Source organism: Streptomyces sp. NPDC111520, assembly GCF_055635295.1.
Window position 1 is genome coordinate 54471 of the sequence record NZ_JBVKBW010000023.1, and the last position, 55027, is coordinate 109497.

The 55027-nt window shown below is 70.7% G+C and carries 55 protein-coding genes and 1 tRNA gene (2 of these 56 only partly in view); 28 read left to right on the forward strand and 28 right to left on the reverse strand.

Going from position 1 to position 55027, the window contains the following annotated elements; translation table 11 throughout:
- Positions 1 to 270, forward strand: partial view of an HAD family hydrolase gene (locus ACZ7MY_RS36790; RefSeq protein ID WP_499609101.1) — the end only. Its footprint begins 447 nt before the window's first position; only the last 270 of its 717 coding nucleotides appear in the window; its start codon lies beyond the left edge, outside the window; the stop codon is at positions 268 to 270.
- 370 nt (positions 271 to 640) lie between these two features.
- On the forward strand, positions 641 to 1939 hold the full coding sequence (locus tag ACZ7MY_RS36795; RefSeq protein WP_499608973.1) for a phosphotransferase: 1299 nt from the start codon (positions 641 to 643) through the stop codon (positions 1937 to 1939).
- Positions 1940 to 1984: 45 nt separating this feature from the next.
- Here the strand turns inward: ACZ7MY_RS36795 and ACZ7MY_RS36800 are convergent, their stop codons facing one another.
- On the reverse strand, positions 1985 to 2404 hold the full coding sequence (locus ACZ7MY_RS36800; RefSeq protein WP_499608975.1) for a GNAT family N-acetyltransferase: 420 nt from the start codon (positions 2402 to 2404) through the stop codon (positions 1985 to 1987).
- 104 nt (positions 2405 to 2508) lie between these two features.
- Here ACZ7MY_RS36800 and ACZ7MY_RS36805 point away from each other — a divergent pair, with 104 nt between their 5' ends.
- The 3 genes from ACZ7MY_RS36805 to ACZ7MY_RS36815 all read left to right on the forward strand — a co-directional run bounded on the left by ACZ7MY_RS36805 (position 2509) and on the right by ACZ7MY_RS36815 (position 5335).
- Positions 2509 to 3381, forward strand: coding sequence for a dihydrodipicolinate synthase family protein (locus ACZ7MY_RS36805; protein WP_499608977.1), 873 nt, complete (start codon positions 2509 to 2511; stop codon positions 3379 to 3381).
- Positions 3378 to 4406, forward strand: coding sequence for an aspartate-semialdehyde dehydrogenase (locus ACZ7MY_RS36810; RefSeq protein ID WP_499608979.1), 1029 nt, complete (start codon positions 3378 to 3380; stop codon positions 4404 to 4406). The genes ACZ7MY_RS36805 and ACZ7MY_RS36810 overlap by 4 nt, the downstream gene beginning before the upstream one ends.
- 101 nt (positions 4407 to 4507) lie before the next feature.
- Complete coding sequence (locus tag ACZ7MY_RS36815; protein ID WP_499608981.1) at positions 4508 to 5335, forward strand: MerR family transcriptional regulator; 828 nt, start codon at positions 4508 to 4510, stop codon at positions 5333 to 5335.
- Between the two features lie 4 nt (positions 5336 to 5339).
- Here ACZ7MY_RS36815 and ACZ7MY_RS36820 read toward each other — a convergent pair whose 3' ends face one another.
- The 4 genes from ACZ7MY_RS36820 to ACZ7MY_RS36835 all read right to left on the reverse strand — a co-directional run bounded on the left by ACZ7MY_RS36820 (position 5340) and on the right by ACZ7MY_RS36835 (position 8789).
- Entirely contained in the window at positions 5340 to 5888 is a 549-nt protein-coding gene (locus tag ACZ7MY_RS36820; protein WP_499608983.1) for a DinB family protein, read from the reverse strand.
- A gap of 108 nt (positions 5889 to 5996) precedes the next feature.
- The gene (locus ACZ7MY_RS36825; protein WP_499608985.1) at positions 5997 to 6824 is read right to left on the reverse strand and encodes a 2-phosphosulfolactate phosphatase; all 828 of its coding nucleotides are present in this window, start codon (positions 6822 to 6824) and stop codon (positions 5997 to 5999) included.
- Positions 6825 to 6833: 9 nt separating this feature from the next.
- The gene (locus ACZ7MY_RS36830; RefSeq protein ID WP_499608987.1) at positions 6834 to 7919 is read right to left on the reverse strand and encodes a MerR family transcriptional regulator; all 1086 of its coding nucleotides are present in this window, start codon (positions 7917 to 7919) and stop codon (positions 6834 to 6836) included.
- 177 nt (positions 7920 to 8096) lie between these two features.
- Positions 8097 to 8789, reverse strand: coding sequence for a TetR/AcrR family transcriptional regulator (locus ACZ7MY_RS36835; RefSeq protein ID WP_499608989.1), 693 nt, complete (start codon positions 8787 to 8789; stop codon positions 8097 to 8099).
- A 53-nt stretch (positions 8790 to 8842) separates the two neighbouring features.
- Here ACZ7MY_RS36835 and ACZ7MY_RS36840 point away from each other — a divergent pair, with 53 nt between their 5' ends.
- The 4 genes from ACZ7MY_RS36840 to ACZ7MY_RS36855 all read left to right on the forward strand — a co-directional run bounded on the left by ACZ7MY_RS36840 (position 8843) and on the right by ACZ7MY_RS36855 (position 11750).
- Positions 8843 to 9961 (forward strand): FAD-dependent oxidoreductase, encoded by a 1119-nt coding sequence (locus tag ACZ7MY_RS36840; RefSeq protein ID WP_499608991.1) that lies wholly within the window; start codon positions 8843 to 8845, stop codon positions 9959 to 9961.
- Between the two features lie 149 nt (positions 9962 to 10110).
- Complete coding sequence (locus tag ACZ7MY_RS36845) at positions 10111 to 10608, forward strand: helix-turn-helix domain-containing protein (RefSeq protein WP_499608993.1); 498 nt, start codon at positions 10111 to 10113, stop codon at positions 10606 to 10608.
- Positions 10609 to 10685: 77 nt separating this feature from the next.
- Complete coding sequence (locus tag ACZ7MY_RS36850; RefSeq protein WP_499608995.1) at positions 10686 to 11330, forward strand: hypothetical protein; 645 nt, start codon at positions 10686 to 10688, stop codon at positions 11328 to 11330.
- Between the two features lie 87 nt (positions 11331 to 11417).
- Positions 11418 to 11750, forward strand: coding sequence for a DUF2516 family protein (locus tag ACZ7MY_RS36855; protein ID WP_499608997.1), 333 nt, complete (start codon positions 11418 to 11420; stop codon positions 11748 to 11750).
- 68 nt (positions 11751 to 11818) lie between these two features.
- Here ACZ7MY_RS36855 and ACZ7MY_RS36860 read toward each other — a convergent pair whose 3' ends face one another.
- From ACZ7MY_RS36860 to ACZ7MY_RS36870, 3 genes are all read right to left on the reverse strand, one after another.
- Positions 11819 to 13087: a PP2C family protein-serine/threonine phosphatase gene (locus ACZ7MY_RS36860; protein ID WP_499608999.1), complete on the reverse strand. Its 1269-nt coding sequence runs from the start codon at positions 13085 to 13087 to the stop codon at positions 11819 to 11821.
- Between the two features lie 330 nt (positions 13088 to 13417).
- Positions 13418 to 14446, reverse strand: coding sequence for a C40 family peptidase (locus tag ACZ7MY_RS36865; protein WP_499609001.1), 1029 nt, complete (start codon positions 14444 to 14446; stop codon positions 13418 to 13420).
- Positions 14447 to 14951: 505 nt separating this feature from the next.
- Positions 14952 to 15752: a class I SAM-dependent methyltransferase gene (locus tag ACZ7MY_RS36870; protein ID WP_499609003.1), complete on the reverse strand. Its 801-nt coding sequence runs from the start codon at positions 15750 to 15752 to the stop codon at positions 14952 to 14954.
- A gap of 153 nt (positions 15753 to 15905) precedes the next feature.
- Between ACZ7MY_RS36870 and mshA the strand changes: the two genes are divergently transcribed.
- The 3 genes from mshA to ACZ7MY_RS36885 all read left to right on the forward strand — a co-directional run bounded on the left by mshA (position 15906) and on the right by ACZ7MY_RS36885 (position 19603).
- Positions 15906 to 17255 carry a D-inositol-3-phosphate glycosyltransferase gene (mshA, locus tag ACZ7MY_RS36875; RefSeq protein WP_499609006.1) on the forward strand — a complete coding sequence of 450 codons (1350 nt, stop codon included), beginning with the start codon at positions 15906 to 15908 and terminating at the stop codon, positions 17253 to 17255.
- Positions 17248 to 17763, forward strand: coding sequence for a YbjN domain-containing protein (locus ACZ7MY_RS36880; RefSeq protein ID WP_499609009.1), 516 nt, complete (start codon positions 17248 to 17250; stop codon positions 17761 to 17763). Before mshA ends, ACZ7MY_RS36880 begins: the two co-directional genes overlap by 8 nt.
- A gap of 160 nt (positions 17764 to 17923) precedes the next feature.
- Positions 17924 to 19603: a glycosyl hydrolase family 28-related protein gene (locus ACZ7MY_RS36885; RefSeq protein WP_499609011.1), complete on the forward strand. Its 1680-nt coding sequence runs from the start codon at positions 17924 to 17926 to the stop codon at positions 19601 to 19603.
- Here ACZ7MY_RS36885 and ACZ7MY_RS36890 read toward each other — a convergent pair.
- Positions 19600 to 20892, reverse strand: coding sequence for an MDR family MFS transporter (locus ACZ7MY_RS36890; RefSeq protein ID WP_499609013.1), 1293 nt, complete (start codon positions 20890 to 20892; stop codon positions 19600 to 19602). The genes ACZ7MY_RS36885 and ACZ7MY_RS36890 overlap by 4 nt on opposite strands.
- Before the next feature lie 116 nt (positions 20893 to 21008).
- Between ACZ7MY_RS36890 and ACZ7MY_RS36895 the strand changes: the two genes are divergently transcribed.
- Positions 21009 to 21770: a phosphoglyceromutase gene (locus tag ACZ7MY_RS36895; protein WP_499609015.1), complete on the forward strand. Its 762-nt coding sequence runs from the start codon at positions 21009 to 21011 to the stop codon at positions 21768 to 21770.
- 19 nt (positions 21771 to 21789) lie between these two features.
- On the opposite strand, the gene ACZ7MY_RS36900 is transcribed toward ACZ7MY_RS36895, so the two are convergent.
- Both ACZ7MY_RS36900 and ACZ7MY_RS36905 read right to left on the reverse strand, forming a co-directional pair.
- Positions 21790 to 22149 (reverse strand): ribosomal protein L7/L12, encoded by a 360-nt coding sequence (locus ACZ7MY_RS36900; RefSeq protein WP_499609017.1) that lies wholly within the window; start codon positions 22147 to 22149, stop codon positions 21790 to 21792.
- A 907-nt stretch (positions 22150 to 23056) separates the two neighbouring features.
- A complete protein-coding gene (locus tag ACZ7MY_RS36905; RefSeq protein ID WP_499609018.1) occupies positions 23057 to 23272 on the reverse strand; it encodes a hypothetical protein in 216 nt (71 codons plus the stop codon).
- Between the two features lie 425 nt (positions 23273 to 23697).
- Here ACZ7MY_RS36905 and ACZ7MY_RS36910 point away from each other — a divergent pair, with 425 nt between their 5' ends.
- Positions 23698 to 24072, forward strand: coding sequence for a hypothetical protein (locus ACZ7MY_RS36910; RefSeq protein ID WP_499609020.1), 375 nt, complete (start codon positions 23698 to 23700; stop codon positions 24070 to 24072).
- Positions 24073 to 24088: 16 nt separating this feature from the next.
- Here ACZ7MY_RS36910 and ACZ7MY_RS36915 read toward each other — a convergent pair whose 3' ends face one another.
- A complete protein-coding gene (locus tag ACZ7MY_RS36915; RefSeq protein WP_499609022.1) occupies positions 24089 to 24292 on the reverse strand; it encodes a hypothetical protein in 204 nt (67 codons plus the stop codon).
- Between the two features lie 135 nt (positions 24293 to 24427).
- Between ACZ7MY_RS36915 and ACZ7MY_RS36920 the strand changes: the two genes are divergently transcribed.
- Together ACZ7MY_RS36920 and ACZ7MY_RS36925 are read left to right on the forward strand one after the other, a co-directional pair.
- A complete protein-coding gene (locus ACZ7MY_RS36920; protein ID WP_499609025.1) occupies positions 24428 to 25093 on the forward strand; it encodes a class I SAM-dependent methyltransferase in 666 nt (221 codons plus the stop codon).
- A gap of 80 nt (positions 25094 to 25173) precedes the next feature.
- Positions 25174 to 25653, forward strand: coding sequence for a VOC family protein (locus ACZ7MY_RS36925; RefSeq protein WP_499609027.1), 480 nt, complete (start codon positions 25174 to 25176; stop codon positions 25651 to 25653).
- A 441-nt stretch (positions 25654 to 26094) separates the two neighbouring features.
- Here the strand turns inward: ACZ7MY_RS36925 and phoU are convergent, their stop codons facing one another.
- Complete coding sequence (gene phoU / locus ACZ7MY_RS36930; RefSeq protein ID WP_499609029.1) at positions 26095 to 26775, reverse strand: phosphate signaling complex protein PhoU; 681 nt, start codon at positions 26773 to 26775, stop codon at positions 26095 to 26097.
- Between the two features lie 206 nt (positions 26776 to 26981).
- On the opposite strand from phoU, the gene phoR reads away from it, so the two are divergent.
- Together phoR and phoP are read left to right on the forward strand one after the other, a co-directional pair.
- The gene (gene phoR, locus ACZ7MY_RS36935; RefSeq protein ID WP_499609030.1) at positions 26982 to 28268 is read left to right on the forward strand and encodes a two-component system sensor histidine kinase PhoR; all 1287 of its coding nucleotides are present in this window, start codon (positions 26982 to 26984) and stop codon (positions 28266 to 28268) included.
- Positions 28265 to 28945 (forward strand): two-component system response regulator PhoP, encoded by a 681-nt coding sequence (gene phoP / locus ACZ7MY_RS36940; protein WP_018559602.1) that lies wholly within the window; start codon positions 28265 to 28267, stop codon positions 28943 to 28945. Before phoR ends, phoP begins: the two co-directional genes overlap by 4 nt.
- Before the next feature lie 347 nt (positions 28946 to 29292).
- Here the strand turns inward: phoP and ACZ7MY_RS36945 are convergent, their stop codons facing one another.
- A complete protein-coding gene (locus ACZ7MY_RS36945) occupies positions 29293 to 29880 on the reverse strand; it encodes a DUF461 domain-containing protein (RefSeq protein WP_499609032.1) in 588 nt (195 codons plus the stop codon).
- Between the two features lie 614 nt (positions 29881 to 30494).
- Here ACZ7MY_RS36945 and ACZ7MY_RS36950 point away from each other — a divergent pair.
- The 6 genes from ACZ7MY_RS36950 (at position 30495) to ACZ7MY_RS36975 (ending at position 36822) form a co-directional block, all read left to right on the forward strand.
- A complete protein-coding gene (locus ACZ7MY_RS36950) occupies positions 30495 to 30977 on the forward strand; it encodes a CarD family transcriptional regulator (protein ID WP_018559600.1) in 483 nt (160 codons plus the stop codon).
- Between the two features lie 228 nt (positions 30978 to 31205).
- Positions 31206 to 31931: a 2-C-methyl-D-erythritol 4-phosphate cytidylyltransferase gene (gene ispD / locus ACZ7MY_RS36955; RefSeq protein ID WP_499609103.1), complete on the forward strand. Its 726-nt coding sequence runs from the start codon at positions 31206 to 31208 to the stop codon at positions 31929 to 31931.
- Positions 31921 to 32445 (forward strand): 2-C-methyl-D-erythritol 2,4-cyclodiphosphate synthase, encoded by a 525-nt coding sequence (gene ispF, locus ACZ7MY_RS36960; protein WP_499609034.1) that lies wholly within the window; start codon positions 31921 to 31923, stop codon positions 32443 to 32445. The genes ispD and ispF overlap by 11 nt, the downstream gene beginning before the upstream one ends.
- 169 nt (positions 32446 to 32614) lie before the next feature.
- Positions 32615 to 34009, forward strand: coding sequence for a cysteine--tRNA ligase (gene cysS, locus ACZ7MY_RS36965; RefSeq protein ID WP_499609036.1), 1395 nt, complete (start codon positions 32615 to 32617; stop codon positions 34007 to 34009).
- A gap of 76 nt (positions 34010 to 34085) precedes the next feature.
- Positions 34086 to 35042, forward strand: a complete 957-nt coding sequence (gene rlmB, locus ACZ7MY_RS36970; RefSeq protein WP_499609037.1) for a 23S rRNA (guanosine(2251)-2'-O)-methyltransferase RlmB — start codon at positions 34086 to 34088, stop codon at positions 35040 to 35042.
- Between the two features lie 106 nt (positions 35043 to 35148).
- Positions 35149 to 36822 (forward strand): DoxX family protein, encoded by a 1674-nt coding sequence (locus tag ACZ7MY_RS36975; protein WP_499609039.1) that lies wholly within the window; start codon positions 35149 to 35151, stop codon positions 36820 to 36822.
- Positions 36823 to 36985: 163 nt separating this feature from the next.
- On the opposite strand, the gene ACZ7MY_RS36980 is transcribed toward ACZ7MY_RS36975, so the two are convergent.
- The 3 genes from ACZ7MY_RS36980 to ACZ7MY_RS36990 all read right to left on the reverse strand — a co-directional run bounded on the left by ACZ7MY_RS36980 (position 36986) and on the right by ACZ7MY_RS36990 (position 39584).
- A complete protein-coding gene (locus ACZ7MY_RS36980) occupies positions 36986 to 37723 on the reverse strand; it encodes a nucleotidyltransferase family protein (RefSeq protein WP_499609041.1) in 738 nt (245 codons plus the stop codon).
- Between the two features lie 30 nt (positions 37724 to 37753).
- Complete coding sequence (locus ACZ7MY_RS36985) at positions 37754 to 38167, reverse strand: hypothetical protein (protein WP_499609043.1); 414 nt, start codon at positions 38165 to 38167, stop codon at positions 37754 to 37756.
- Between the two features lie 301 nt (positions 38168 to 38468).
- Positions 38469 to 39584 carry an ABC transporter ATP-binding protein gene (locus tag ACZ7MY_RS36990; RefSeq protein ID WP_499609046.1) on the reverse strand — a complete coding sequence of 372 codons (1116 nt, stop codon included), beginning with the start codon at positions 39582 to 39584 and terminating at the stop codon, positions 38469 to 38471.
- Between the two features lie 221 nt (positions 39585 to 39805).
- Between ACZ7MY_RS36990 and ACZ7MY_RS36995 the strand changes: the two genes are divergently transcribed.
- A tRNA-Thr gene (locus tag ACZ7MY_RS36995) sits at positions 39806 to 39878 on the forward strand.
- Between the two features lie 79 nt (positions 39879 to 39957).
- Here the strand turns inward: ACZ7MY_RS36995 and ACZ7MY_RS37000 are convergent.
- The 4 genes from ACZ7MY_RS37000 to ACZ7MY_RS37015 form a co-directional block, all read right to left on the reverse strand.
- Positions 39958 to 41097, reverse strand: coding sequence for a site-specific integrase (locus ACZ7MY_RS37000; RefSeq protein ID WP_499609048.1), 1140 nt, complete (start codon positions 41095 to 41097; stop codon positions 39958 to 39960).
- The gene (locus tag ACZ7MY_RS37005; protein WP_499609050.1) at positions 41097 to 41297 is read right to left on the reverse strand and encodes a helix-turn-helix domain-containing protein; all 201 of its coding nucleotides are present in this window, start codon (positions 41295 to 41297) and stop codon (positions 41097 to 41099) included. Before ACZ7MY_RS37005 ends, ACZ7MY_RS37000 begins: the two co-directional genes overlap by 1 nt.
- Positions 41298 to 41480: 183 nt before the next feature.
- A complete protein-coding gene (locus tag ACZ7MY_RS37010; RefSeq protein WP_499609105.1) occupies positions 41481 to 42620 on the reverse strand; it encodes a DUF3631 domain-containing protein in 1140 nt (379 codons plus the stop codon).
- Between the two features lie 167 nt (positions 42621 to 42787).
- Positions 42788 to 43693 carry a bifunctional DNA primase/polymerase gene (locus ACZ7MY_RS37015; RefSeq protein ID WP_499609053.1) on the reverse strand — a complete coding sequence of 302 codons (906 nt, stop codon included), beginning with the start codon at positions 43691 to 43693 and terminating at the stop codon, positions 42788 to 42790.
- A gap of 163 nt (positions 43694 to 43856) precedes the next feature.
- On the opposite strand from ACZ7MY_RS37015, the gene ACZ7MY_RS37020 reads away from it, so the two are divergent.
- Complete coding sequence (locus ACZ7MY_RS37020) at positions 43857 to 44855, forward strand: SRA domain-containing endonuclease (protein WP_499609055.1); 999 nt, start codon at positions 43857 to 43859, stop codon at positions 44853 to 44855.
- A 189-nt stretch (positions 44856 to 45044) separates the two neighbouring features.
- Here ACZ7MY_RS37020 and ACZ7MY_RS37025 read toward each other — a convergent pair whose 3' ends face one another.
- The 6 genes from ACZ7MY_RS37025 to ACZ7MY_RS37050 form a co-directional block, all read right to left on the reverse strand.
- The gene (locus ACZ7MY_RS37025) at positions 45045 to 45506 is read right to left on the reverse strand and encodes a hypothetical protein (RefSeq protein ID WP_449706227.1); all 462 of its coding nucleotides are present in this window, start codon (positions 45504 to 45506) and stop codon (positions 45045 to 45047) included.
- A gap of 153 nt (positions 45507 to 45659) precedes the next feature.
- On the reverse strand, positions 45660 to 46130 hold the full coding sequence (locus ACZ7MY_RS37030; RefSeq protein ID WP_499609058.1) for a hypothetical protein: 471 nt from the start codon (positions 46128 to 46130) through the stop codon (positions 45660 to 45662).
- A 204-nt stretch (positions 46131 to 46334) separates the two neighbouring features.
- Complete coding sequence (locus ACZ7MY_RS37035) at positions 46335 to 48446, reverse strand: ATP-binding protein (RefSeq protein WP_499609061.1); 2112 nt, start codon at positions 48444 to 48446, stop codon at positions 46335 to 46337.
- Positions 48439 to 48852 carry an RRQRL motif-containing zinc-binding protein gene (locus ACZ7MY_RS37040; RefSeq protein ID WP_499609064.1) on the reverse strand — a complete coding sequence of 138 codons (414 nt, stop codon included), beginning with the start codon at positions 48850 to 48852 and terminating at the stop codon, positions 48439 to 48441. Before ACZ7MY_RS37040 ends, ACZ7MY_RS37035 begins: the two co-directional genes overlap by 8 nt.
- On the reverse strand, positions 48852 to 49721 hold the full coding sequence (locus ACZ7MY_RS37045; RefSeq protein ID WP_499609067.1) for a DUF2637 domain-containing protein: 870 nt from the start codon (positions 49719 to 49721) through the stop codon (positions 48852 to 48854). Before ACZ7MY_RS37045 ends, ACZ7MY_RS37040 begins: the two co-directional genes overlap by 1 nt.
- Positions 49718 to 49981 carry a DUF6284 family protein gene (locus tag ACZ7MY_RS37050; RefSeq protein WP_499609070.1) on the reverse strand — a complete coding sequence of 88 codons (264 nt, stop codon included), beginning with the start codon at positions 49979 to 49981 and terminating at the stop codon, positions 49718 to 49720. Before ACZ7MY_RS37050 ends, ACZ7MY_RS37045 begins: the two co-directional genes overlap by 4 nt.
- Before the next feature lie 424 nt (positions 49982 to 50405).
- Here ACZ7MY_RS37050 and ACZ7MY_RS37055 point away from each other — a divergent pair, with 424 nt between their 5' ends.
- Both ACZ7MY_RS37055 and ACZ7MY_RS37060 read left to right on the forward strand, forming a co-directional pair.
- A complete protein-coding gene (locus ACZ7MY_RS37055; protein ID WP_499609073.1) occupies positions 50406 to 51200 on the forward strand; it encodes a GntR family transcriptional regulator in 795 nt (264 codons plus the stop codon).
- Complete coding sequence (locus tag ACZ7MY_RS37060; RefSeq protein ID WP_499609075.1) at positions 51197 to 51871, forward strand: YdcF family protein; 675 nt, start codon at positions 51197 to 51199, stop codon at positions 51869 to 51871. Before ACZ7MY_RS37055 ends, ACZ7MY_RS37060 begins: the two co-directional genes overlap by 4 nt.
- A 506-nt stretch (positions 51872 to 52377) precedes the next feature.
- Here ACZ7MY_RS37060 and ACZ7MY_RS37065 read toward each other — a convergent pair.
- Positions 52378 to 55027: the 3' portion of an HD domain-containing protein gene (locus ACZ7MY_RS37065; protein WP_499609078.1), read on the reverse strand. 14 nt of this gene lie beyond the right edge of the window; the window shows 2650 of its 2664 coding nt (coding positions 15–2664); its start codon lies off the right edge, out of view; its stop codon occupies positions 52378 to 52380.

Here is a 55027-nt window from a genome sequence, read left to right on the forward strand (position 1 = left end):
CGCCCGGGGATGCGGGGCGGCCGTCCTCGGAAACCGAAATTGAAACCGGATCCGGACTGTATTGAACGGGCTCTTTCTGATTTCGGCCCCGTGGACAGGGCGAAGGTCCTGATGATAGGAGACTCGCCGGATGACGTAGAAGCCGCTCTCAGTGCGGGCGTGCGGTTCCTGGGTTTCCAGAACCCGGACGGAAACACCGTGCTTACCGACAGATATCCGGGTATTCCGCTGGTCCATCACCTGGCTGAGCTCGGGGAGTATCGCTGCTGAGCCTCCCGCGTCCGTCCAGGGCGTACGTTCCGGTTGCATGTCAGGGAGCGGGCGGGCCTGCGGAGCGGCGCGTGGCGGAAAATGGCAGATTGGTCAGCTGTCAGGTCAGACCGGGTGAAGTCACCCCTTTGGGTCAAAGTGACGTGGGGGATGCCCCGACACCCTGTCGGCATAAGTATGCAAAGACCGGCACGCCTTCACGTGCGAAGTGCATAAAAATACAGAGAAGGTGTTCGCCGGCGGGGACTTTACGGGGGGTGAGGTGCGCCGAACGTCTTCCGTCGTTCGTCAGGCGCGTGTTCGCGAATTGCCTTCACCCGAGGTTGCGCGAGACTAGCATCGGCTGTTTCGAACTAGGTCAGGGAAGCCGGTGTCTAGGACTGTCCATCGCAAGGCTGCGCAGTTGGGGGGAACCGTCGTCGGCCCCCTCGGGGGGCATCATCACGAGGCATATGCCGTGCGCACATCGCGCGATTCCGGATCGGGCAGTCGGATTCCCTGGGTCAAAGTGCGTGTCCGGCGATCGGGCATCATTCGGTACGACCAGCGATGTTTTAAATTTGAGGAACCCGTGCTCGACTTCTTGGTGGGCCGGGTCCCCAGGATTCCCCGGGTCGTCGACCCCAACCCCGAGCTACCTGTTCACAGTTTCATCGAAGGGCGCACGCTGAGAGAGATCCCCGAGGGGCCGGAGGGGCTTGACGCCCTCTATGTCGACCAGATCATGGAGGTCTTCGAATCTCTGTGCCGGATCGACACCGACGATGCAATCTCCATCGAGCGGGTCTGTAACTGCCCGCGCGAACAGGAATCAAATGGTTCGAGGTTCTTCTTCCGTAGGTTGCTGGAATTCATCCGATCCTCTGCTCACGACAACGGGATCGCGGCCTTTCGTTCCTTGCTCGCTGATTTCGGCGTATCGGACAGGTTGCTCGCCGAGCTGGAGGACAGCTCATGCGAGTTGACCGACCGTCCCTATGTTCTCATTCACGGCGACCTGCATCGCGATAATTTCGTCGTCGATGACGACAAGAACCTGTGGACCATCGACTGGGAGCTTGCCCGAATCGGCGACCCGCTTTACGAGTTGGCCACCCACCTGTACCTCATGCGCTATCCAGAGGAGCAGGAGCGTGTGGTCGTCGAGCATTGGAAGACCCGGATTGAGGCGGCCTGCACGGGTGCGACCTTCGGGGCGGACGCCGATCTGCGGACCTATCTGGACTTCAAACGCGTGCAGTCGGCGCACACAGATCTGATGCGTGCCGGCTGGCGGCTCGCCCAACTGCGCCGCGGTGGCCGGAAGCTCGATGAGGCCGCGTGGGCTGCCGCGCCGGTGATCGCCGACGTGTTGAAGGCGGTGGAGCAGAGCGGCTTTGTCCTGGACAGACCGGCACCGTCGGTGGACGAGGCCGCGGATCTGCTGTTGTCCTGGCGCCGTGGCCTCGGCAGCCGGATTGTTCTGCACCGTTGGGCCATGAAGCGGGCTGCGGCCGTGAGTCACCCGGCGAAACCTCGGCGAGCGCTTTGGGATCCCTGGAATCGGATCGGCGACTGGTGCGACCGGAGGCTGACTCAAAGGCGCACCACCGACACGTACGCGGGGCAGGCCGGCGCGCCGGTCGTAGCCGAGAGCGAGGCGGCTTCCGCACCCGTACCGGCGGGCTGAGTCGATGCACCCGCCGGGGCGCTGGCCGGCCGCCGAGCGGCGGTGTCACAACCCCAGAGCCATCCAGTGCCCCGGCTCCGCGAGCGGGGTGAACCCCACCTTCGCGTACACCCCGTGCGCGTCGTGCGTGGCCAGGAGCACGAGCCGTACGCCCAGGCCCTCGAGGTGGGCGCGGGCAGCCGTGGCGAGGGCGGTCGCCAGGCCGCGGCCGCGTGCCTCAGGCGTGACGTAGACGTCGCAGAGCCAGGCGAACGTCGCGTGGTCGGTGACGACGCGGGCGCAGGCGACCTGGGCGCCGGTCTCCCTGTCGTACGCGCCGAAGTTGAGGGAGGCGGCGATAGCGGCGTCCTGGACGGCGCGGGGGCGGCCGAGGGCCCAGTAGGCGTCGGTGGAGAGCCAGTGGTGGACCAGGGCCACGTCTATGCGGGCGGGGTCCGCGGAAATCTCGAACTGGTCGTCGCTCATGGGGCCCGAGGCTAGGGGATGTGCCTTAGTGCAGCACTGCTTACCGGTGCGATGAAGGACTATTAACTGGACCTTGAGGGTGCTGTGGGCCCACGCTCGAGGGCATGGGTATTCACGTACCGCTCATCACCCCCTTCGACGGGGCCGGCCGCGTGGACGCCGGCGCCCTGGAGCGGCTGGCGCACGACGTGGCCGACGGGGGCGTCGCCGGGCTGGTGGCGCTGGGGACGACCGCCGAGGCGGCCATGCTGGACGAGGCCGAGAAGGCGGTCGTCCGGGAGACCGTGGGACGGGTGTGCCGCGAGCGCGGGCTGCGGTGCACCGTGGGGGCCGGCGGGACGGACACCCGCAGGGCCGCGGCGGAACTCGCGGAGCTGGACGCGGACGCCGCCCTCGTGTCCGTGCCGTCGTACGTGAGGCCCTCCCAGGACGGCGTCGTCGCGCACTTCGAGGCGCTGGCCCGGGCGTCCGCCGTGCCGCTGGTCGTCTACAACATCCCCTACCGCACCGGGCTCGCCCTCACCGCCGACACGGTGCGCCGGCTCGCCGCGATCGACGGGGTCGCCGGCTTCAAGCACGCCGTCGGCGGCATCGACCAGGACACCGTGCTCCTGGTGGGGGAGGTGCCGCTCTACGCCGGGGACGACGTCTTCGCGCCGGCGCTGCTCGCCCTGGGCGCCGAAGGGGCGATCGCCGCCTCCGCGCACCTCGCCACCGAGCAGTGGGTGGAGCTGGCCCGTTTCCACGATCCGGCACGCGGGCAGGCGCTCGCGCGGCTCGCCGCCGCCCTCTTCGCCGAGCCCAACCCCACGGTGATCAAGGCGGTGCTGCACGCACAGGGACGCATCCCGACCCCTGACGTGCGGCTGCCGCTGCTGCCCGCCGGGCGCCCGTCCCTCGGGACGGCACTCCGGGCACTCGCCGCATCGGGGGATACTCGGGACCGTACGCACGCACTGATCGGAGAGACCGGATGAGGATCGGAATCGTCGGAGCCACCGGCCAGGTCGGCGGTGTCATGCGCAAGGTGCTGGCCGAGCGCGACTTCCCGGTGGAGCAGCTGCGGCTGTTCGCGTCGGCCCGTTCGGCCGGACGCACCGTGCCCTGGAAGGACGGCGAGGTCACGGTCGAGGACGCGGCCACCGCGGACTACTCCGGTCTCGACATCGTGCTCTTCTCGGCCGGTGGCGCCACCTCCAAGGCGCTGGCCCCCAAGGTCGCCGCCGCGGGCGCGGTCGTGATCGACAACTCCTCCGCCTGGCGGATGGACCCCGAGGTCCCGCTGGTCGTCTCCGAGGTCAACCCGCAGGCGATCGCGGACCGCCCCAAGGGCATCATCGCCAACCCGAACTGCACCACCATGGCCGCCATGCCCGTGCTGCGCCCGCTGCACGAGGAGGCGGGGCTGACCGCGCTGGTCGCCACCACCTACCAGGCGGTCTCCGGCTCCGGTCTGGCCGGTGTCGCCGAGCTCGACGGCCAGGTGCGCAAGGTCGCCGACCGTGCGACCGAGCTGACCTTCGACGGCGAGGCGGTGGAGTTCCCCGAGCCCGCGGTCTACCAGCGGCCCATCGCGTTCAACGTCGTCCCGCTGGCCGGCAAGATCGTCGACGACGGCCGCTTCGAGACCGACGAGGAGCAGAAGCTCCGCAACGAGTCCCGCAAGATCCTGGGCATCCCGGACCTGAAGGTGTCCGGCACCTGCGTCCGCGTGCCGGTCTTCTCCGGCCACTCGCTGCAGGTCAACGCCCGCTTCGAGCGCCCGGTCAGCGTGGCGCGCGCGTACGGGCTGCTGGCGTCGGCCCCCGGCGTGGAGCTGTCGGAGATCCCCACCCCGCAGCAGGCCGCGGGCAAGGACCCCTCCTACGTCGGCCGGATCCGGGTGGACGAGACCGTGGAGCACGGCCTCGCGCTCTTCCTCTCCAACGACAACCTCCGCAAGGGCGCCGCGCTCAACGCCGTCCAGATCGCGGAGCTGGTCGCCGCGGAGCTGCGCGGCTGACCGCCGCTTCCCACGGATGCCCCGGCGCGGACCGCGCGCCGGGGCATCCGCCGTTCCGCCTTGACCCTCACACCGTGTGAGGCGCTGGACTCGGAGGCGTCATGTTCGGCATCGGAGACTTCGCTAGGCACGGCCGCGTGTCGGTCCGCATGCTGCGTCACTACGACGCCATCGGGCTGCTGCGCCCCGACCGTGTCGACCCCGCCACCGGCTACCGCCAGTACGCCGCCGGGCAGCTCGCCCGGCTCAACCGCGTCATCGCCCTCAAGGACCTCGGCTTCACGCTCGAACAGGTGCGGTCGATCCTCGACGAGGAGGTGAGTGCGGAGCAGCTGCGCGGCATGCTGCGCCTGCGCCGCGCCGAGCTCGCGGCGGCGATGGCCGCCGACGCGGCCCGGCTGGCAGGCGTCGAGGCGAGGCTCCGGACGATCGAGAGCGAGGGACGGATGTCCACCGACGACGCGGTGATCAAGAGGGTGCCCGCGGTGCGGCTCGCGGAGCTGACGGCGACCGCGGCCGGCTTCGATCCGGCGCAGATCGGGCCCGTCATCCAGCCGCTGTACGACGAGCTGTGCCGGCGGCTGGACGCGGCAGGGGTGCGGCCCGTCGGGCCGGGGATCGCGTACTACGAGGACGCGCCGGAGGGGGAGGGGGCGATCCTCGTCCACGCGGGGCTGCAGGTCGCGGTCGGGCCGGACGGCCGGTACGACTTCGCGGTCGTCGACCTGCCGGAGCTGGAGAGCGCGGCGACGATCGTGCACCGCGGCTCCATGGACGACGTCCTGCGCTCCGAGCAGACGCTGGCCCGCTGGATCGACGCCCAGGGCCACCGGTCCCTCGGCTACCCCCGGGAGCTGTACCTGGCGTGCGAGGGGCGCCCCGACACGTGGGTGACGGAGCTGCAGGAACCGGTGGCCCCGGGGGCGTGACGGGTCAGCCCATCGGCTTGCCCTGCTGAGCCGCCTCGGCGACCAGCTCGAAGGCCGTCCGGCCGTCCAGGGACTCGCGGATCACGTCCGCGTGGCCGGCGTGCCGGGCGGTCTCCTCGATGAGGTGAAGCAAGATCCAGCGGGCGCTGACCTTCATGCCGGGCGGGTTCCAGGGCGCGTCCGGCAGCGGCACCACGACGTCCAGGTCGGGCAGCGCCAGGATCGCCTCCTCGGTCTCCCGGCCCGTCCTGGCGTACGCGTCCAGCCAGCCGGCGAGGGTCTCGCCCTCCACCAGCCGGAAGCCGTCGAGGTAGTCCTCCTGGGTGCCCTTCTTGTCCTCGTGGCCGAGCAGCAGGCCCTGCACCCAGGACTCCTCGGTCCTGGTGACGTGCTTGACCAGCCCGGCGAGGTTCATCTCGCTGACGCTGGGCCGTGAGGCGGCCTGCTCGTCGGTCAGCCCGAGCACCGCGCGGCGCACCCCGCCGCGCTGAGCCTCCAGGTACGCCAGCAGCGCGTCCCGCTCACCCGTCTCGTTCCTTACCACCGTCGGCATGCGCTCCCCTTGGTCGTCCGCTCGGACGCCCCCCTGGACGTCCGCGCCGGTCGTGGCGCCGGGGTGTTCCGGCGTCCTTCACGTCTTCGACTGTACGCACCCTTGCGGTCAGTTCCGGTCCTCGATGATCCGGGAGGAGGTCTCCGAGGAGGTCTCCGAGGAGGTCTCCGAGGAGGTCCCGGAGGAGAAGGCTCCCCCGGCGAGCACGGGGACGACGGAGGCCGCGTCGAGCTCCGTGGCGATCGCGACGTCCTCGGGGAAGCCGCCGCCGGCCAGCTCGCGTCCGGAGGCGCAGGCCGCGACGGCGGCGGCGACGTCGGGGGTCCCGGTGCAGGCGGTGGCCGCGGTGCGGGCCTCGGGGGACAGCGTCACCGCAGGGGCGTGCCCGCGCAGCGCGGCGAGGACCGCGCCGGCGCCGAGCAGGTCCTCCAGCGCGGGCCGCAGGCTCCCGTCCGGCCAGCGCTCGCCGGCGGCGACCACCGCGACCGGCCGGTCCCGGACGCCGTAGCCGTGCCGGGCGAGCCACGCGCCGACCGCGCCCGCGTTGCGCAAGGAGGCGGCGACCACGGTCGCCGCCTCCCCGGCCGCGGCGGCGATCGCCGAACCGTTGGGCGAGGGCAGTACCAGCCGCGGGGTGAAGGGCGCGCGCCGCAGGGCGGCGGGGGACAGCGACCACGGCGAGCGCTCGGTCACCTCCCGTCTCCCCACGGCCAGCCGCGCCCCGACCCGCCGCGCGTAGGCGGCGGCCGTCGCGTCGCGCCAGGCGTACGGGTGCACGGCGGTGCCCGCCTCGACGGCCACCGTCACCGCGGTGGTGAAGGAGAGGACGTCGACGACGACCAGGCACGCGACGTGCGCCCCGACCCGCCGGGCGCCCTCCGGTCCCCAGTCGAACCGCACTCCGTGACCTGTCTGCAGAAACCATTCCTCGCCCATGGGTGAGGACTATGCCGCCGCGGCTGCCTGCTGTACATCGGCGACCACGCAACTCACGTTGTCCGGACCGCCGGCGGCGTTGGCCAGCCCGACCAGCGCCCGCACCGTCTCCCCCGGCCCGGCGCCGGAGGCGAGGACCCGGTGCAGCTCTGCGTCCGGCACGACGGCGGACAGGCCGTCCGTGCACAGCAGGTAGCGGTCGCCGGGCCGCGGATCGTGCAGCCGCAGGTCGGGCAGGCGCCCGGCGGGACGGGTGCCCGAGCCCAACGCCCGTACGAGCAGCGACCGCTGGGGGTGCGAGGCGGCCTCGGCCTCGGTCAGCCGGCCCTCGTCCACCATCGACTGCACCATCGTGTGGTCGTGCGTGATCCGGAACAGCTCGCCGGCGCGCAGCAGGTACGCCCGCGAGTCGCCGATGTGGACGAGGGCCAGCCGCTCCCCGGACCACAGCAGCGCGGTGAGCGTGGTGCCCGAGTCCGCGAAGCCGCGCACGGTCTCGTCGGCCCGGTCGAGGGCGTCCTGCAGCACGTCCAGCAGGCCGCCGCCCGCGGCGTCGCCGGACTCCAGCTCCCGCAGCGCGTCCACGGCGGCGGCGCCCGCGGGCGCCCCCTCGCCACCGAAGCCGTCGGCCACGGCGAGCAGCCGCTCGCCGGCGTAGGCGGTGTCCTGGTTGCCGGGCCGGACCAGGCCGGCGTCGGAGAGGGCGGCGTAGCGCAGTTCCAGGCGGTGGTTCGGGTTCGTGTTCGCGTCGTTCACGGCGGAGTCCTTCCGGGACAGGTGATCGACGAGGAAGGCGGCCAGGTCCCGCCGCGCCCCGTGCGCGGCCTCGGCCTGCGCCCAGTACGCCCGGACCTCCCGCGCGGCGGCGGGCGCGTCCAGCGCGCACACCTCCCGTATGCGGGCCAGCGGCATCCCCAGCCGCCGCAGCCACGCCACGAGCCGGGCGCGCTCCAACTGGGCGGGTGCGTAGTGGCGGTAGCCGGTCTGCGGATCGACGCGCGCGGGCGTCAGCAGCCCGAGCTCGTCGTACAGCCGCAGCGCCTTCGGCGACAGCCGGGACGCCTTCGCGAAGGCCCCGATCGTCAGCGAGTCCACGGCGGGCTCCCCTCCCTCGGGCCGGGCACGCCGCCCGGCCGCCTCGATGCTGCGGCCTGCCCCAAGGTCAAGGTCAACCGGCCGCGGGGACCGGCTTCGAGGGGCCTCCGGACGGCGGGCGGACGACTCCTGCGCGGTGCCCGGCAGGAGTTCCTCACGTCCGGCGGGCGCCGGGCCTCACGCCGGCGGCCGGGCGAGTCTGGCGGCCACGCCGTCGAGAACCCAGTCCAGGCCGGTCTCGAACGACGTCCCGGCGTCCACGTCCGTGCCGTCGTGCACGGCCTTGGCCAGCGTCGGGAAGCGGCCGGTGGCCAGCATCCTCGTCACGTGCGGGCCCGAGGCGCGCTGCCAGTCGAGCTTGGACAGGCCCGTGGTGCGCTCGGCCCGCAGGTTGGCGATCTCGCGTCTGATCGCGCCGGTGAAGTAGGCGCTGACGGTCTCCACGGCGCGCATCACGGTGTCGATGTCGGCCATGCCGTCGAGCGGCGCCAGCGTGGCCTCGGCCACGGCGAGGCCGTTCGGCCCCAGGGACGGGCGGCCGCCGAGCAGGTCGGCCAGCCACTCGTGGCGGAGAGCGGCCTGCCTGGTGCGGTGGGCGAGGGTGCGCAGCGCCTCCCGCCAGTCACCGGGCCGCTCCGCGGGGACGATCTCGGCCTGGACCTCGTCCACCATGAGGTCGAACAACTCCTCCTTGCTGGAGATGAATCCGTACAGCCGCATCGGGCCGGCGTCCAGCCGGCCGGCCACCTTCCGCAACGACACCGCTTCCAGCCCGCCCTCGTCGGCCAGCGCGATGGCGGCGGCGACGATCCGCTCCCGGTCGAGCGGCACGGGGCGAGCCGGCGGCTCCGGTCGGTCCCACACAGTCATGCCCACACCGTACTGTTGCCAGCCGCCGCCCTGAGAAAATACAGTGTATCGATATGATGCAACGTATCGCCGTGGTCGGAAGTGGTCCTGCCGGCCTTGCCTTCGCCCGCGTCCTGCACCGCCACGGTCACCCCGTCGCCGTCCTCGAACGCGATCCCGCTCCCGACGCCCGCCCCGCGGGCGGCACGCTGGACCTCCACGAAGGGCTCGGCCAGCTCGCGCTGGACAAGGCCGGGCTGCTGCCGGAGTTCCGGGCGCTGTCCCGGCCCGAAGGGCAGGCCATGCGCATCCTGGACCCGGACGGGACCGTCCTGCGCGACTGGCGACCCCGTCCGGATGACCGGGCCAACCCCGAGATCGACCGCGGGCACCTCCGTGAACTGCTGCTCGGCCCGCTCGAGGTCCAGTGGGGGCGGAGCGTGACGAAGGCGGAGCCGAGGACCGGGGACGGCGTCCTGGTCCACTTCGCCGACGGGCGGAAGGAGACGTTCGACCTGGTGGTCGGCGCCGACGGCGCCTGGTCCCGGATTCGCCCGGCGGTCTCCGCGGTGACGCCGCACTACACCGGGGTCACCTCGGTGGAGACCTCCCTCGACGACGTCGACACCCGCCACCCCGACCTCGCCCGGCTGGTCGGCGACGGATCCGTGGCCGCGTACGGCGTGAATCGCGGCCTCGTCGCCCAGCGCAACAGCGGAGGCCACGTCAAGGTGTACGCGCAGTTCCGCGCACCGCTGGACTGGCACACGGACCTGGACCCGGCCGACGCCGACGCCGTGCGGTCGCGCCTGCTGGCCCTGTTCGAAGGCTGGGCCGCTCCCCTCCTCGACCTCCTCCGCCGCGGCACCGCCTTCGTCCACCGCCCCCTCCACGTCCTGCCCGTGTCCCACACCTGGACCCATGTCCCCGGGGTGACGCTCCTGGGTGATGCCGCCCATCTGATGCCCCCGTTGGGGGCGGGCGCGAACCTCGCGATGCTGGACGGCGCCGAACTCGCCGAGTCCATCGCCGCCGGCCCCGCGGATCCTGACGCGGCCGTCCGGGCCTTCGAGGAGCGGATGTGGGCACGGGCCGGCAGGTGGGCGCGGATGACAACGGCTGGCCTGGAACGCCTGGTGAGCCCGGATCCCGCCGAAGCACTCGCTCTCTTCGACCGGGTGCAGTCGTCCTGACCCGCCGAGCGCGGGAGCACCGGCACACCCCGCCTTGCTTCACAGGGGAAGCGCGGGCTGCGCCGGGAGAGGGACGTCACATCGCTGTAACGAGACTTTTGCAAGCACCTTGCTTGCAAAAGTTAGCACCGGGCGGCATGCTCGGAGACATGGCTTCACTGAACGTCGGCACCCTCGGCGAGTACCTGCGGGAGCAGCGCCGCAACGCGCAGCTGTCCCTGCGTCAGCTCGCCGACGCCGCCGGGGTGTCCAACCCCTACCTCAGCCAGATCGAGCGCGGGCTGCGCAAGCCCAGCGCGGAGATCCTGCAGCAGCTCGCCAGGGCGCTGCGCATCTCCGCCGAGACCCTGTACGTGCAGGCAGGGATCCTCGACGAGCGGGACCAGGGCGACGGCATGGAGGTGCGGACCGCCATCCTGGCCGACACGGCGATCAACGAGAAGCAGAAGCAAGTCCTCGTCCAGATCTACGAGTCGTTCCGCAAGGAGAACGCCGCAGTGGAGGAAGCTCTTGACGAGCAGCCCGCTGCGCCGCGCGAGCACGTGGCGAAGAAGGCGGCGAAGAAGGCTGTCGCCGTGCTGAAGCCGAACGCGAACGGACCGGCCGGACCGGGCAGCGGCGGCGACGACGCCGCTGCCGCCGGGTGACCGGCCGCGCCCGGTCGCGCGGAACGAGCGGACCCAACTGACGTAACCGCCACCATCCTCAAACGGGAGAAACCCTCATGGCGATCACCGAAGACATCGTCAAGACCCTCAAGGACCCGACCCCGCTGTACGCGCTGGCCGGGACCGCCGACCTCGCGGCCGAGAAGCTCAAGGAGGTCCCGCCGCTGATCGAGAAGATCCGCGCCGAGGCCCCCGAGCGGATCGAGAAGATCCGCGGCACCGACCCCAAGGTCGTGCAGGAGAAGGTGACCGCGCAGGCCAAGGACGCCCAGACCAAGGCGCAGGCCAAGGTCAACGAGCTCCTCGGCACCATCGACGGCGACCTGCGCAAGCTGCGCGACTCCGCGCAGGACTTCGCCCTGCAGCAGGTGGGCCGTGCCGCCGAGTACGCCGTCCGCGCCAAGGAGGCGTACGACGGCCTGGCCGAGCGCGGCAAGGACGCGGTCGCCACCTGGCGCGGCGAGGCCGCCGAGCAGGTCGAGGACATCGCGGTCGCGATCGAGCCGGAGCCCGTCCCGGCGGCGCGGCAGGCGCCCGCCTCGGACGCCAAGCCGGCCCCGGCTCCGGCGCCCGCCCCGGCTCCGGCTCCGGCGCCCGCCCCCGCCTCCGTGCACGACGGCCAGGGCAAGAAGACCCCGGCGCCGGCCAAGAAGGCCCCCGTGGCCAAGAAGCCCGCGACGCCGGGCAAGCCCGCTTCCTGAGCGTCCGGACATCACGGGCCGGGCACGCGCGGCGTGCCCGGCTCGTTGTGCGGGTACGGTGGGAGCCGATGACGGAGGTGGACGGCAATGCTGGTGCAGGGCTTCTACGACCTTATGGGCTGGATCTCCATCGCCCTGCTGGTCTTCGCGGTGTTCGCGCTGGTCGACGCCGCCATCCGGCGTGAGGACGCCTACCGGGCGGCGGACAAGAAGACCAAGGCCTTCTGGCTGATCATCCTCGCCGTGGCGGCGGCGCTGATCGCGATCCTGCCGATCATGTCGTTCCTGCCGGTCATCGGCCTGATCGCGGTCATCGTCTACACGGTGGACGTGCGTCCCGCCCTCAAGCAGGTCTCCGGTCCGCGGCGGCGCGGCGGCGGCAGCAGCAGCGACGGCCCGTACGGCCCCTTCAACCGCTGAGGCCCTCCCCGGGCCTCCCTCCCCCGGGCTTCCCTTCCCCGGCCGGCTGACCGGCCGGGGCCGTCGTGTCAGGCGCCCGACTCCAGGAGCATCAGGGCGACGTCGTCCGTCAGCTCCTCGCCGTTGAGCCGGCGCACCTCGGTCATGGCCGCGTCCAGCAGCTCCTCGCCGGTGAGCCCGGCGGACAGCTGCCGTCCGACCAGCTCGACCATGCCCTCCTGGCCCAGCCGCTGCGGACCGGGGCCGATCCGGCCCTCGATGAGCCCGTCGGTGTAGAGCATCAGGCTCCACGACTCGCCCAGCTCGAAGCGCGCGCCCTCCCAGCAGTCCTTCTGCGGCAGCAGCCCCAGCGCCGGGCCGCCGTGCTCGTACGGCAGCAGCTGCGGGGCCATCCCGGACAGCGACACCAGCGGGGCCGGGTGCCCGGCCAGCCAGAGGTCGGCGGCGCGGCCGTCCGGGCTGATGTCGACCTGGCAGAGGGTCGCGAAGATCTCGTCGTCGGAGCGCTCGTGCTCCAGGACCTGCTGGAGCGTGCCCAGCAGGGCGGCCCCGCACAGTCCGGCCAGCGTCAGCGCGCGCCAGGCGATGCGCAGCTCCACGCCGAGGGCGGCCTCGTCCGGGCCGTGGCCGCAGACGTCGCCGATCATCGCGTGCACGGTGCCGTCCGGGGTGCGCACGGTGTCGTAGAAGTCGCCGCCGAGCAGGGCCCGGCTGCGGCCGGGCCGGTAGCGGGCGGCGAAGCGCAGGTCGGCGCCGTGCAGCAGCGGTGTGGGGAGCAGCCCGCGTTCCAGCCGCGCGTTCTCCTGGGCGAGCAGCCGGGTCTCGGTCAGCTGCCGCTGCGCGACGTCCGCGCGCTTGCGCTCCACGGCGTAGCGGATCGCCCGGGTCAGGTGGGACGGGTCCAGGTCGGCCGGGGTCAGGTGGTCCTGGGCGCCGACGCGGACGGCCTCGGCCGCGCGCTCGGCGTCGGTGTCGGTGCCCGCCGTCAGCACCAGTACGGCGGTGCGCGGGGCGAGCCGCAGCAGTTGCCGCAGGCTGTCCATCGCGTCGGAGGCGCCCTCGGCGGCGCGCGCGGAGAGCTCCAGCAGGATGCAGTTGACGTCGTCCCTGAGCAGCCGCTCGGCCTCGGTCAGGTTGCGGGCGCGGCGGATGCGGACGCGCGTGCCGGAGACGTCCAGCAGGTCGGGGACGGTGAAGGCGCCGACGGGGTCGTCACCGATGACGAGCAGGGTCAGGGCAGGGGAGGTCCGGCCGTCGGCCAGGGGTGTTTCCTGGCGAGGCCCCGGCACGGCGGCGTACTGGTCGGTGCGCCGCCCGGTCGCGGACATCGGCGACATCGGACAATTCCTTCCCTCCCCCCGAGGGCAACGTCCCGGAGCGGTCGATCGGTCGGATCGGTTGCTCGGCTCCGAGCACACTGAAGGGCGACCATAGCGGTAGCGCCCGGCGGCAGGGGAGGCCCTGTTGGTAAACCGCCCGTGTCATATGCGGTGCTGAGCTGCGGATTTCGACTGCGGTGGGATGAAACGGGCATGACCAACGTCACGTTTGGTCCGTCGCGGGGTGGCGCGCGTCACGCGGTCGCCGTCACAGGACGCAGGTCACAGGACGCAGGTGACAGGACGCAGGTCGCGGCGAGGCGGTGCTCCGGCGCGGCCCGCGTCCGCTCAGCCGGGGCGCACGACCCCCAGGACGGGCATCGAACCGGCCCCCGCCATCGTGATCCGCCGTCCGGGCCGCGGCGCGTGGACGATGGCGCCGTCGCCCACGTAGACGCCGACGTGGCTCGCGTCGTCGAAGTAGACGACCAGGTCGCCCGGGCGCATCGCCGCCACCGGCACGTGCGGCAGCAGCCGCCACTGCTCCTGCGAGGTGCGCGGGATGCCGACCCCGGCGGCCTGCCAGGCGGCCCGGGTCAGCGCGGAGCAGTCGTACGCCGCCGGGCCGTCCGCTCCCCACACGTAGGGCTTGCCGATCTGGGCCGCCGCGAAGGCGACGGCGGCGGCGCCCTGCCGGGAGGCGCCCGCGGCGTCGCGGCGCAGGCGGGTGGCGGCGCCGGTGCGCAGCCAGGCGACCTGCGAGCGGTAGGCGGCCTCGTCCTCCAGCCGTTCCAGCCGGGCCCGTTCGCGGGCCTCCAACCCGGCGAGCAGGCGCCTCGCCCGGGCCAGGCGGGCGGTGACCTCCCGTTCGGCGTCGGCGGCCGCCTTCTGGCCGGCCATGAGGCGCTCCCAGGCGACGGTGGCGGAACGGGCGTAGGCCCCCAGTTCCGCGGTGGTCGCGCGCAGCTGCTCGATGGTGGCGTCGGCCGCGTGCGCCCCGCGGTCGGCGAGGGCGAGTCCGTCGAGGAGGGCGTCCGGGTCGTCGCTGAGCAGCAGGTCGACCCCGGGGCCGACGCCGCCGCCGCGGTACTGGGCGCGGGCGAGGGCGCCCGCCTGGGCGGTGAGGGTGCGCAGCCGGGTCTGCCCGCGGTCGATGAGGCGGGCGAGCCGGACGATCTGCCGCTGCTGGGCGAGGACCCGTTCGTGCGCGGAGTTGTAGGTGTCGGTGGCGCGTTCGGCCTGCCGGTAGAGGGCGCCGACCTCGGCCCGTACGTCCTGGAGTGTGCGGCGGGGGTGGGACGGATCGGCGTGCGCGGACGGTACGGGGGCGGCGAGGAGCAGCAGCGCGGCGCAGGCGAGGCAGGCCGTACGCTTCATGCGGGCACCTCCGCGAGGCATCTGACGGGCCGTCACGTGGCTGTGGATGGTGCCACGGAAGACACGAATCGGCCAGAGCCGTGCGCTGCTGCGTCACGGGTCGGCGCCGCATCGGCCCGGCCCGGGACCTGTTGCCGGCGCCGCGTGGCCTTCTCGGCGTCGGGCCGCCGGGAGTCCGGCTGCCGGCGCGCTCACGGCTCGCCCCGAGCCCGTGCGGCCGGCGGGCCGAGCGGCGCCCGCGGCTCCTCGGCGGGAGTGCGTGCTGGGGACGCGACCGTGCGGGTGCGGCGGGCGATGGGGTGGTGACGGCCGGGCCGTCGGCCCGCCGCGGCCGGTGCCCCAGGGGCCCGATCCGGGTCAGCCCGGTGCCGGGGCCTCCCAGCGGACGGTCACCTCGCCTTTTCGGCGGGTGCGCGTCCGGGGGACGCGAACGTGCGTGTGCGGCGGGTGGTGACGGCCGGGCCGGCGACCTGCCGCGGCCGGTGCCCCAGGGGCCCGATCGAGGTCAGCCCCGTGCCGGGGCCAGGGCCTCCCAGCGGACGGTCACCTCGCCCTGGCGCCAGCGGGCCGCGGTGTCGGTGACCGGCCAGCCGCCCGGGCCCGCGAGGCTGCGTACCGTGCGGATCCAGCGCTGCCGGGCGCCCAGCGGGGCGAAGGGCGCGGCGGCCGCCCACGCGCGGTCGAAGTCGCCGAGGAACGCGTGCACCGGTTCGCCCGGCACATTGCGGTGGATCAACGCCTTGGGCAGCCGTTCCGCCAGGTCGGAGGGGCGTTCCAGCGAGCCGAGCCGGGTGGCGAAGGTCACCGTGCGCGGCCCCTCGGGGCCGAGCGCCACCCACACGTGGCGGCGGCCGATCTCGTCGCAGGTGCCCTCCACCAGCAGCCCGTCCGGCGCGAGCCGGGACCGCAGCCGGGTCCACACCTCGGCGACGCGCTCCTCGTCGTACTGGCGCAGCACGTTCGCCGCCCGGATCAGGGCCGGCCTGCGGCCGTCCGGGAGGGGCACCTCGAAGCCGCCGTGCGCGAAGGAGAGCCCCTCACGGGCGTACGGCCGGGCGGCGGCCACCCGGGCCGGGTCGATCTCGATGCCGACGACCTCGGCGTCGGGGCGCGCGGTGCGCAGCCGTACGAGCAGCTCCAGGGCGGTCCAGGGCGCGGCGCCGTAGCCGAGGTCAACGGCGAGGGGGTCGTGGCTGCGGCGCAGGGCGGGTCCGTGCTGGGCGGCGATCCAGCGGTCCATGCGGCGCAGCCGGTTGGGATTGGTCGTCCCCCGGGTCACCTCGCCGACCGGCCGTGTCGCACGCATGCGACGAGCCTATGCGAGCCGGCGGGCGCCGGATCCGGGCCCCGTGGACGGTCACGCTTTGGCAAAGCGGAAATGGATCTAGGCCCTCCACCGGTTGGCACTGTTGATGGGTGGCTTCCGCTCCGCCGCCCGTGGAGAAGTGGAGGACGCGACGTGAGCCAGTACGTGGCGAAGGTCCTGGCCGGCGGTGCCCATCGCCGGCTGCGCCGCCATGCCGGCGGGCGCCGTCCGCGGCGCGTGGCCATGCTCAGCGTTCACACCTCGCCGCTCCACCAGCCCGGCACCGGGGACGCGGGCGGCATGAACGTCTACATCGTCGAGCTGGCCAAGCGGCTCGCGGAGGGTCCCGGTGTGGAGGTGGAGATCTTCACCCGCGCCACCACGGCCGCCCTGCCGCCCACGGTCGAGCTGGCCCCCGGGGTCCTCGTGCGGCACGTGGACGCGGGCCCGTACGAGGGCCTGAACAAGGAGGACCTGCCCGCGCAGCTGTGCGCCTTCACCCACGGCGTGATGCACGCCGAGGCCAGCCACCGGCAGGGCCACTACGACCTGGTGCACTCGCACTACTGGCTGTCCGGGCACGTCGGCTGGCTCGCCGCCGAGCGCTGGGGCGTCCCGCTCGTCCACGCCATGCACACCATGGCCAAGGTCAAGAACGCCGCGCTCGCCGAGGGCGACACGCCCGAGCCGACGGCCCGGGTGATCGGCGAGACGCAGATCGTGGACGCCGCCGACCGGCTGATCGCCAACACCGATGAGGAGGCGGACGAGCTCATCCGGCACTACGAGGCCGACCCCCGCAAGGTCGCCGTCGTCCACCCCGGGGTGAACCTGGAGCGCTTCCGGCCGGACGCCCACGGCGGCCGCGCCGGGGCCCGCGCGCGCCTGGGCCTGCCGCAGGACGCGGTGATCCCGCTCTTCGCCGGCCGGATACAGCCCCTCAAGGCGCCCGACATCCTGCTGCGCGCCGCGGCGATCCTGCTCGCGGAGGACCCGTCGCTGCGCGACCGCCTCGTCGTCCCCGTCGTCGGCGGGCCGAGCGGCAGCGGGCTGGCCAAGCCCGAGCGGCTGCACAAGCTCGCGGCCCGGCTCGGCATCTCCGACCTCGTGCGCTTCCAGCCGCCGGTCGCCCAGGACCGGCTCGCTGACTGGTACCGGGCCGCGTCCGTGCTGGTCATGCCCTCGTACAGCGAGTCGTTCGGGCTGGTCGCCATCGAGGCCCAGGCCTGCGGGACGCCGGTCGTGGCGGCGTCGGTCGGCGGGCTGCCGGTGGCCGTGAAGGACGGCGAGACCGGCTTCCTCGTCGCGGGCCACGAGCCGGCCGACTACGCGCGCGCCCTGCGCCGCTTCGTCGAGCACCCGCAGCTGGTGCCCGCCATGGGCGCGGCCGCGGCCAAGCACGCCGAGTGCTTCGGCTGGGACGCGGCGGCGACGAGGACCGCCGAGGTGTACGCGGGTGCGATGGCCGAGCGGCGGCGTCGCCTACGATCGCCGCATGGGTGAGCGGGAGCAGACGGCGGCGCGCGCGGCGGTCGAGCAGGCACTGACGGACGCGGAACTCGGCTGGGAGACCGGCGCCGGCGGCGAGTACGTCGTCACACTCCCCGGCACGCGCAAGCTCTCCACGACCGTCGCCCTGGCCGTGGGACGGCACACCCTGACGGTGAACGCCTTCGTCGTGCGCCGTCCCGACGCCAATCACGAGGCCTTCTACCGCTGGCTCCTGGAGCGCAACACCCGGCTGTACGGGGTGGCGTACGCCATCGACGCGCTCGGCGACGTCTACCTCTCGGGCCGGCTGCCGCTGGTCGCGGTGACGCCCGAGGAGGTCGACCGGGTGCTGGGTTCGGTCGTGGAGAACGCCGACGGCAGCTTCAACACGCTGCTGGAGCTGGGCTTCGCCGAGGCGATCCGCAAGGAGCACGCCTGGCGGATCGCGCGCGGCGAATCCACGCGCAACCTCGACGCGTTCACACATCTGATCGGCAAGGCCGACCAGGGCGCCGAGTAGCGCGGCATCGCCGTTCGCACACTTTCCCGGGTTCGCAGGAGTGACCGGGATCCATCGGGTTGTCATGTCCGGGTCTTCCCAGGGGTTGCCATGCCATGACACCCTCATGCCCATCGCACATCTGAATGTTGTTCAGATACGTGAAAGGCGGGTCCTGTTCATGGCCATCAGCCGCAGACGCATCCTGCAAGCCGGCGGCGCCCTCGCGTTCGTCCCCCGGCCCACCGCCGTCCCCACCGCCGCCCCGGCCGCCGGACGGCCGGCCCCCTCCGGACCGGCGGAACGACTGTGGGCGGAGTTCACCCGCGCCCCGTACACCCACCCGCAGATCCCCTGGGTCGGCCAGGCCGGCCACGCGGGCGGCAGCCGGCGCTTCCCCCGGCGCCCGGTCCGCGCGGACGTCCGGCGCTACGGCGCCCGCCCCGACGGCAGCGCCGACGCCGCGCCCGCCATCAACCGGGCGATCGAGCACGTCGGCGCGAGCGGCGGCGGCACGGTCCTGGTCCCGGCCGGCACCTACCGCATCGACGACGTCGTCCGGCTCGGCCGCAGCGGCGTCACCCTGCGCGGAGCGGGCAGCGGTGCCACCGTGCTGCGCGCCGGGCGGTCCCTCACCGAGATCAACGGCCCCTACGGCAGCCGCTACGGCGGCACCAAGTCCGCCTGGTCGTGGGCGGGCGGCCTGGTCTGGGTCTGCCCCACCGACCGCTACCGCACCCTCACCGACGCCATCCGCGCCCAGGACTGGCCGTTCGAGGGCTGGACCGGCAACCGCCGCGACGAGTGGCGCCCGCTCGCCCGGATCACCGGCGGCGCCCGCCGGGGCGATCGCACCGTCACCGTGGACACCGCGGGAGCGCTGCGTCCCGGCGACCGCGTCATGCTGCGGCTGTCCGACCCGGACGACCACAGCCTGCTCGACCACATGGCGGGCGACGTCGAGGGCACCGCCACGTACGACTGGTCCGACAAGAGCAAGGTGCTCAGCTACGTGCCCTACGAGTGGCCGGTGCGGATCGGCGCCGTCCACGGCCGGCGCGTCACGCTCGCCCAGCCCCTGCCGCTGGACGCCCGCCCCGCGTTCGAACCCGTGCTCACCACGCTGGTCACCCCGGTCGTCGGCAGCGGCGTCGAGGGCCTGACCATCGAACTGCCCGACCTCCCCCAGGCCCCGCACCTGCTGGACAGCGGCTGGAACGGGCTGGCCCTGCAGTGCGCCTGGGACTGCTGGGCCGACGACGTCACCGTGGTCAACGCCGACAACGGGTTCCTGCTGGTCGCCACCAAGAGCGTCACCCTGCGCCGCACCCGGGTCTCCGGACGCGGCGGTCACCACCCCTACGCTTGCCGCGAGGGCGCCCACGACAACCTCGTCGAGGACTTCGTCATCGACCCCCGCACCGCGCCGGCCCCCGCGGGCACCCAGCTGCACGGCATCAACGTCGAGGGCCTGTCCAGCCACAACGTCTGGTCGCGGGGGCGGATGGCGACGGGCACCTTCGACACCCATCGCGGACTGCCCTTCGCCAACGTCCGCACCGGGATCACCGTCAACAACGACGGCTCCCACGGCGGCGACGCGTCGGCGGGACCGTTGTACGGGGCGCGCTTCGCGCACTGGAACGTCACCGTCACCAACGGGCGGGCCGGCTGCGTGAAGATCGACGACGTCGCCCCGTGCAGCGCGACCGTCGGCATCTCCGAGGTCACCGCCTTCGGCCAGATCGACGTCCCGGACTTCACGGGGCCGCTGAACTCGCGGCTCGTCTCGTACGGGAACCCGGCGGTCACCCCGCCGAACCTGTACGAGGCGCAGCGCGACCTGCGTACGGCCCGCTAGCAGTCCGCGGTCGGCTCCGGCTGCGGCACCAGCGCCTTGGCCGGGGCCGGGGGCACCGTGTCCACCGGCTCGGCGCGCGGCGCGCGTTCCCGCAGCAGCGTCCAGTAGCCGGCGCCGGCGACCGTGCCGACCACGGCGCAGGCCCCCCAGACCACGCCGCCGCCCCACCGGTCGAGCGCCACGCCGCCCAGCAACGGCCCGGCGAAGGACGCCGCAGGCCAGGCGAGGGAGTACATGCCCTGGTAGCGGCCCCGGGCACGGGCCGGCGCCAGGTCGGCGACCAGCGACATCGAGGCCGGCGCGTGCAGGATCTCGCCGATCGTCCACACCGCCACCGTCAGCGCGTAGAACGGGACCGAACCGGCGAACGCGGTGAGCCCGAAGCCCCAGCCCATCAGCAACGTGCCCGCGGTGAGCAGCGCCGCCACGCTCCGCCGCTCGACGAGCCGGGTGAGCGGGAGCTGCAGGAGCACGATGAGCAGCCCGTTGAGCCCGATGACCAGGCCGTACTCGCTCGCGGAGAAACCCTGGCGGCCCATGTCGACCGAGAGCGTCGTCGAACCCTGCTGGGTGACCGTGCCGAGCAGGAACGTCAGCGCGACGAACGCCATGAAGCGCCGGTCCTGCAGCACCACCCCGAGGCCGATCCGGGGCTCCCCGCCCCCGCCCCCGGCGGCCGCCGCCGCTTCCGTCTCGCGGCCCGGCATCGACTCCGGCACCTTGGCGTAGATCACCAGCGCGCAGAGCACCGTCATGAAGGCGTCGCCCAGGAACAGCCAGAGGTAGCCCTGCGAGGCGATGAGGCCGGCCGCGGCCGAGGAGACCGCGAAACCGATGTTGATCGCCCAATAGTTGAGCGAGAACGCCCGCACCCGGTCCTCGGCGGGCACCACGTCCGCCATCATCGCCTGCACCGCGGGCCGCGAGGCACTGCTCGCCACGCCGATCACGGTGGCCACCGCGGCGATCTCCGCCTGCCCCTGCACGAAGGCCAGCGTCGCCGTGCCGGCCGCCGCAGCGACCTGCGCCAGCAGCATCGTCCAGCGCCGCCCCACCCGGTCGGTCAGCACCCCGCCGACGACCGCACCCACGGCGCCGCCGAGGCCGTAAAGGGACGCGACGAGCCCGGCGTAGGTGGCCGAGTAGCCCCGGTCGAGGGTCAGGTAGAGGGCGAGGAAGGTGACGACGAAGGCGCCGAGCCGGTTGACCAGCGTGCTGGTCCACAGCCACCAGAAGGTCCGGGGGAGTCCCGACACGGTCTCCCGTACGGCACGTCTGACATCGGGCACGGCGGCTGCTCCTCGCGGCGTTCGGGGCGTCGTAGGCGTAATGGGCCAGGGTGGCGAGCGCAGCTTACAGGTGCCCTCCGGAGGGCACCAAGGGGTTTTCTCCTAGACTCCATGGCATGGCAGATGCTCCCTACAAGCTGATCCTCCTCCGCCACGGCGAGAGCGAGTGGAACGCGAAGAACCTCTTCACCGGCTGGGTTGACGTCAACCTCAACGAGAAGGGCGAGAAGGAGGCGGTCCGGGGCGGCGAGCTGCTGAAGGACGCCGGACTCCTCCCCGACGTCGTCCACACCTCCCTCCAGAAGCGCGCGATCCGCACCGCGCAGCTGGCCCTCGAGGCCGCTGACCGGCACTGGATCCCCGTCCACCGCAGCTGGCGCCTCAACGAGCGCCACTACGGCGCCCTGCAGGGCAAGGACAAGGCGCAGACCCTCGCCGAGTTCGGCGAGGAGCAGTTCATGCTCTGGCGCCGCTCCTACGACACCCCGCCGCCGCCGATCGCCGACGACAGCGAGTTCTCCCAGGCCGACGACCCGCGCTACGCCTCCATCCCGCCGGAGCTGCGCCCGCGCACCGAGTGCCTCAAGGACGTCGTCCAGCGCATGCTGCCGTACTGGTACGACGGCATCGTCCCGGACCTCCTCACCGGCCGCACCGTCCTGGTCGCCGCCCACGGCAACAGCCTGCGCGCCCTTGTCAAGCACCTCGACGGCATCTCCGACGCCGACATCGCGGGCCTGAACATCCCCACCGGCATCCCGCTCGCCTACGAGCTCGACGCCGACTTCCGCCCCGTCACCCCGGGCGGCCGCTACCTCGACCCCGATGCGGCCGCGGCGGCGATCGAGGCCGTGAAGAACCAGGGCAAGAAGAAGTAGTCCGACGCGATCAAGCCCCCTACCTGCGGTTTCCCCGCGGGGAGGGGGCTTGTTGCCGCTCCGGGGCCGTCCCTGGGCCGTCAGTGAGTTGATCGGGCCGTGCCCAGTCCGTCGGGAACTCCGGCTCCGGCCGTTCTCTCGTCTCCGCCTGCGCTCCCGCCTCGCGGAGGGCCGCGACGGCTGCGGCAGCGACTTCCTCGGGCACGCCGGCGAGAACCACGGCGGGAACCTGCGTCACCAGAACCTTGCTGTGCCAGAGGCTCAGCCCCTTCAGCCGACGCACGACCTGGGCCACATCCAGCACGCGGACGCCCGAATCGGTGAGCACCGCGTCATGGGGTACGTCGTCGCACACCAGCTCCACGCACTCGTCCGTCATCGCTCCCCCCACCTCTCTCCGGCTCGGAGCCTACGAGCCCCGAAGTGCCGTGTCGTGTCAATTCGGTGGCGTCGACGACGGCGGTCACGGCTTGCGAGTGCGCTCCTGACTCGACGGAGCGTCAGCCCGCTCTGGCGTCCCACCGACTGCGCGTGGCGGGGGCGCTCTCGATATCATTCGCGGTCACGTTTTCCCGGCCTGGGCGGCCCGGCGCTTCACGCGGTCTTGCTCCCGGCGGTTGACGTGCCACAGGGGTGCCAGACGGATGCGCGAGGGCACAGTGGGGCCTGGTCCTCTGTCTTCCGACCCGGGGCCGACAAGGAAGACCCCGGTCGCCGGATCCCTTGGGGTTCGCACCGCGCCGGCCGCGTGGCACACTGGCCGAAAGGGATATACCGCGTAGGCGCCCTTCCCGCCTCCGGGCGGACAGCAGACGCTTCGCCGCAGATCGTGGGCGTTTACTCGAAGATCGGCCGGCTCTCGGGCCCGGCGCAGGCGCAGCTGATCGCCCTGGAGCGAACACGGCTCCAGCCAGGCCTGGTTGGGCTGGCACTTTCGCGTTGGGCGGCCATCGCGCGGGCACCGATGGATCGCCTTCCCCGGCCGTTCCACGGCCGATGCGGGGTCTCGGACTGTTGCCCCGAACCGGCGGACGAACGCGACCTTCTGGAACTGGCGATCTGTGCCCTGCCCAGGAAGGCGCCACGCGAGTTGTGCAGCATCGTGGAGCCCCTCGACCGAAGAATCCTTCGGCGGCCGGATGCCGTGCCGTACGGCGAGCCGTCACATCGCTGGTGGCGCGACGCCTTCTGACCTGACCGTCCTTGCCGCGCTCCCGGGCCCTCCGCGGCTCGCTGCGCGTGCGGGGGCGCCCCGCAGCGCGTGGCTGCGGGGCGCCCTGAGGGGGCTAGTCGACCATCTGCCCGTCGCCCGTACCACCGACGCACTTCATCCCGACCACCTTTCCGCCGCCGTCCAAGCACTCACCCGGGGTGAGGCTTTCGGTGTGGGCGGTGGTGGTGGCGTTGTGGGTGGCGGCCGTGGCGGTGGCGGCGCCTGTGAGGCCGAGTCCGGCGAGGGCTGCCGTGGCGATGACGGCGGCGGAGATTCGTCGAATGCGCATGTGGTTCCCCTTTCACGGATTGCCTCGGACGGGGCACTAGCCAGCTTGATCTTCACCCATGACGGTGGCACGTCGTGTTGCGCCATTCGGGTGAGGGTGCTCACGGACGCAGGGGTGTTGACCTGCGGAAACGCGCCGTGAGGGGGCGAGCGGTGCCGGGCGCCGCGGACGCCGCACACCCTGCTCGGGGTCCGCGGGAGGGGGCGTCCGACGGGCCCGCGCGAGAGGCCCGGCCCCGTCAGCCGGCGTACGACCTGGGCGACGTGCAGCGTGCGGACACCCGGACCGGTGAGCACCGCGTCATGCGTACGCGTCCGCACGTGCCCGTCCCGCGCGGAACCCGGAGGCGAGGGGCGCGGCGAGCGTGCGAAGATCACGCCCGGCGGCCGTCGGGTCGTACAGGTGTCGCATCGGGGGGCCTTGCTGTGGATGTCATCGGATGGACCGTGTTGGGGCTCTTCTGGCTGCTGACCCTCGTCCCCGGTATCGCCGCCCTCTGTTCCGGATGGGTCCCGCCGTGGTTCCGCAGGACGGTTTCCTCGCCGCGCCTGGGCGGCTGGGCTGACATCTGCGCCGGGGTCGGGGGCACGATCGCGGTCGGCCCGGTGCACCGCCACCTGGGCGGGACGCCGATCTCCGGGGTGGCCACGACCGTGGGCCTCTGCCTCGTCCTCGCCGCCCTCGGTCTCTACCGGCGGTCCTACCGTCCGGCACCGTCGGCGGCGACGACCGCGCCCGACGCCGTCCCGCAGCGGACCGCGGCGGCCGTCGCGCCCGCGGTCGACTACCCCCAGGCGTAGGCACCGAGGCCGCCGTTCAGGAGTAGAAGCCGCGGCCGAACTCCTCGGGCGGGTAGCCGAAGTCGTCCGGGCGCTCCCGGCGCAGTTCCTCGTGGCGGGCCGCGACCAGGTCGATGGCCTCGGGGATCGAGCAGCCGAGGGTTTCCCGGATCGTCCGCAGCGCGAACATGATCCGGTGGTCGAGGATGTCGCGGTCCACGCTCGCCGGCAGTACGGTCACGGGCCCTCCCAAGTCTCCGTCCCGGCACCGGAGTACAGCGACCGCGCCCGGCCGCCGTCAACCGGATTCGCCCCCGGTCCGGAGGAGAAGACCCCGCGGACGGCGTCCCCACACGGGGCCCTAGGGTCGTGGCCCGTGACCGACCTCACCCCGCACTCCGTCTCGACGGCCGGTGCCTACGACTCCGTCGCCGTCCTCTACGCCGAGCTGTTCGGCGACTGGCTCGGTTCGCTCCCGCTGGACCGCGCGCTGATCACGGCCTTCGCCGACTCCGTCCGGGCCGCCGGCGGCAGGACCGTCGCCGACCTCGGCTGCGGCCCGGGGTACGTCACCGCGCACCTCAGGGACCTCGGGCTGGACGCGTTCGGCGTCGACCTGTCCCCCGAGATGATCCGCCTCGCCCGTGAGGCGTACCCGGAACTGCGCTTCGACGTCGGCTCGATGGACGCCCTGCACGGCGTCGCCGACGGCGGGCTGGACGGCATCCTGTCCTGGTACTCCGTCATCCACACCCCGCCGCGCGACCTGCCCCCGTACTTCGACGAGTTCCGCCGCGTCCTGGCCCCGGGCGGCCACCTGCTGCTGGGCTTCTTCGAATCCGGCGGCGACCCCCTCGACGCGTTCGACCACAAGGTGACGACGGCCTACCGCTGGCCGATCGACGACCTCGCCGCCCTGGCGGTGTCCGCCGGCTTCACCGAGACCGGCCGCATGCTCCGCGAGCCCGGACCGGACGAGCGCTTCCGCAGGGGCCACCTGCTCATGACGCGAGGACCCGGGGAGTCGCAGGGGCACCGATGAGTTTGCCGCGCCCGGACCGTCCCCAGGACGTACGCGCCCGAACGCCGGGCGCACCACGCGTCAGGAACGAGGAGGCAGCGATGACCACCGACGGATTCACCACGTGCCTGTGGTTCGACGGGAAGGCCGAGGAGGCGGCGGAGTTCTACGTCTCGGTCTTCAAGAACTCGGCCGTCGGCACGATCGGCCGGTACAACGAGGCCGGGCCCGGGCCCGCCGGGTCCGTGATGGCCGTGGAGTTCACGGCCAACGGGCAGAAGTTCGTGGCGCTGAACGGCGGCCCGCACTTCACCTTCAACGAGGCGGTCTCCTTCCAGATCCGCTGCGCCGACCAGGCCGAGGTCGACTACTACTGGGACAAGCTCACCGACGGCGGCGAGGAGGGCCCCTGCGGGTGGCTCAAGGACCGGTTCGGGGTGTCCTGGCAGGTGTTCCCCGAGGTGCTGCTGGAGATGGTCGGGGACGCCGACCCGGAGAAGGCCGGGCGGGCCACGGCGGCGATGCTGTCCATGAAGAAGATGGACCTCGCCGCGCTGCGCCGCGCGTACGACGGCGTGTGACCGGGAGAACACGGCGTCGGGGGCCCGTCCGGACGGACGGGCCCCCGAGCGTGCAGAACGCGGGTGGCGTGGAACCGGTGGAGTCAGCAGCTACCGCCGCAGCGGCAGGGCGCTCCGGACTGGCAACCGCATCCGCAGCCCGATCCGCAGCCGCACGCGCCGAGCAGCGGCAGCTCACGGATGCCGGGGGACTGCGGGGTCCCCTCGGGGGACGGCTGGTCGCGGGCGGTGGGCGATGTCGGGGACTCGGGCATGGGTACCCTCCTCTGCCGTTGGCGACGGCTGCTTGCATGCCTGTCACCAGTGAACGACACCGCACCCCGGCGCATCAACGGCGCGCGGAAGCGTTCCGCGCCGGGGGCGCACCCGCCCCGCGCGCCGCGTAGCGTCGGCAAGGCCGTACCGGACGGGCCGGCAAGCCGCACCGGACGGGAGGAGTGCCTAGTCCGCCGGCATCGGGGTGGGCGCCGGGGACAGCTCGTCCGCGTGCTCGCCCGTGACCAGGTACACGACGCGCTTGGCGACGGAGACCGCGTGGTCCGCGAAGCGCTCGTAGTAGCGGCCGACGAGGGTGACGTCCACGGCCGTCTCGATGCCGTGCTTCCAGCGGTCGTCGAGCAGGTGCTGGAAGAGCGTGCGGTGCAGCTCGTCCATGCGGTCGTCGTCGGCCTCCAGCTGCAGCGCGTCGTCGACGTCCTTGCTGACGATGACCTCGGCGGCCTTCGCCATCAGGCGCTGCGCGAGCTGGCCCATCTCCAGGATCGTGCTGTGCAGGTCGCGCGGGACGGCGGTGTTCGGGAAGCGCAGCCGTGCGAGCTTCGCCACATGCCGGGCGAGGTCCCCGGCGCGCTCCAGGTCCGCGCTCATGCGCAGGCTGGTGACGACGATCCGCAGGTCGGTCGCGACGGGCTGCTGGCGGGCGAGCAGCGTGATGGCCCGGTTCTCCAGCTCGCGCTGCAGGTCGTCGACCTTCTCGTCGGCGGCGATCACGCTCTCCGCGAGCTTGAGGTCGGCGTCGAGCAGTGCCGTGGTGGCCCGCCCGATCGCGGAACCGACCAGCCGGGCCATGTCGACCAGGCCGTCACCGATCGAGTCGAGTTCCTCGTGATATGCGTCGCGCATCGCGTTCCTTCCGTTGCCACTCGAGTCGTTCGAAAAGAGGATTGTCCTCCCACGCTGACACGCTCCCCAACCTCGCGGGCGCACGCGTACCGCCCGAGCATCCGGAATGAACCGGTACTGACACCACGGTGAACTCTTGGCAACGCCCGTTCGAGAAGACGCTCCGACCCTGTGGGCCACTCATTTCGTCCCCCTAACCTGGGTGTATGGACGTGAACGCGGCAGTCGCCGCAGCCAGTGCGATCGCCGGGCTCTGCACCGGTGTGATCGCTGTGCTCGCGTTCCGCTGGAGCGAGCGGGAACAGGCCCGCCCCACACGCACATCCCTGCGGCCTGACGCCGCAGCCGTACTACCGCCGGGCGTGGACACGGTGCTCTCCGTGCTGCGCTCGTCGGCCGTCGTCCTCGACGAGGGCGACACGGTGGTCAAGGCCAGCTCGGCGGCGTACGCCCTCGGACTGGTGCGGGGCGGCAGGCTCGCCGTCGACCAGATGCTGCAGATGGCCCGCGAAACCCGGCGGGACGGCGAGATACGGCAGGTGGAACTCGAACTGCCACGTCGCGGCGCCGGCCGCGGCGAGGGCCTCGCGGTCTCCGCCAGGGTGGCACCCCTGGGGTCCCGCCTGGTGCTGCTGCTGGTCGAGGACCTGACCGACGCCCGGCGCATCGAGGCGGTACGGCGCGACTTCGTCGCCAACGTCAGCCACGAGCTCAAGACGCCGGTCGGCGCGCTGTCGCTGCTCTCCGAAGCGGTGATGGACGCCAGCGACGACCCCGAGGCCGTGGAACGCTTCGCGGGCCGGATGCAGATCGAGGCCGCCCGGCTGACCAGCCTGGTCCAGGAGATCATCGAGCTCTCCCGGGTCCAGGACGACAACCCCCTCGACGACGCCGAGCCGGTCGCCGTCGACGACCTCGTCGCCGAGGCGGTGGACCGCTGCCGCCACCCGGCGAACGCCAAGCAGATCACCATGGCCACCGGCGGTGCCCCCGACCTGTTCATCTGGGGCAACCGCGGCCAGCTCGCGGCCGCGCTCGGCAACCTCGTCGAGAACGCGGTCAACTACAGCCCGGCCCGTACTCGCGTGGGGATCGCGGGCCGCAGGGTCGCCGCACCCAGCGGCGACCTGATCGAGATCTCCGTGACCGACCAGGGAACCGGCATCTCCGAAAAGGACCGGGACCGCATCTTCGAGCGGTTCTACCGGGTCGACCCGGCGCGTTCGCGCGCCACGGGCGGCACCGGTCTCGGTCTGTCCATCGTCAAGCACGTGGCCGCCTCCCACGGCGGGGAGGTCACGGTGTGGAGCGCCGAAGGCCAGGGCTCCACCTTCACCCTGCGGCTGCCCGAAGCCGCGGCGACCCGGGACGGCCGGGACCGCTCCACCGCCGTGGCGGCGGAGGACGGGGAGCCCGAGCCAGGCTCCGGCTCCTCCTCCGCGCTCTACGAGACGTTTCCCGATCACATCCCCGCCCCGGAGGTCCTCCCGTGACCCGAGTACTCGTCGTCGAGGACGAAGAGTCCTTCAGTGATGCCCTGTCGTACATGCTCCGCAAGGAGGGCTTCGAGGTCGCCATCGCCGCGACCGGGCCCGACGCTCTGGACGAGTTCGAGCGCAACGGCGCCGACCTGGTCCTGCTCGACCTGATGCTGCCGGGCCTGCCCGGCACGGAGGTCTGCCGCCAGCTGCGGCTGAAGTCCACCGTCCCGGTGATCATGGTCACCGCGAAGGACAGCGAGATCGACAAGGTTGTCGGTCTCGAAATAGGAGCGGACGACTACGTCACCAAGCCCTACTCCTCCCGCGAGCTGGTCGCCCGCATCCGCGCCGTGCTGCGCCGCCGCGGCGAGCCCGAGGAGATCTCCCCCTCGGCCCTGGAGGCCGGCCCGGTCCGCATGGACGTCGACCGGCACGTCGTCACCGTGGGCGGCGGCAAGGTCGACCTGCCGCTCAAGGAGTTCGACCTCCTGGAGATGCTGCTGCGCAACGCGGGCCGCGTCCTCACCCGCATGCAGCTGATCGACCGGGTCTGGGGCGCCGACTACGTCGGCGACACCAAGACCCTCGACGTCCACGTCAAGCGCCTCCGCGCGAAGATCGAGCCGGACCCGGGTGCGCCGCGCTACCTGGTGACGGTCCGTGGCCTGGGCTACAAGTTCGAGCCGTAAACCGCCTGCGGCCAGGGTCGCCGGACGGAGTCCGGCGCAGCGCTGCGAAGCCGGTGAGGCCCCTTGGGGCCGAGCGGTGCGAGGGGCGCACGCGGGGTCGGGTTCGAGCCGGACCCGGGTGCGCCGCGTTACCTGGTGACGGTCCGTGGCCTGGGCTACAAGTTCGAGCCGTAAACCGCCTGTGGCCAGGGTTGCCGCGCTGCGAAGCCGGTGAGGCCCCTTGGGGCCGAGCGGTGCGAGGGGCGCACGCGGGGTCGGGTTCGAGCCGGACCCGGGTGTCGCCGGACGTGAAGGGGCCCCGGGAGCGATGAGCTCCCGGGGCCCCTTCGTGTGCCGTTGCGCGTGCCTCAGCCGGCGGGCGACTCGGTGATCGTCTCGGTCTCGGTCGGCGAGGCCGTGACGCCCTCGGCGGGCGATTCGCCGGGGCTCGCGGTCTCCGTCGGCGAGGGCTTCTCGCTCGGCCCGAAGGAGGCGTAGTAGCCGGCGGCGGGGAGCGCGAGGCTCTGCAGCGAGACCTCGCCGGTCTTGCTGAAGTCGAAGACGACGTTCTTGAAGTCGCCGTCGTTCTTGCTCTCGGAACCGCCCTTGAAGACGGCGGAGGGGTTGCCGTCGCCGCCGAGCAGCACGGAGCTGTGGGCGGGCAGCGAGATCGGGCCGGAGAGCTCGGCGTCGAGGGAACCGACCTTCACGGAGTCCAGGGTCTGCTGCTCGTCGCCGTTGTTGAAGATCTTGGCCGTCACGGAGGAGGAGCCGTCGGAGGTGGCCTGGGTGAGCACCGCGACGTTCTGGACCTCGATGTCGCCGACGCTGGTCGCGGCGTTGTCCGGCCTGACGCGCAGCGTCTCCGCGCTGTTCCCGGCAGCGCAGGCGGCGAGCGGGAAGAGCGAGAGTGCGAGGGCGGCGGCGAGAGCGCCGCGACGAAGGCTGCTGCTCACGGCGGCGGCATCTCCTTGGGCGGGGTACGGGCGTACGAATGTTCGGACGTACGGGACTTACGGCTTACCTGGTGCGGGATCAGGTTACCGAGCCCGTCCGGCGCGCCCGCACCGGCCCACCCCCCGGCGGGGCGGGGCTTCACCCGCCCGGGTGTCCCGGAGGCGTCACAGGGGCCGCCCGGGGCCTTCCGCGGGGCCGCCGGACGGGCCGGCCCGGACCCGGCGGAATCCATTACCGGAATCCGCCGAACGATTCCCGCCACACCGGCAAGATCCATTTAACGTTCATCCGCCGGACGGAAATCCGGCGTGGTGCGAAAATGGATCACATCAAGCCCGCGGCGGCCGAACGGAGTAGCGGGAGACCCCCCGCAAGAGAGCGACAAACCGGGATGTTCCTCCTCTTGTCCCGGCCCTCCAGGGGGTGTAACGGGGGCGTTTCAGGGCCCCTCGGCACCCGCTCCGACCTGCGAATTCCGCCCTCCGCTCCCCCTTCGCAGCACGTTCCGGCCGCACTTGTCAAGCCCCGAGATATGCCCTGACCTGCGAAAACGCCATTCAGAACCAGCCGTTCCCGTGTTACCCTGGATAGCCACGGAAGGGGTACCTGTCACATGACGTTCAAGGTTGGCGACACCGTGGTCTATCCCCATCACGGGGCCGCGCTGATCGAGGCCATCGAAACTCGCCAGATCAAAGGCGTGGACAAGACCTACTTGGTGCTCAAGGTCGCCCAGGGCGACTTGACGGTACGCGTGCCCGCGGACAATGCGGAGTTCGTCGGCGTGCGCGACGTGGTCGGTCAGGAAGGGCTGGACCGGGTCTTCGAGGTGCTGCGCGCACCGTACACCGAGGAGCCCACCAACTGGTCCCGCCGGTACAAGGCAAATCTGGAGAAGCTCGCCTCCGGCGACGTCATCAAGGTCGCGGAAGTCGTGCGTGACCTGTGGCGTCGTGAGCGGGAGCGCGGGCTGTCGGCCGGCGAGAAGCGCATGCTCGCCAAGGCCCGCCAGATCCTGGTCAGTGAGCTCGCGCTGGCGGAGAACACCAACGAGGACAAGGCCGAGACCCTCCTCGACGAGGTCCTCGCGTCCTGACGCGGATTTCCGCCGTAGTGCCCGGTGCGTTCCCTACGCCGGGCACTGCGGCATGCCGGGGCGCCCTCACGGTGGCCTGGCACTTCGACGACGCCGAGGATCCCCCTCGTCTTCGTTCGCGCGTCGCTTCCCCCTGCATACTGGGTGCCGGGCCCGGGCAGCTGGCCCTGTCGGTGTCACGGAAGGGTCCGACAGGGGCTTCGCGCCCGGCACGTTGAGGCGATACCCATTTCGGCCAAGGACACAAACCTGACTACCGCGGCAGTCATTCCCGCCGCCGGACGTGGAGTCCGGCTCGGCCCCGGCGCGCCCAAGGCGCTGCGCACCCTGGGCGGCGTCCCGATCCTCGTGCACGCCGTACGTGCCATGACCCGCGCCCGCGCGGTGTCACTGGTCGTCGTCGTGGCGCCCCCGGACGGGGTCGCCGAGGTCAGGGCGCTGCTCGACAGCCACGGCCTGCCCGAGGCGAAGGACATAAGGATCGTCGCCGGCGGCGAGAGCCGGCAGGACTCGGTACGGCTCGGCCTGGCCGCGCTGCCGGACGAGGTCGAGGTGGTGCTCGTCCACGACGCCGCCCGCCCGCTGGTGCCGGTCGACATGGTCGACGCCGTCGCCGCCGCCGTGCGGGACGGCGCCTCGGCCGTCGTGCCGGGGCTGCCGCTCGCCGACACGGTCAAGGAGATCGACCCGGCCACCGACGCAGTCGTCGGCACTCCGGACCGCTCGCTGCTGCGCGCCGTCCAGACCCCCCAGGGCTTCGACCGGGCGACGCTGCTCAAGGCGCACACCACGGTCACCGGCGCGGTCACGGACGACGCGAGCATGGTCGAGCGGCTCGGCGTCCCGGTGCGGGTCGTGCCGGGGCACGAGGAGGCCTTCAAGGTCACCCGCCCGCTGGACCTGGTCCTCGCCGAGGCCGTGCTCGCCCGCAGGAGGGCCACCGATGACTACTGAGCCGACCGCCGCCGCCCCGGCGCCGTACGTCCCCGTGCTGCCCCAGGTGGGCATCGGCACCGACATCCACGCCTTCGAGGCGGGTCGCGAACTGTGGGTCGCGGGCCTGCTCTGGGAGGGCGAGGGGGACGGCCTGGCCGGGCACTCGGACGCCGACGTCGTCGCGCACGCCGCCTGCAACGCGCTGTTCTCCGCGGCCGGCATGGGCGACCTGGGCGCGCACTTCGGCACCGGCCGCCCGGAGTGGTCCGGCGCCTCCGGTGTGACCTTGCTCACGGAGGCGGCCCGGATCGTCCGCGAGGCGGGCTACGACATCGGCAACGTCGCCGTACAGGTCATCGGCCCGCGCCCCAAGATCGGCAAGCGCCGCGACGAGGCACAGAAGGTCCTCACCGGCGCGGTGGGCGCCCCGGTCTCCGTCTCCGGGGCCACGACCGACGGCCTCGGTTTCACCGGGCGCGGCGACGGACTCGCGGCGGTGGCCACCGCACTGGTGGTCCGCAGGGCGAAGTGAGGGGCGGCGGTGGCGAGTTGCCACCGCCCTCCCGGGCCGTGCCGTCCGCCGTACGGGTGAAGCGGCCGCCCGCCGGGCGGGCGGTGCCACGGCCCCCGTGAGCGTCACAACACCGTGAAGCTCACGCGGAGCGGACGGCGCACGCACCCGGGGCCACTACCCTTGATGCGTGACCATTCGCCTGTACGACACCGACGCACACCAGGTCCGTGACTTCACCCCGCTCCGGCCGGGCTGCGTCTCGATCTACCTGTGCGGCGCGACCGTGCAGGCAGCCCCGCACATCGGGCACATCCGGTCCGGGCTGAACTTCGACATCATGCGCCGCTGGTTCGCCTACCGCGGCTACGACGTGACGTTCGTCCGCAACGTCACCGACATCGACGACAAGATCATCGCCAAGTCCGGCGAGCAGGGCCGCCCCTGGTGGGCGATCGGCTACGAGAACGAGCGCGCCTTCAACGAGGGTTACGACGCCCTCGGCTGCCTGCCGCCCACGTACGAGCCGCGCGCCACCGGCCACGTGCCCGAGATGATCGAGATGATGCGCGGCCTCATCGAGCGCGGGTACGCCTACGAGTCCGAGGGCAACGTCTACTTCGACGTCCGCTCCTTCCCGGACTACCTGGAGCTGTCCAACCAGGAGCTCGACAACCTGCGCCAGCCGGAGAGCGAGGGCGAGACCGGCAAGCGGGACTCCCGCGACTTCGCGATGTGGAAGGCCGTCAAGCCGGGCGAGCCGTCCTGGGAGACCCCCTGGGGCCGCGGCCGTCCGGGCTGGCACCTGGAGTGCTCGGCGATGGCCCACAAGTACCTGGGCACCGCCTTCGACATCCACGGCGGCGGCATCGACCTGATCTTCCCGCACCACGAGAACGAGATCGCCCAGGCCAAGGCCTTCGGTGACGACTTCGCGCGGTACTGGGTGCACAACGCCTGGGTCACGATGAGCGGCGAGAAGATGAGCAAGTCGCTCGGCAACTCGGTCCTCGTCAGCGAGATGACCAAGCGCTGGCGGCCCATCGTGCTGCGCTACTACCTCGGCACCCCGCACTACCGCTCGATGATCGAGTACAGCGAGGAGGCGCTGCGCGAGGCCGAGTCGGCCTTCGCGCGGATCGAGGGCTTCGTGCAGCGGGTCGTCGAGATGGCGGGCCCGGTCGAGCCGGCCGCCGAGGTGCCGCCGGCCTTCGCCGAGGCGATGGACGACGACATGGGCGTCCCGCAGGCGCTGGCGATCGTCCACACCACCGTCCGGCAGGGCAACTCGGCGCTCACCGCGGACGACAAGGAGAGCGCCGTCGCCCGCCTCGCCGAGGTGCGCGCCATGCTCGGCGTCCTGGGCCTGGACCCGCTGGACCCGCACTGGACCGGCGACGGCCGCGGTGAGGACCTGCACGGGGTCGTGGACTCCCTCGTCCGGCTGGTGCTGGAGCAGCGGGAGTCGGCCCGTGGCCGCAAGGACTACGCGACCGCCGACGCCATCCGCGACCGCCTCCAGCAGTCCGGCCTGGAGATCGAGGACACCCCCTCGGGTCCGCGCTGGACGCTCGGCTCCCGGTAGCCGGGCGCCCGCGTCATCATTGACACGTACGTACGTTCACGCAGTAGCAGCAACAGCAGCAGGAAACAGGTGACCCATGGCCGGCAACAGCCAGCGCAGGAACCGCCGCACGTCCAACAAGAAGGGCGCCACGGTCGGTAGCGGCGGGCAGCGGCGCAGGGGCCTGGAGGGCAAGGGCCCCACCCCGCCCGCGGAGGCACGCAAGGGGCACGCCAAGCAGCGGGCCGCCAACGCCAAGGTGAAGCGCGCCGCGTCCACCCAGTCGCGCCGCCCCTCCGGCCGGGGCTCCAAGTCGACCTCGGAGCTGGTGGCCGGGCGCAACCCGGTGGTGGAGGCGCTGCGCGCCGACATCCCGGCCTCGGCGGTCTACGTCCAGCAGTTCATCGACAACGACGAGCGCGTACGCGAGGCGATCAAGCTCGCCACCGACCGGGGCATCCCGCTGATGGAGGCCCCGCGCCCCGAGCTGGACCGCATCACCAACGGGCTGAACCACCAGGGCCTGGTGCTGCAGATCCCGCCGTACGAGTACGCCCACCCCGAGGACCTCGCCGCCGGGGCCTTCGACGCGGGCGAGGACCCGCTGATCGTCGCGCTGGACGGGGTCACCGACCCGCGCAACCTCGGTGCCGTCGTCCGCTCCGTCGCCGCCTTCGGCGGTCACGGGGTCGTCGTGCCCGAACGCCGCGCCGCCGGGATGACCGCGGGCGCCTGGAAGACCTCGGCCGGCACCGCCGCGCACGTCCAGGTCGCCCGGGCCACCAACCTCACCCGGACGCTGGAGGCCTACCAGAAGGCGGGCCTCACGGTCGTCGGCCTCGCCGCCGACGGCGAGGTCGAGCTGCACGAGCTGGAGGCGCTGGCCGGACCGGTCGTCGTCGTCGCCGGCTCGGAGGGCAAGGGCCTGTCGCGGCTCGTCGGCGAGACCTGTGACCTGCGGGTCCGCATCCCGATGCCGGGCGGCGCGGAGTCGCTGAACGCGGGCGTCGCGGCGGGCATCGTGCTCTACGAGGCGTCCCGCCGCCGGGCCTGAACCCGCACGCGCCCCCGGGCGCGCCCCGGCGACAACCCCTGATTGACGGGCCTCGGACACAACGGGGCCCGTCACACAGTGTCCTTATCGGGTGTCACTCGGTTAGATGAGTGTGGACACCAGAACACCCCGCACTCCTCCGGGGGGACGGTCGTCGTCGATCACCGACGAGCCTGTGCTCAACATGCTCAAGGTCTCCTCCGACCCCGCCCAGGTCATCGTCAATCACGCGAGCTTCCGCGTGCAGCTCGGCGCGACCTCGGGCCGTGCCCTGACGAGGACCCAGCGCGTCCCCGTCATCCCCACCTCCGTCCGCCCCTCCGCCGCCGCGCAGCGGCGCGGCGCGCCCCTGGTGTGGTCCGGGCGCAGCGAACCCGGCGACGCCGCCGCCACCCAACTGCTCGCCGCGGTGCGCCACGGCCAGCAGGACGGCCTCGACCTCGGCGCCGCGACGCAGGTGCTGCCGCGGATCGAGGAGCCGCCGCAGCCCGTCGTCGGCCCGCCGCGCCGGCCGCCGGCGCCCGGCGAGATGCTCGGCGGCATCCGCCCGGCGCGTGGTGCCTACGACGACTACCTCGACTCCGAGGACACCAGCGAGTTCGCGTACACCGCGCCGCCCGCCGGTCCCGTCGACGAGGACCCCGACTTCGACCCGTACGAGGAGCCGGACGAGGAGCACGGCCTCGGCCGCAACCGGGACCGTGCCGATCCCATCCGGCACGCCTACTACCCGGGCCGCCGGATGAACCTCGGCATCGTCCTGCTGCCGCTGCGCATCTTCCTCGGCTTCATCTCCATCTACGCCGGCATGGGCAAGCTCTGCGACCCCGTCTACTTCGACGGCGGCAAGCGCGGCTCGATGGTGACCTGGCTCGCCTCGCTCCACCCCTGGGGAATGGCCGAGCCGCTGCGCGACCTCGCCCTCGCGCACCCCATCGGCGCCGGGCTGACGGTGGCCTTCCTGCAGGTCATCGCCGGTGTGCTGACGGTCTTCGGGCTCTGGCAGCGGTTCGCGGCGTCGGTCGGCGCCCTGCTGTCGGTGGCGCTGCTGGTGACGGTGAGCTGGCGGACCGTCCCGGCCTACGACACGCCCGACATCATCCTGCTCGCCGCCTGGAGCCCGCTGGTCATCGCGGGGGCGCCGGTCTACTCCGCCGACGGGCGCCTGGCGAGCGAGGCCTGGCGCAGGCTCGGCCCGCGCGCCCCGCTCGGGGAGCTGCGGCGCCGGGTGCTGCGCCGCGGCGCGGTGCTGGCCACGGTGCTGGTCGGCATCTCGCTCGTGGTCGGGGCCACCCTCGGCACCGCCGTACGGTCCACCAGCCCGCGGTCGCAGCTCCCCGCCCCGACCGACCTGCCGACCAACGACCTCGAGGGCTCGCCGCTGCCCGAGGTGCCCGGCGAGAAGTCCTCCCGGCCCTCCGCGACCCCCTCGGCGGGCCGCTCCGGCGGTCCCTCGTCCTCGCCGTCCTCCTCGCCGTCCGCCCCGGGTGCGGCGTCCTCGGCGCCGAACACCCGGCAGTCGCGTCCGGGGTCGTCCTCGGCCAACACCGGCAGCGGCGGCGGCACCGGCGGCGGGCCCGCGCAGACCGTGCCGTCCGTCCCGTCCCGCCCCACGGTGCCCAACAACCCGCCCACCCCGGGCGGCGGCAGCGGGGGCGGCGGCAACGGCGGCGGCTCCTCCGACGGCGGCGGCGCGCTCGGCGGCCTGCTGGGCAGCGGGGAGACCTCCGGCTGGCTGCTCGGCGCCCCGGCACGGCACGGCTCGGGGAAGGTCGCGTAACGCCCGTACGGGACACGGGAAGAGGCGGCCGGAGGTTCCTTCCTCCGGCCGCCTCTTCGTGCCCGGTGCGGGCCGTCCTGGGCCGTCCCGGCTCGTTGCGCGGTGCTGCGTCCGTTGTGCGGTGCTGCGTCCGTCGTGCCGGCCGCGGCCCGGCCCGTCGCGTTCAGGTCCGGGAGGCGAGTTCCTTCGCGGCCTCGGCCAGGTCCTTGGCGGTGTCGATGGCCCGCCAGTACGCGCCCTGGGGCAGCGGGAAGCCCGCGAGCCGCCGTTCGCGGGCGAGTTGGGGGAAGGTCGTGCGCTCGTGGTCACCGCGTTCCGGGAGCAGCCCGGTGAACTCGGGGGAGAAGACGTAGACGCCCGCGTTGATGAGGAACGGCGAGGGCGGCGACTCGATGAAGTCCAGGACGTGGCCGAACTCGTCGGTCTCCACGGCGCCCCACGGGATGCGCGGCCGGGCCAGCGCCAGCGTGGCGACCGCGCCCCGCTCGACGTGGAAGGCGGCCATCTCCCGCAGCGAGAACCGCGTCCAGATGTCGCCGTTGGTGGCGTACCAGGCATCCTGCGGCCGGGGCAGGGAAGCGGCGGCGTACCTCAGGCCACCGCCGCGGCCGAGCGGTTCGCGTTCGACGACCGTGGTCACCCGCAGCGGCAGGTCGGCCGCCGCGCCCGCGAGCCACTCCTGGAGGACCTCAGCGAGATGGCCGCACGAGACAACGGCGTCGGTGACGCCCTCGGCGGCCAGCCAGGCGAGTTGATGGCCGATGATCGGGATCCCGGTTCCGGGGATCTCGATCATCGGCTTGGGGCGGGTGTCGGTGTAGGGCCTCAGACGGGAGCCCTGTCCTCCGGCGAGGAGGACGGCCTGGGTCACCGTCTGGGAGGTCGCGGGCGTGCCGGTCATGGGCGCACCCTACGCGACCCGCGCGTCGGGTCATCCGAGCGAGGCCACGCCCGTCGCGAAGGCGGTGTCGCAGACCGGCCGCGACCAGGCCTGGGCGCGGTGCACCGAGCCGTACTTGGCGACCGCGGCGCGGCCCAGGGACCGGGCGATCGAACCGCAGTACCGCGCCAGCGAAGGCCGCTCGTTCATCTCGCGCTGCAGGTGCGTCAGGGCGATGCCGGGGTTCTTCTCCTGCAGCTCGCCGAGCAGCTTGCGGCGGAGCACCTCCTGCGGGGCCGACCGCTGGGACGCCGCCTCCTTCTGGTGCGAGGCGGTGAGGACTTGGGCCTCGGACGCCGAAGTCGCCCACGGGACGCGGGTGACGGCGAGGGTGCCGGAGAGCACGAGGACGACCGGGAGGACGAGGGCGAGTGACTTGCCGATGCGGCGGGCTACCTGGTTCACGGCAGTGATGGTAGCGAGGAGTGATGATTTGGCGACATTTAGCCACTCTGATGAGTGATGAATGCCCCTTGATCGACTACGGGGGCATTGACGAACATGGTCGAAACGCCATTGTATGACCGGAAATGAGGGGTGATCCGGCCCCCGAACGGCCGTGATCCGGCCCGCGAGCACCGGGGCCCGGTTCGGCGAGCACCGGGGCCCGGTCCCGGGAACGACCATGGCCCGGCCCCCCTTGCGCGGGGGCCGGGCCACACGGGTCCTCAGCGGTGGGGCGACCCTGCGGTCACCGTCCGGCCGTTCAGTCGCTCAGGCGCTCACCGGTGGAGGTGGAGAAGACGTGGCTCTCGCCGGCGCGCGGCACGACGCGCAGCACGGAGCCCTTCTCCGGAACCTGGCGGCCGCCGACGCGGATGACCAGGTCCTTGTGCTCGCCGCCGACCTCGGCCGAGCCGTAGACGAAACCGTCCGCGCCCAGCTCCTCGACGACGTTCACCGTCACGGCCAGACCGGCCGGCTCGTCCTTCGACAGGCCCCCGTCGCCGTCCACGATGTCGAAGTGCTCCGGGCGGACGCCGACGGTGACCGTGCGGTCGCCCTTGTCGGCGGCGGCCTGCACCGCGTCGCGCTCGACCGGCACCACCGAGTTGCCGAACTTCACGCCGCCGTCGGCGATCGGCACCTCGACCAGGTTCATCGCCGGGGAGCCGATGAAGCCCGCGACGAAGAGGTTGGCCGGCCGGTCGTACATGTGGCGCGGGGTGTCGACCTGCTGCAGCAGACCGTCCTTGAGGACCGCCACGCGGTCGCCCATGGTCATGGCCTCGGTCTGGTCGTGGGTGACGTAGACCGTGGTGGTGCCGAGGCGGCGCTGCAGGGAGGCGATCTGCGTACGGGTCTGGACACGGAGCTTGGCGTCCAGGTTGGACAGCGGCTCGTCCATGAGGAAGACCTGCGGCTCACGGACGATCGCGCGGCCCATCGCCACACGCTGGCGCTGACCACCGGAGAGCGCCTTGGGCTTGCGGCCCAGGTACTCGGTCAGGTCCAGGATCTTGGCGGCTTCCTCGACCCGCGTGCGGATGTCCGCCTTGTTGACGCCCGCGATCTTCAGGGCGAAGCCCATGTTGTCCGCGACGGTCATGTGCGGGTAGAGCGCGTAGTTCTGGAACACCATGGCGATGTCCCGGTCCTTGGGCGGCAGGTGGGTGACGTCCCGGTCACCGATCCGGATGGCGCCGCCGTTGACGTCCTCCAGGCCGGCCAGCATGCGGAGCGAGGTCGACTTGCCGCAGCCGGAGGGGCCGACGAGGACGAGGAACTCGCCGTCCTCGATGTCGATCTGGAGCTGGTCGACGGCGGGGCGCTCGGACCCGGGGTAGATCCGGGTCGCCTTGTCGAAAGTGACAGTAGCCATGGTGCAGTGGTCCCTTCACCGGCAGGAACGTGCCGGACGATCCGAGTAAAGGAATGAGGTCTAGTCCACAGGGTGTGGACCTTCCGCGACGCTACCCGCCCAGCCCCGCTTTGTCAGTACCCTCCCGGCGCCCAATTCCCCGACCCTCCCCCCTCCCCGCCTGGGTACACTTCTCATGGCCCCACCCGTCACCCGGGCACCCGGAGCGGGCACGGTGCCGTGCCGCCTTAGCTCAGCTGGTAGAGCACCGCTCTTGTAAAGCGAAGGTCGTCGGTTCGAACCCGACAGGCGGCTCTTTCTATGACCTGCGACAACGCCCCCCGTGACGGATATCACGGGAGGCGTTGACGGCAGATTGTGACGGCAGTCACCTCTAACGGCGCCGCTTGAGCAGCCGGTCCATGTGACTCATCGCCTCCCGACGGCTGTCGTCACTGACGTGCGTGTACACGTTCATCGTGACCGCGATCTGAGAGTGGCCCAGGATCTCCATGACGGTGCGCGGTGCGATGCCAGCCGCGAAGAGCAGGGACGCGCATCCGTGCCGTGTGTCGTGGAGCCGGACCTGCGGGAGCTTCGCGGAGGACGCGATCCGCAGGAAGGACCGGTAGAGGTTGCGCGGCTCGATGGGAAGGCCGCTTCGCGTAGTGAACACGAGGTCGCTGTCGTGCCACTTCCCGCCGGCACTTGCCCGCTGCGCGGACTGCCGTAGGCGCTGCCACCGGAGCGGGGCGACGCACATCAGGGGAATGGGGATGACCCGTGTCCGGCGGTTCTTCGTCGTGTCCAGGTACAGCTCCTTGCCGCCGCGGTGCAGCGTGGTCCGCACCGTCAAGGTGCGCCGTTCAAGGTCGACGTCCCTCCATTGCAGGCCCAGGATTTCCCCGCGGCGGAGGCCGAGAGCCACAGCCAGCACGAACGCGGGGTAGAGGCCATCGCCTCGCGCGGACTCCAGGAACGTCAGGGTCTCGTCCAAGGTCCAAGGATTGAGCGCGCGTGGTTCGACCTGCGGGGCGGGGACCAGTTGCACCACGTTGCGGCTGATCAGTTCCTCGCGGCACGCGGCCGTGAGCGCTGTACGCAGGACGCGGTGCGCCTCCTTCGCCGTGGCTGCTGACGTCTGAGCCGTCACCTCCGACACCATGCGCCGTACGTTCGCCGTGTTGAGTGACTCCAGACGGCGGCTGCCCAAGAGCGGCACGAGGTAGAGCCGTACGTGCATCTCGTACTTTACGTACGTGGTGCGCTTGCGGTGGGGTCGGATGTACTCCTCCAGCCAATACGGCAGCCACTCGGAGAGCTTGGCGGACCGGGAAGGTGTGGGGATGCCCTGGCGGTCGCGTCGCACGAGTTCCTGGCGCTTTTCGTCACACTCCTCCCAGGTGGAGCCGTATACGGTCTTGCGCTTGCGGGTGCCATCCGGCTGCGGGACATAGACACGCGCCTCGTAGCGGCCGTCCTTGCGCTGCCAGATGCTCCCAGCGCCGTTGGGGTTCCTCTTATGGGATGCCATCAGGCTGCGTTCTCCTCGATCTGTTCCTGAATGAAGGCGCGCAGGCTGTCGGGGGACACTCGACGCGCGCGCCCGACGGTGAAGCTCGCCAACTGGCGGGAGCGGATGAGGTCGTAGACCTTGCTGCGGCTGAGCCGCAGGGCGGTCATGACCTCGGGGACGGTGAGGGCTTCGGGTGCTGCGGGCATGGCGGTGCGCACGTCGAACCTCCGGGATGCTGTGGGGCTCCTGGCCCCCTTCTGGAAAGTCCGCTACTTCCGCTACCGCCGCTACCTCGCAGGTCAGGGGCCTGTTCGGGGGTAGCGGAAGAGGTAGCGGTAGCGGATAGAGCGGGGTCCGGTAGCGGGAAGCGAAGGTGGTTCCCGCTACCGGATCAGTGCAGGTCAGACCGTGTTTTCGCACCCCGGTAGCGGAGGTAGCGGACTTTCCGGGGGTGGGGGGCAGTAGCGCTGCCACGCGTCGCGCAGATCGGTGGCGTAGTAGCCCTTGAGGACACCCCCGCCGGTCTTGATGTTGCGGGAGGCAACCGGTTCGCCATCGGCGGTGACGTACTCGCTGAGCATTCGCGACAGCCTGCGGGAGTCGAGTGAGCGCCCGTTGAGGTCTGCCCACGGCGCATCGTCCAGGGCGTTGAGCCGGTCCAGGATGGCCACGGTGGGCAAGCGGTCGATGCCACTGAGGACGTGGTCGCGCAGGTCGGTGAGCAGCCGCACGCCAACGCTGCCCTTGTCGTTGCTGCGGGAGGCTTTGACCAGGGTCAGGCAGGCTTCCCGGGCTCGGCGCGGCCAGTCGCCGCCGACGGCGTCGGCGATGGCGATCAGGGGTTCCCATACGTCGGCGGGTCGGTCGGTGATGCCGTCGGGCATCTCCGGGAACGCGTCGGTGACCTGCTCCTGTATGGTCTCGGCCCACTTGGCGAGCCGGTCGCGCAGGGCGTTGCCTTCGCGGACGTGGATGCGGGTGCGGAAGGGTTCGGCCTTCTCGTTCCGGGCCCTGCGGCGCATGCGGATGATGACCGAGCGGGTCAGGATCGTGTCGGGCAGCGAGCCGAGTCCGGCGACCGCGACCGCGCAGAACGACGGGAAGCCCTGGACTTGCTGGTTCGAGCCGTCACCCACGCACCGGTACATCACCCGGCCGCGAGTGTGGCCGGCATTGATGAACCCTCGGAGCTGTTCGTTCTCTCCAGCCTTGGGGCCAAAGATGGTGTCGATCTCATCGAACAGGATCGTGGGCCGGCCGCCGTCGATGCCGGACACCGACCGGAACAGGGCCGATGCGGAGGCGTCCACGGCCGCCATGGCGCGCGGCACCAGCGATTCGACCACTTCCAGCGCCCGAGACTTTCCCGACCCCGGTTCCGGGGACAGGAACGCCAGCCGGGGTGTGGAGTCGAACGCGTCCAGCAGGTGCGCGTGTGCGTCCCACAGCGTCACCGCCACGTAGGCGGCTTCCTGCGGGAAGACGTTGAAGCGACGGTGGAAGGCTTCCACCTCGTTCAGCAATACGGCGCCGTCGGTCATGGGGGCTTGTCCTCCGGTCTGCTGCGGGTCAGGGAGAAGAGCTGACAGGACGCCCTCACGGGCGACGACTTTCGGCGCACCACCCGCCGCGTGGGCGCGGGCCGGCATGGCGGGGCCGGAGTCGTCGGGCGTGGGGATGCTCTTCAGTGGCGAGCGGGTGGGGGTGGTCATGCCGTGTCCTGGCGGCGCGGGTTGTGGGCGATGGACCAGTTCAGTGCGCTGCGCAGGGTGGAGCGGCACTGTGATGCCGGCAGGCCGGACGTCTCGCCCGCTTCCTGAAGAGCGTGCTCAACCACCGAACGCGTCAGGTCGCCCCATGCGACGAACCGCCCCACGGCGCGGGCGGCCCTGAACAACGTTGCTTCCCGCGCGCCCTGTTGGGCCGCGGCGACGTTTCGCATCTCGTTGGCGAGCGCTATATCAGCGTATCTGCGGGATTGCCCCGCTACGGCCACTGAGGGGGCCTGCGCGGGCTTGGGTGCTGGTTTCAGGATGCTTTGCAGCCATCGGGGCAGCGGGAGCGCCACAGGGCCGCTTACGGCCTCGTAGCGTCCCGAGGGGAGCGTGGAGCCGGCCGCGACGACGTAGCCACCCCACGCTCGGGTGTCGACCAACGGGGCGACGGTGCCTGCGGTGTTGGCTAGCCGGATGTCGGCCGGAGCGGTGAAGTACAGGTGCTGCCCGCCGCTCGCGGTCCGGGTCCGATATGTGTCGGGGACGGCCCGTTCGGCGCGCTCGCAGAGCGCCCCGAAGGTCGCCGCGCCGCTAGGCGCGTCCGCACTGCTGTTGTCCTTGGACACGTCCAGGTCGACCACCAGCAGCCCGGAGGGGCCGGTGGCGATACCGACGTTGAACGGGCCCTGTGACCAGGTCGCGCGGATGCGCTCGGGGTCTGTGGTCGCGCGTTGCTCCCACTTGCGGTGCCCTGCGACGCAGGGCCCGGTGCGGGGGCAGGTGGCTTCCCCGTGGAGGGCCGGCCGCTTGGTGCCGGGGCGGAGCGGGAAGACGTGCCAGCCGCGTTCGGCGGCGCTTAAGGCTGCCGACAGCAGCGCGGATCGTGGGTCTTGGGCCATGCTGGAGACCTCCAAGGGTCTGTTTGGCGGACTGGAGAGCGGGGCGGCCCGGGCTTTGGCGAGACGCGGGCCGCCCCGGTTGTTGGCGGTGTGGCTGCGAGAGCGAAATACGCAGCAACGCTGGGGGACTTGGCATGTCGGTGGGCGCCCGTACGGTGGGGGCATGCCTGGTGAAGAGGTGCAGTTGCAGCGGGGACTTGAGACGACTCGCGCTGAGTTGGCGGTGGCCTTTGGCAAGCCGGGGGCGCACAGGCGGGCTCAGGAGGGTGGCATCGTCACCCTGCGCGCATCACATAAGCTCTTCGTGTTCTCCGACCCGGCCAAGAGCAAGAAGCACGGATACAACTTCGACGGGTGGGCGGAGAGCGATGCCCTCGGCCCGGTCTTCGACTACACCGGCACCGGTTCGACCGATGATCAGGTTCTTTCGGGGTTGAATGGGACGTTGCTGCAGCACGAGGCGCAGGGCCTCGAACTGCACCTGTTCATCTCCGACGGCTACGTGAAGACCGGCGGAGCGAAGAAGCAGCGCTACGTGGGCCACATGGTCGTTGATGCCGTCGTCCCGTTCGTGGAGCGCTGGGATACCGACCAGCACGGAACGTGGCGGCGGGTCTACGTCTTCCGGTTGCGGCCCGTGGATGTTGAGCAGACCGACATTCGTCCTGGTGATGCTGTGCAGCCCGCGGGGACCACCAGCACCAAGCCGGTCCCTGCCGCGGATACGTCCGCTGGGCTCGTAGCGCCGGAAACGCACGCCACGGACGAGACTGTCGCTAACGGGACTGGTGAGCCTCGGGCTGTTGTCCGCCGTGAGGGCAAGCTGTCCACCAGGTTCAGCAGCTATCTGCAGGCTCAGGGCCATGAGGTCATGCGCTATCAGATCGCCATCAAGGGCAGCTCTGGCGCGCTGCTCACGGACCTGTATGACCTGACGGCCAATGTGCTGTACGAGGCCAAGGGAGGGGCGGGCCGTAATGACGTGCGGATGGCCATCGGGCAGTTGCTCGACTACCGCCGCCACATCCCCCACGACGGCCTGAAGCTCGCCATGTTGCTGCCGGAGTACCCCGGGGACGATCTGCGGGACTTGGTTCAGGGATTGGAGATTGCCCTGGTGGTCCCGGAAGGGGACGGCTTCATCGGCGTTCCTGGGCAGTAGCACCGAGGGTTAAGCGGCGCGCCCTACGGGCTTCGGAGCGGCGGGAACTCAACTGTTTGATCAGACACCGCGTATGCCCTGCTTTGAAAGGCGTCGCGTGCAGAACCTCTTGACGTCGGCTCCGCCGACCGTGGACGGCGGCGGAGCCGGTGATCGCGCACCTCAAGAGGGATCGAAGTGCCGCTGCAGCTACCCCTGAGACAGCGTGCCCTGGTCCTCCCACAGGGAGAGGCCGCGTCGAATGTCTTCACGGGTGTAGGACATCGGTGGGAAGCCTTCCACGGTCATCACGTAGTTCTCGGACGCGCCAGGCACCTTGAAGAAGAAGCCGAATTCGCACGTGATGAGGCCGGATCCGTTGGCAAAGCCCGGCTCAAGCCGGTCGGTACCGAGAATCTTGCCATCGCCATCCGTCACACGGACCTCAGCCCCGGACTTGACCTTGGAGCCCGGCGGAGGCGTACACGGCTTGCCGATGTCGGGGCCCGTGTCATCGGTGGACAGTTCGACCTTCACCCTCCCGCTGATGGCGAGAGTCACGGCGGATGGCGTGGCACTGGGCGCCGCTTCCTTCGAGTCCTCGCCTGTGCCGGAGCACCCGACGAGCCCCGCCATGCCAAGTGCCAGGCCGCAGACCCACAGCTTTCTCATGTGCTTCCCACCCCTCGTGACCTGCGGCGGAATCTCCAGAGCAGGTAGCACGCACCCTACCGATGACCTCATAGCTAGTAGGTTCTGGGTGTGGTTCTGTGTCTGCTCCGGTTGCGGGGTAGGGGGCCTAGAACCAGCACCGCTCCCCTTTGGTCAGCCGTGGAAGTGATTGCGCTTGAAGACGGCCTTGCGGATTTTCACGGTCGTGCCGCGGTCGCCCTTGTCGCTGCGGAGGACCTGTGCGGCGATCCATCCGCCGAAGATGACCGCGGCCAGGATGATGAGCTGGTGGACCAGGGCCGCGAGCGCGGCGATGAACGTCGTCAGCAGCACCAGCCCGCCGCACACGGCGGCAAAGCCAACGCCGCCCAGCGCGATGTTCACCGCGGTCCGGGAGACGACCGGCCGCGCCTGCTCTGGCATCGGGGCGAGGCTGTGCGGGGTGAGGGTGTACCCGGTGACGACACGGCCGTCCGGGAGAACGACGCTCGTCACGGCCGCCGCGGTGTCCGGCTGGACCGGTGTCAGCGGGGCCGCGTAGGTCTGGAAGGGCAGGAACGGAGCCGGCTGGTGGATGGTGATGGCCTGCTCGGTGGCCGCGGCGGGGGTGTTGTCGGGGAACATGCGGAATCCCTTCTCGGCATGGCGCAGGGAGGCCGAGGCACCCCCTGGCGGGGTGTCTCAGGTGGGGGTTTGAAGGGTGCTGACCTGGCGTCCTCCCTGACTCCCTGATGGATCATTCGTCCTGGTCAGGGGCAGGGAGGCGGGGCAGGGAGGGGTTCAGGGAGTTCTCCCTGCCTCCCTGACCCGCCGGGGGTGCGGCTCCCTCTACTTCTCGGCGGAAGCGGAACCGTCGGCGTCGCGGTTGGCGAGGACCCGGGCGAGGCGGTCGCGTCCGATGACCATGCGGCCGTCGGACTTGTACGGCTCGGCCCCGGTCCCGTCCAGGACGCGCTTGAGGTCGATGAACGACCAGCCGCCGTAAGCGTCCGCGTTCAACGTCGCCAGACGCTTGAGGACATCCTGCGTCAGCACCCGAGACGCATCCCCGACCACGCCGGCGATGTCCGCCAACGGGTCATGGTCCTGACCGCGCTCGATGACGTGCAGTGTCGTCACCCCGTCCCGCAGGGCCTTGGCCCGCACGGCGATGACCTCAGCGTCCTCGGTGCTGATGTAGTGCGTCCGGACCGTGATGGACGACTGTCCCTTGGGAATCTCGATCCCGTCGGACGCGACGACCAAGGTTCCCTTGTCCAGCCCCGGGCGCAGCAGGTTCGGGGCGGCCCCGCCGTCGACGGCCTTGTCCCCCAGCGCCATCCGCGCCTGCGACTCCGTACCCAGCGCCAGCGACGCCCGCGTGTGCGCTCCCTCGCGCACGAGCTTGGGCAGGTTCTGGTCGGTGGGGTCCTGGGTGCCCTGCCACAGCAGCACGTTCACCGCACGCCCCTGGTTGTGAATCTTCCGGGCGGCCATGAAGTACCGGCTGTTGGAGGAAGAGCCGCCGTAGGGGCGCTTGTCCTCGTCCTTGACCGGGCACATGAACGCCACCTGCGCCTCGTCCACGATCACGACCAGCGGCGGGAACACCGTTCCCGGGGGCGCCTGGATACGGCGGTTCATCTCCTCGACCGCGTCCTCGACCATCTCGGTGACCTGGATGACGTGGTCATCGGTCGGTCCCTGGATCAGCCGGGAGGCGAGCCCGTCGAACATGGCCCAGTCACCGACGCCCTTGAGGTCGCCCATCCAGAACTCCACCGACCGATCGAGCGCCAGCCACAGCGCGAGCGCCCGCAGCGCGGCGGTCTTGCCCTGGTTCGACAGACCGGTGATGAGCAGGTGCCGCTGATAGACGCTCAGCGCGGCGGCGTCGCCGCGCAGGTCCTGCCCCCACGGGGCCCGGCCCTTGGCGTAGTCGGCCCGAAGCGTCTCGTCGGTGACCAGCGGGGACGGGCCGATCGGCTCGTCCAACGCACCACTGTCGGCGATCCACAGCCGCACCGTGCGGGCCGCGGTCGGGATGGTGATGAACACCTCGTGCTCGTGGCGGGTCAGGTTCTCGGCGAGCTTGCGGCGCCGGTTCTGCACCTCGATCGTGGACACCCCCGACGGGAGCGTCACGTCGACCTCGACACCACAGCCGGCGATCCGGATCGGCCCAAGCATGGAAGCGCCCGCGTCGCCCATCTCCTTGATGGCGTTCCGCAACGCAGGCACACCCAGGTCACGCAGGGCCTTAACCACGATCGACGGGGTGATCGGCTCCCCCTCACCCGACCGCACGTTCGCCGGCATCGTCCACTGCGGCGCGGCCTGCTGGTGCCGCCCGACAGCCCACAGGGCCAGCAGGGCGAGGAACGGCCCGATGTGCACCAGGGGGCCCCACACCACCTGCACGATCGTGATCATCAGGTTGATGAACTTGATCACGGCCATGATCGGGGTCACGACGTCGGCGACGTCCTTGGTCGCAATCGCCATGACCACCCCAAGGGCGACCAGGCCACCGATGCCGACCCCGGTTCCGACCACGATGCCCTTTGCGGCGGCGATGGGCGAGTAGAGCAGGTCCATGCGGCGGCGGTGCCGGGCGGCACGGAAGCGCTGCCCGCGCTCCTCCCACTGCATCGCCTCATCGAACTGCCCCGCAGCCTCAGCCGCGCGCAGCATCCGCTCATAGCGGGCCGCCGTGCGGCCCTCCCACGTGCGGCGGACCACGATCCGCGTGCCACCGAGGACGTACATGCCGTGCCGGATCACCGCACGCGCCACGGTCTTCGTCCGCTCATGCGTCGCAGCCGACTTCACCGCGCGCCCGGACCGGACCCAACGCCGCGTCAGGCGGGGGCTCTCGGGGGCCGGTATGGGCTTGAGGTCGACCGCGGGCGCGGTGTCGGTGGAGTTGTCCTTGAACAGTCGAACGACGTTGTCACTCATGCTCGGAGCTCTCCTGACTGCCCCGCGCGGGGGCGTCGGTGGGGTACGCGCAGGGCACACACATGCCGAGCGATGTCGGGATGCAGTAACCGGCATCGGTTCGGCAGGCGGGGCAGGTCCGGCGGGCGGCCATCGCCGCGGCGAGCGCGGCCCGCTTCCCGGGGGTCATCGGTCGCACGGGCTTCGCGCGGTCGACGCGGTAGAGGTAGGCGACCAGGACCCCCGACTTCCGCCGGCGGGCCTGCCGCATGAGCTGAGCCGCAACCGGCTGACCACCCGGGCGCAGGCCACGCGCCCGCAGTTGCCGGCGGGTGGCGTAGCCATCGGGGGCAAGGCGCCAAGGGAAGGTCGGGATCCCCCACGTGGCGCCGGACGGGTCGTAGCACTTCCCGAACGCCGGCGACATCAGGCAATCGCCTCAGCGTCGCCGGGGCCGTCGGATCGCTCGGCCCGCAGGGTCTCGCGCAGCACACGGGCCTTCGCCGGCGAGGTACGAACCGCGCGGCGGATGCCCTCCGCGGTCAGGTCCTCGATCGGCCAACCGGCCGTCGCCTCGCGGGCCTCGATCAGCAGCTCATCGGCCGTCCGGACCGGTCGGGGTGTACGGGCCACCTGCGGGACTCGACCGGTCGCCCCACGGGGACGAGTCGACTCCGCAGCCGCCACCGCGACCGGGGCCGACTCGATCGACCCTGCCGGCTCCACCACGGCCGGCGGAGTCGGGGCGGGAAGCTCAACTGGAGCAGGTGCCGTAACAGGCTCCGGCGGGGTCGACTCCCGCAGGTCAGCCGTAGACCGATTCCTCTCGGTCTCGGTCGATTCCTCCGCATTCGCGTGCGGAGTCGACTGGTGGTGCAGGACCTTGGCCACCAGATCGGAGCCGAAGTAGATCGACCCGACCGGAAGCGACGTTGCCAGCAGCACCAGGGCCCAGTTCGCCGGGTCCCAGTCGGCCAGTCGACCCCAGTCGACCGACCCGCCGTGGAGCTCCGGCACCAGCCCGTGCACGTAGTTCAGCAGCAGCGAAGCGACCGTGTAGGTCGCCAGGACCCGCAGTGCGAAGCGGCGATCCCGATCGGTCAAGACCAGGGTCGCGATCAGGGCTAAGGCCATCAAGCCGTCGACCACGAACGGATACAGCGTCGCCGCGGTCGCATCCGCACCGATGGTCTCGGCAACGTCGCGCAGAGCGTTCCAGGAGACGCGGAAAGCCATGCCGACGACGCCGACCAGGGCCAGCACCAGGGCGGCCCGCCCCTTGCGCTTGAGATTCATGCGGCACCGCCCGACTGCCTGGCGGGGCCGTTGGCGAGCGCCCGCCGGGCGGCGAGTACCCGCCGACGGGCCCGACGCAGCCGCCGGGTGTCCACCTCGGACGGGGTGCGGTCGAGCGTCATGATCTGCGCGTCCAGCAGCTCGACTTCCGCCAGGACGACGGGCATCTCACGCTCGATCGCGAACAGCTCGGCGTCCGACGGTTCCCCATCGGACGCGGTGCCGGTAACAACCGGCTGACGTGCAGCGATGTACGCCATGGGTCACAGTTCCTTTCACGGAGGAACGGCCCGAACAGCACCCCCGGAGTTGCAGCTCCGGGGGTGCGCGCCGTTAGAGCAGGAAGACCCGGCTCCCCTCAGCGCTGCTCGTGCGAGACAAGCAGCGGAGGCAACCGGCCGCAGCAGCAGAGCCGCGGAGAGGTGAACGTGCGTGTAGCTGTCTCCTTCGGGAGCGCGCTCCCGGTGTAGGCGTATGGAGACGTGATCTTTCGATCTCTGAGCCATCCGGTTGCCAAGGGTTGCCGGTGCCCTCATCTCAGAGCAGCCCAAAGAGGGCCCACCAAGAGCGTCGCCCCCGCAGTCCCAGGACTGCGGTCGACTGCTAAGACCATGCCGCACAGTCCCAGGACTGTCAACAGTCCTGGGACTGTGCTTCACTAACTCCTATCGAGAGGAGTGCTTCATGGCACCGAAGTGGCGAGAGCTGGCGGACCGGCTAGCTGAGCGGATCAAGAGCGGGGAGTACGCGCCTGGTCAGCAGCTTCCGCACATCCGCGACCTCGTGGAGGCCGGTGAAGGCTCGAAGTCCACCGTTCACATGGCCTACAAGGCATTGGAGGCCGAGGGGCTGGTCACATCGTCGCGCGGGCACGGCACGGTGGTTCGGCAACAAGCCCCGCTCAAGCGCCTCGGCATCGCCCGGTACGACAAAGCGAAGTGGCGCGACGGTGATGAGGTCGCCTTCGTCGCCGACCGCGTTGCGTCAGGACGGGCGTACAAGCGCAACGAACAGACGCAGACGGTTACCTTTGGCGAGGCTCCGCTGGCCGCCGTCGAGGCCCACGGCCTGCCTGCGGGCACTCCCCTGTACGCGCGAGCCCGCCTGGTTAAGGAAGGCGAGCAGCCCACACACACTTTGACCAGCTACTACCGTCCAGAACACGTGGAGGGCACGCGGCTGGTCGACCCCACACCCGGCCCCGCCGGCCGGGGCGGCGGCTTCCGGGTGCTTTATGACGCCGGCTACGAGATCGACACCATGAAGGAGCAGCTGTTCGCCCGCGTTCCTACCGCGGACGAAGTGAAGCTCTTGCAATTGCCTCCAGGGGAACCCGTCGTAGAGCTGCACCGCACGACCTACACCACCGACGGCACGGTCGTGGAGTTCGCCATCGGCGTGCACGCTGCATCGCGCTTCGCCTGGGAGTACGACTTCAAGGTTCCAGACTCGACACAGGACGCGAAGGGGCAGAAATGATCTCTGTGCAGGCATGGGCCGATGCCCGGCTGCTCTGGGACTACCACCGCATGCACCATGAGCCACGAGCCTGCTCGGTGGCCGTCGGCCTGGGCAGCCACGATCTCGGCGTGGCCGACGTGGCGGCGGACCTTTATGACCGGGGCATGGCCCCGCTGATCGTGTTCACCGGGGCGACCAGCCCTACGACCCGGGCACGCATGCCGCGCGGCGAGGCCGTCCACTACCGCGAGCGGGCATTGCAACTCGGTGTACCGGATTCCGCCGTGCTGCTGGAGCCACGCGCGAGCAACACCGGCGAGAACATCCAATTCACGAAAGCCGTGCTCATGGATGTCGGCATCGAGGTCTCGTCTGTCCTGCTCGTAAGCAAGCCGTACGAAGAGCGACGCTCATATGCCATGGCACGGAAGCTCTGGCCGGAGGTCGAGATCGTGTGCGCGTCCACGCCCATGGGCTTGGAGGAGTACGTCGGCTTCATCGGGGATGGCCGTATGGTCATCGACATGATCGTCGGCGCTCTGCAAAGGGTGCTCATCTTTCCGGGCTTGGGCCTTGCCATCGAGCAGGAGGTACCGGACCGCATCGAGGCGGCGTACGAGCGCCTGTGCGCACAAGGCTTCACCAGCCGGCTACTACCGGCTGATGTGGCAGCGCCGCCGGGCGCATGACACCCCAGTCGAGTCCCCGGGCGGGGGCTCAGTGCTGGTAGCTGTGCGTTGACGGTAGGCGGCTTACGAATGACTGATCGTGGGTCCGTATTGCCAGCCATGCTTCGACGCCATCGCAGCAGACGACCTGTTACGTTTCCCTACCCCTGTCAAGGCGGTCCCGCCGCGCAGATCGCCGCGGCGCGCGGCCTCGGAGCCTCGGGCTGACCCTACTGTCTTTGCCTTGTTCCGGCCCGATCGCCGACCGCCTGCCAGACGGTAAAAGGGTGAGGAGAACTACACCGTGGCCGGGGCGGTCGGCTCCTCGGCTATAGCCGCCTCCCCGGTCCGGTACCCGCGCCGAGCAACACCAGGAGGCTCACTCGGACACATTGCGGCAAGATCAAGTCTGCGCGAGCCGTCAACAAGCCGACGACCCCCTAATCATGCCCGCCCGATCCCAGGCGAGCCACCGGCTAAGCCCGCTTCGCCGACTATAGATACTTCAGCATGTGTGCGAGCGACGTCTACCGGCGTGACAGGCGATGAGCGTTCGCATGCACGTCTCGCCCGTCATGCGAACCAATAACTATATTGCTTCCATTGCGGAGAGAGTCTAGCAGCCTCTCGGAATATCCTTCTCCCCAAGATTCAGTGAGAGCTTGCAGAAAGACGGCCACGCAACTAAATTCCACTCTCGCATCGAAAGAAGCACCATCTGGATCGAAGATCGTTGGACTGTATGACGTTTCAAAGGAAAGCACGTCATCTCGGACAGAAAATTCGTGATCCGTGGAGCCAATCCGAGTGCTCGTATACAGGGGATCTACGATAATCACCTCGTCGCGATCGGAGACCCATGAAACGAGTTCACTGTACTTGATCCATTGATCACCTAGTCGCCACATTGGCAAGTCCGCGGGATCGCCCCCCAAGGCAATGATGTCTTCCCCGAGTAGTTGAACCCATACTCCGGGATCGCCCACCTGAGTTCCGATACGAACCGCCTCCTCCGTGGCCCAGGGACCAATCTCCTCCATGCTCAGCAATGGGGTTGCCGCATTTCGCGCCGCTTTACTAGGCGAGCCTATTATGATACCGAAGGCGGAACTCGCCGATGAGCGGGTGCGAGAGGGTCCTGCGGTGATCGTCGACATCCTTGGACGCCCGTATCGGTTCACATGAAGATCCCTGTCAACCATGCACACACGCGCCAATGGAGTACCGCTTGCATTTGAGATCAATTTGAGCTTGGGGCCGAACTCCTCTGCCAAGGCACGGGCATCGAAGCCCCTTTCGTTATCCGGATCGCCATCAATGATTCCGGAAATTCTTCGCAGGAGCGTCGCACCGTCGATCGACACCCAATCATTCTTCTGCATAAGCAGAGATGGCTCGCGGGTGGGATAGTTGTCGCTAACCCAAATATCGGCCTGAGGGGCTGGAAAGATCGCTGGAATAAGCCCCGAAAGGGAGAAATGCGAGTCCTTTACCATCGAAGCGGAATTGATCACTCCCCGGATCTTGACGTCACTATCGTGATCGGTGGCAGCAACTCCACTCTCCAGCAAGACCTTCACGGTGGTTCCAGGCTCATCCATTTCCTCAAGCGGTCGTGCTCGTCGCAGTGTCGGACGAACTTCCACGCCGGAGGAAAATTCCAGGAGCCACGTATCAGACGGAGCCCCAGACAAAGGGCGCGACGAAACTTGCACCCTATTTCCCATCATAAATATGGAAAAGAAGCCGATGCCGAACCTACCAGTCGGCTCAAATTGGCTCGCAAGCAAACCGGAATTTGCTCTGGCCGCTTCTGGGCTCAGCCAAGAAGAGCAACCAAAATCAAGCAGTTTGTTGGCGAGGACGTCGGCAGTCATCCCGATGCCGTTGTCGTTGCATACCAGCCACTGGCCAAGTTGATCTTCTTCTATCCAGACGGTCACCTTCCCCGAAAAACTTCTTCCCGTTTTGTATCGGACAAGTGCCTCGCGGGCCTTCACAGCGTCACTTGCATTAGCAAGAACTTCTCGTAGGCCGATCGACGGATCAGCACCATAGAGAGATGCTCCGCCAAGTCGTTTAACCAAGCCTGCGACGTCACCGACCCTAACTCTCGCTTCTACCGGTTCCCAATCACGACAAGGAACGACGGAACTAAATTCACGAGGAGTATCGACATGTGCGACACCACGAACCAAGAAGGGAACTCTCCCTCTCTCGCTCAAAATCGAATCCGCCCCCTTAAGCTCATCGTCTACAGACTTAAGGGTTTCGTAGGCTAGCCACCAAGCTTCCATTTCCTCTCGAGAGAAGCCCTCAGGAGCCGTAAATACCAAACGACCGTTGCGGATATATGGCCGCTGAAGACGATTCTGGAAGAGCCAATGGTTTGCCGAATCCTGGGGCAGGTTACGAACCGCCGCAAGGAGGTCGGGAGCGCGAGAAGCGTCTAGGTGGGTCGCATCTGCTACCCGAAGAAGGCATGCTATCCGCAGAGCATCCACCTTCCAATCAACGGGGGCGAATGCTGGAACGCCGACGAGCGATGAGAATTTGCTAACGACCTTGTCCAGGTCCCAATGATGGCTGGCAGCAATAGAACCTACGAGCCTTCCGTACGCAGTGCGAACTTCAGGGTCGGAAATCATGTATACACGATCGCCGCTCAGTGAATTCCAAGAGCTGAGGGGAAGTTCCATGGCTATCTCAGCATGGAGCGATCGAAGGAGGAATTTCTCTGCCGCTTTAGCAGGCCCTTCGGGCGGAGAAACAAGTTCTGATGAGTGGGGAGGTCTGCCCAAGTGGCGCCTCAACTCCGCTGCCAGGGCATCCGGCCATTCCGGTCGGCCGCGCAATTCTCCACCAGAAATGTGATGTGCCGCTCTACTCATAGCCAAGTCGTGGACCAGTATCGCCCCTCCCAAGACGAACGCTTCTGCCGGATTAATCTCAGCATCTGGGCCGGCTATAAGATCGGCAAGCTCCCACAAAGCGTCGAGATGAGCTTCGTCATGCCGAGTGAACTCGGGTAGGTCAGTACCGATCTCCAGAGCCAGCTGATTGGCCCGTGTCCTCATCTCGGCAAGAGCTCGGGAAAACCGATCTCTCACTTCTGAAGCGTTAGTGAATGCATCGCGACCGAAGGCGCGAGTGCGAAGATCGGATTCGATGCGCTCG

Coding starts and splice junctions, on each gene's coding strand:
- ACZ7MY_RS36800 (WP_499608975.1), bottom strand. CDS start 2,404: ATGAGCGACGACCAGTTCGAGATTTCCGCGGACCCCGCCCGCATAGAC.
- ACZ7MY_RS36805 (WP_499608977.1), top strand. CDS start 2,509: ATGGGTATTCACGTACCGCTCATCACCCCCTTCGACGGGGCCGGCCGC.
- ACZ7MY_RS36810 (WP_499608979.1), top strand. CDS start 3,378: ATGAGGATCGGAATCGTCGGAGCCACCGGCCAGGTCGGCGGTGTCATG.
- ACZ7MY_RS36815 (WP_499608981.1), top strand. CDS start 4,508: ATGTTCGGCATCGGAGACTTCGCTAGGCACGGCCGCGTGTCGGTCCGC.
- ACZ7MY_RS36820 (WP_499608983.1), bottom strand. CDS start 5,888: ATGCCGACGGTGGTAAGGAACGAGACGGGTGAGCGGGACGCGCTGCTG.
- ACZ7MY_RS36825 (WP_499608985.1), bottom strand. CDS start 6,824: ATGGGCGAGGAATGGTTTCTGCAGACAGGTCACGGAGTGCGGTTCGAC.
- ACZ7MY_RS36835 (WP_499608989.1), bottom strand. CDS start 8,789: ATGACTGTGTGGGACCGACCGGAGCCGCCGGCTCGCCCCGTGCCGCTC.
- ACZ7MY_RS36840 (WP_499608991.1), top strand. CDS start 8,843: ATGATGCAACGTATCGCCGTGGTCGGAAGTGGTCCTGCCGGCCTTGCC.
- ACZ7MY_RS36845 (WP_499608993.1), top strand. CDS start 10,111: ATGGCTTCACTGAACGTCGGCACCCTCGGCGAGTACCTGCGGGAGCAG.
- ACZ7MY_RS36850 (WP_499608995.1), top strand. CDS start 10,686: ATGGCGATCACCGAAGACATCGTCAAGACCCTCAAGGACCCGACCCCG.
- ACZ7MY_RS36855 (WP_499608997.1), top strand. CDS start 11,418: ATGCTGGTGCAGGGCTTCTACGACCTTATGGGCTGGATCTCCATCGCC.
- ACZ7MY_RS36860 (WP_499608999.1), bottom strand. CDS start 13,087: ATGTCGCCGATGTCCGCGACCGGGCGGCGCACCGACCAGTACGCCGCC.
- ACZ7MY_RS36865 (WP_499609001.1), bottom strand. CDS start 14,446: ATGAAGCGTACGGCCTGCCTCGCCTGCGCCGCGCTGCTGCTCCTCGCC.
- ACZ7MY_RS36870 (WP_499609003.1), bottom strand. CDS start 15,752: ATGCGTGCGACACGGCCGGTCGGCGAGGTGACCCGGGGGACGACCAAT.
- ACZ7MY_RS36880 (WP_499609009.1), top strand. CDS start 17,248: ATGGGTGAGCGGGAGCAGACGGCGGCGCGCGCGGCGGTCGAGCAGGCA.
- ACZ7MY_RS36885 (WP_499609011.1), top strand. CDS start 17,924: ATGGCCATCAGCCGCAGACGCATCCTGCAAGCCGGCGGCGCCCTCGCG.
- ACZ7MY_RS36895 (WP_499609015.1), top strand. CDS start 21,009: ATGGCAGATGCTCCCTACAAGCTGATCCTCCTCCGCCACGGCGAGAGC.
- ACZ7MY_RS36900 (WP_499609017.1), bottom strand. CDS start 22,149: ATGACGGACGAGTGCGTGGAGCTGGTGTGCGACGACGTACCCCATGAC.
- ACZ7MY_RS36905 (WP_499609018.1), bottom strand. CDS start 23,272: ATGCGCATTCGACGAATCTCCGCCGCCGTCATCGCCACGGCAGCCCTC.
- ACZ7MY_RS36925 (WP_499609027.1), top strand. CDS start 25,174: ATGACCACCGACGGATTCACCACGTGCCTGTGGTTCGACGGGAAGGCC.
- phoU (WP_499609029.1), bottom strand. CDS start 26,775: ATGCGCGACGCATATCACGAGGAACTCGACTCGATCGGTGACGGCCTG.
- phoR (WP_499609030.1), top strand. CDS start 26,982: ATGGACGTGAACGCGGCAGTCGCCGCAGCCAGTGCGATCGCCGGGCTC.
- ACZ7MY_RS36950 (WP_018559600.1), top strand. CDS start 30,495: ATGACGTTCAAGGTTGGCGACACCGTGGTCTATCCCCATCACGGGGCC.
- ispF (WP_499609034.1), top strand. CDS start 31,921: ATGACTACTGAGCCGACCGCCGCCGCCCCGGCGCCGTACGTCCCCGTG.
- rlmB (WP_499609037.1), top strand. CDS start 34,086: ATGGCCGGCAACAGCCAGCGCAGGAACCGCCGCACGTCCAACAAGAAG.
- ACZ7MY_RS36975 (WP_499609039.1), top strand. CDS start 35,149: ATGAGTGTGGACACCAGAACACCCCGCACTCCTCCGGGGGGACGGTCG.
- ACZ7MY_RS36980 (WP_499609041.1), bottom strand. CDS start 37,723: ATGACCGGCACGCCCGCGACCTCCCAGACGGTGACCCAGGCCGTCCTC.
- ACZ7MY_RS36990 (WP_499609046.1), bottom strand. CDS start 39,584: ATGGCTACTGTCACTTTCGACAAGGCGACCCGGATCTACCCCGGGTCC.
- ACZ7MY_RS37000 (WP_499609048.1), bottom strand. CDS start 41,097: ATGGCATCCCATAAGAGGAACCCCAACGGCGCTGGGAGCATCTGGCAG.
- ACZ7MY_RS37010 (WP_499609105.1), bottom strand. CDS start 42,620: ATGACCGACGGCGCCGTATTGCTGAACGAGGTGGAAGCCTTCCACCGT.
- ACZ7MY_RS37015 (WP_499609053.1), bottom strand. CDS start 43,693: ATGGCCCAAGACCCACGATCCGCGCTGCTGTCGGCAGCCTTAAGCGCC.
- ACZ7MY_RS37020 (WP_499609055.1), top strand. CDS start 43,857: ATGCCTGGTGAAGAGGTGCAGTTGCAGCGGGGACTTGAGACGACTCGC.
- ACZ7MY_RS37025 (WP_449706227.1), bottom strand. CDS start 45,506: ATGAGAAAGCTGTGGGTCTGCGGCCTGGCACTTGGCATGGCGGGGCTC.
- ACZ7MY_RS37030 (WP_499609058.1), bottom strand. CDS start 46,130: ATGTTCCCCGACAACACCCCCGCCGCGGCCACCGAGCAGGCCATCACC.
- ACZ7MY_RS37035 (WP_499609061.1), bottom strand. CDS start 48,446: ATGAGTGACAACGTCGTTCGACTGTTCAAGGACAACTCCACCGACACC.
- ACZ7MY_RS37040 (WP_499609064.1), bottom strand. CDS start 48,852: ATGTCGCCGGCGTTCGGGAAGTGCTACGACCCGTCCGGCGCCACGTGG.
- ACZ7MY_RS37045 (WP_499609067.1), bottom strand. CDS start 49,721: ATGAATCTCAAGCGCAAGGGGCGGGCCGCCCTGGTGCTGGCCCTGGTC.
- ACZ7MY_RS37050 (WP_499609070.1), bottom strand. CDS start 49,981: ATGGCGTACATCGCTGCACGTCAGCCGGTTGTTACCGGCACCGCGTCC.
- ACZ7MY_RS37055 (WP_499609073.1), top strand. CDS start 50,406: ATGGCACCGAAGTGGCGAGAGCTGGCGGACCGGCTAGCTGAGCGGATC.
- ACZ7MY_RS37060 (WP_499609075.1), top strand. CDS start 51,197: ATGATCTCTGTGCAGGCATGGGCCGATGCCCGGCTGCTCTGGGACTAC.